The sequence below is a fragment of the Rothia sp. HMSC061D12 genome (genome assembly GCF_001836735.1).
Taxonomy (GTDB): Bacteria; Actinomycetota; Actinomycetes; order Actinomycetales; family Micrococcaceae; genus Rothia.
In genome coordinates this window covers 1,543,553-1,597,737 of record NZ_KV830305.1, presented here as the reverse complement: position 1 = coordinate 1,597,737, position 54,185 = coordinate 1,543,553, and the positions used below count along the sequence as shown (strand labels likewise).

Below are 54,185 nucleotides of genomic sequence, written 5' to 3'. Positions count from 1 at the left end.
GGGGGGGGGGGGTAATATTTAATAAATATTTTTTGTATTTAATTGAAATTCAACTCATAGAAGTTTATTTTTACTCAAATGATTCACTAAGTGAAAATATGCTGATACTTGAGTGTGTTATATATGAGAATTTAACTTGTTTTGGGTAGGGTCCATAGACCCTACCCAAAACAAGTTTTGATAGTTATATATCTATGAGGCTCTATGCATTAGAGAGCTCGGATTGCACTCTCCAGCTCCTTCAGACTGGTCTCCAGGCGGATCATAGAAGTATCAAACCAATGGATGACACCGCGCAAGCCGACAGTGGCATTGCCATAGCGAGCCTTAGCGAGGTCGCCCTGGCGAACAAAAGGCTCATCAAAAATTGCATTCATCGCATTCTTAGCCGCGCGGTAGATAACCTCTTCTTCGTTCACTTCTGCCGGGGGACGATAAATCGTAATTGCCGGACCACCGTTGTACGACCAAATGGTGTCGTGCGGATTAATAGAAATACCATTATGGCCAGCGTTGCAATGGATAATCGTGTCGTGGTCATCATAGAAAATGCCGGTGTGACCAGCTGCACCGTTGGTGTATCCACGGCGACCCCAGATAAACACGTCACCACGTCGTGCCGGGTAATTACCCGATGCATCCGGTCGAACCTGAGTCCAGCCGTTACTCTCCAAATCGTGGAAGAGCGTTTCGGTATTACCAATAGCAATATTCTGCGGGAGCAGGCCAGCATCTCGCAGTGCAAAGTAAACCGCAGATGAGCAGTCATAAGAATGCGGGCCAGTTCGATAATTCATCGAATAGGTCACCTTGCCCTTACGCTGCTCCATCCATGCAATCGCCTGATCAATCTTGGACATAATAAAATCCTTTCGGAAAGGCAGTAGCCCCGCACTATGAACCTCCCGGGAAGTCCATAGTGCGGGGCTACCGCAAATGAATTGGACACTAAAAACGCCGACCAGCTTTATCTTGGTCGGCGTGACTGCTCGGTAGGCACACTCCTGCCGAGGTGATATTCACTTTACGTGGGTTGGGTGCGAAAGTCCTGTCGCGCATTTTTGAAATTACAAATTTCTTTATCGCTTATGAACTGACTGGGGTTGGTGCTGGAGGTGTCCGCCCGCTATTACTACTTCAAACCCTGGGAACTTAGGTAACCCTATGGAAAACGTGCGGTGCGCTCCCTAGACTGGAAGGGCACATTGACAAACCGCACGGACCGCCGACACCGCGGCCCCGCCCCTCCCAACGGGTATAGCACCGAAGGAGCCACCCATGAGCCGACGCACCGACGCGCCCGCCCGATCACCACGACGAGCCGCCCTCGCCAGCTGGATAGGCTCCGCACTCGAATACTACGACTTCGCCGTCTACGGCACCGCCGCCGCCATTGTGCTCAACCGCATCTTCTTCCCCGAAGACACCGCCGCCATCGGCATCCTCAAGTCCATGGTGGTTGTGGGCGTCGCCTACGTTGTGCGTCCTTTCGGCGCCATGATCGTTGGTCCCCTCGGTGACCGCTACGGCCGCCGATTCGTCCTGATGCTCACGCTCTTCCTGATGGGCTTTGCCACCTTCGCAATCGGTTGCCTGCCGACTTATAGTGAGGCGGGTATCCTCGCCCCCACCCTGTTGGTTGCCTGCCGTATGCTTCAGGGCCTCTCCGCCGCGGGCGAGCAGGCAAGCTCCATCTCCATCTCCCTGGAGCACGCCAACGAACATCAGCGCGCCTTCACGACCAGCTGGACCCTGCAAGGCACCCAGTTCGGCTCGCTACTGGCGACCGCCGTGTTCATTCCCTTCGCTGCCCTGCCGGACGAGCACCTGCTCACCTGGGGCTGGCGCGTACCCTTCTGGCTCTCCGCCTTCGTGGTGGTGACCGCCTGGCTGATTCGCCGCACCCTCTCTGAACCGCCCGCCTACCTGCAGCGCGAAAAGCTCACCGAGTCCCCGCTCATGCTGGTCTTCAAGCACCACAAGCGTGCCGTACTCACCATCGCCGTGTGTGCCATGGTCAACACCGTGAACATGGTCTTCACGACCTTCGCGCTGTCCTTCGCCACGAAGGGTTACGGGCTCGACCGCAGCACTATGCTGCTGGTGCCGGTCGCCTCCAACACTCTCGGCCTGATTGCGATTCCGCTCGCCGCCATGCTTGCCGACCGGATCGGTCGTAAGCCCGTGTTCATTACCGGTGCGGTGGCTTCTTCCCTAGTGATGTTCCCGTACCTCGGCGCGATTGCCGAGGGTAACTGGGTTGGTATCTTCGCCTACGGCGTGCTCATGCACGGTGCGCTCTACTCCATGGCGAACGGCGTGTGGCCCGCCTTCTACGCGGAGATGTTCCCGACCCGCGTGCGCGTGACCGGCCTGGCGCTCGGTACCCAGATTGGCTTCGCGATTTCTGGAGGCGTCGCCCCCGCCGTGGCGACGAGCCTCGCCGGTGCTGACCTGCATAATGCAGTGCTGCCCGCCGTGTTCACGGTTGCCATGTGCGTGCTCGTGGCGTTGGGTGCGCTGACGGCTCGTGAGGGTTACAAAAAGACCCTGGATGAGCTAGATGCATAGCCCACAGAATATATTCCGTATATAGAATAAAAGCAGGTGGGGCTGGATAGTTAGCTATCCAGCCCCACCTCCGTGTTTAATTTTCTAAACCCCTTGCTGTGCCGCAATCAGCGCCTCAAAATGAGCTGCCATGCGCTCTGCATTTGGTTCTAACTCGGTGAAGAGGCGGAAGGCATCCACCGCCTGACCGACCGCCATGTAGCCGCCCGTTAGCACCTCGCACCCGGCGGCACGCGCTACCTGTACCAGCTGTGTTTCCTGCGGCAGGTAGATGACGTCCGCAACCCACAGGCCCTCGCGCAGCACCCCGGCATCCAGTGCCGAATCGCTCAACGGCATACCCGGATGCACGTGCATGCCCACCGGGGTCGCATTCACCAAACCCTGAGCCTCCAGTAGAGCTTCAATGAGGCGCGTATCGTCGGTCAGCACCTCGATTCGGGTCTGCGGGAAGAGCCCGCCCAGCTGCTCCGCCAGCCCCTGCGCTTTCGCCGCGTCACGCTCGAAGAGACTCAGCCGGTGCACCCCCAGACGGCACAGCGCGTACGCCGTGGCGCTACCGGCACCACCGGCACCCAACTGCACCACGTGCTCCAGGCGCGCCGGATCCTCCGCCACCTGCGGCAGACCGCGCTTCAGCCCCGCGATGAATCCCGAATAGTCCGTGTTGTCGCCGTAGAAGGTGCCGTCCTCGCGAATCACCACGCAATTGACCGCGCCCAGGGCGCGCGCCGCATCCGAGAGCTCGTGCAGGTGCTCCATGACGGACTGCTTGCACGGGTGCGTGATGTTGAAAGCGTTAAAACCGAGTAGTGCCGCCGCATCCAGGAGCGCCGGTGCGGAGGCGCCGTCCAGGTTCAGGGCGTCCAGGTCGACGGGGCGGTACAGGTAGCGCACCCCGTGCGCGTCCGCCTCCGCCTCGTGCATGGGAGGGGTCAGTGAGGAGGTGATGCCGTCACCAATGAGACCCACCAGGAAAGATTCAGTACGCAAACTCATAGTTTCACTGTACGTGTCCACCCCTCAAGATGCACCTACTTTCTTGAACCCGTACCAAATGCGCGCTGGATTTGGGAAGAAGATAAAAATAATTTCTACGCCCACAAGAGCGATATGTCTGACAGAAACACCTCAAAGGTATAAGCTTGGTATAAGTGCTCGCGCGCCACGGCGCGCACATGAGACCACACAGACACCGTCACAGTGAAGTGATACCGATATTCGGAGGATAGATTGTCAATGACTGACAAGGCTATGGCACACTTCGCTGGCGCCGATGCATGGGTCGAGCAGTATTTCCTGAACAGCCCCGAAGATGAGCGTGAAGAGTTCACCCCGGCAGAGTTAGAGGATTTGGCTCGCACCCACCGTGCGCTGGCTCAAATCCGCCTGCCCAAGACCCCTGTCGTTGCCGCACGCAATGACGAGTACAACACCACCCTGTACGTCGCGACTGACGACATGCCGCACATTGTCAGCTCCCTGACCGCATGCCTCGCCGCGCACTTTGGTGGTTTCGTCACGATTCTTCACCCCACTTTCCTCGCCGAACGCGGCCCGGACGGTAACCTCCTGAGCCTGCGCGGCACCGGCATGCGCGGCAACCTTGCCAGCGGCGATACCGCCACTCTTGGCGTGCCCTCCCTCAAGCTCAGCGATAACGCCCCCGAGGGCACCACGGTCGCTATTGAGTCCTGGATTGCGGTCCGCCTGACCCGCTACCTCACTGAGGAAGAGCAGCGCCGCTGCGAGAAGGAAGTGGAGCGCGTCCTCGCTGACGTTCGCGCCTGCCACACCGACCTGGACGCCATGGTCACCCGCGTTTTCGACCTGGCGCAGTCCATGTACGACCTGCGTGGCGCAACCCTGGGCCACGGCGAGGAATCCTACGCCGCCAACCCGCGCGGCGTGGAGCCCGCCTCCCGCGTGGAGGTGGCACAGGACTTCCTGCGCTGGCTCACCCGCGGCAACTTTGTGTTCATGGGCGTGAAGGAGCGCGTACTGGACGGCTCCTCCGGCGCTATTTCTCTGGTGGACCGCCCCGGTTCGGCGCTCGGTATTCTGCGCACCACGGAGGGTAAGAGCCGCATTCCGCTCTCGGGTGAGACCCTGGAGCGCGCTCTGTTCCCGCGCCCGCTGTACATCACGAAGGCGAACTCCCGCTCCACCGTCGCACGCAACGACTACCTGGACTACGTTGGTGTGCGCCGCTTCGACCTGAATGGCCGCGTGATTGGCGAGTACGTCATCCTGGGCCTGTTCACTCGCCAGGCGTATGCGCTGCCCGCTATTGAGACTCCGCTGGTGCGTGAGCGTATTGCGATGGTGCGCCGCCGCCTTGGCTACCACCCCGGTTCTTACTCTGACAAGGCGCTTCTGGGTGCCTTGGAGGATTACCCCCGCCTGGAACTGCTGCACGCTTCCGCTAATGATCTGACCGATACTTTCGGCGGCATTATGGGTCTGGAGGAGCGTCGCAAGACCCGCCTGTTCCTGCGCGCTGACCGGTTCAACCGGTTTATTTCCGCCGTGGTGTACCTGCCTCGGGATCGCTACAACACGAACGTGTGCTCCCGCATTCAGCAGGTGTTCCGACAGGAATTTGATTTGAGTGCCATCGACCATGAGGTGTACCTGTCTTCCTCATCGTTGGCGCGTCTATTTTTCCGCATTCGGCTCACGAACCCCAACGATGTGCCGAAGACGGATCATCAAGCTCTCGAAAAGCGACTGCAAGAAGCCGCCCGCTCCTGGGTGGAAGCAACCGCAGCTGCTATTGAGGCATGGAAACCCGGAGCGGAAGGCCGCCGACTCGCATCAGCCTGGGCAGATGCGACTAGTGCAGCCTACCGAGCCGATTACACAGTAGAACAAGCAATCGAGGATATCGTGATTCTTGAATCTCTCTCGGGCCAGAAGCCCGCCGCAATCAAGGTTGAAGCCGGCGAAGCCAACACCACCCGACTGAAGACCTACCTGTCCGCACCTCACACCCTCACCGAGCTTCTGCCGGTTATGCAGAATATGGGCCTGGTCGTTGTTGATCAGAAGCCCTACGAGTTCAAGCCTGAGGATGGCGAAGACTACGGCTACCTCTACGACTTCGGAGTTGAATTCCCCGAGGGCGTGGACGCAAACGCTGTGGCTTCCCTTTACGAGGACGCCCTGAACGCCTACCTGCTCGGTGAGCGCGAGTCCGATACCCTGGACCGCCTGATCCTGGCTGAGGGCCTGACCTGGCAGGAAGTACGTCTGTTCCGTGCCCTGAACCACTACCTGATTCAGCTGGGCCTGGGCTACACCCCGTCCTTCATGTCGAACACCCTGCTCGCTAACCCGGCCATCACCAAGCACCTGGTCGAGTTCTTCGAGGTCAGCTTCGACCCGAACAACGGTCTCAACGATGAGCAGCGCAATGCACGCCGTGACGAAATCGAAGCAGCCCTGGTTGAGGAACTGAACCAGATCCCCACCCTGGACGCTGACCGCTACCTGCGCTCCCTCGGCAAGGTTATCCGCGCTATCCTGCGCACCAACGCATACCTTGCTGACCGCCCCGCACTCGCATTCAAGGTGGCACCGCAGGAGATCGACTTCGCACCCCTGCCCCGCCCCAAGTTCGAGATTTTCGTCTACTCCCCGCGCGTTGAGGGTGTTCACCTGCGCTTCGGTAGCGTCGCACGTGGTGGCCTGCGCTGGTCGGATCGCCGTGACGACTTCCGCACCGAGGTGCTCGGCCTGGTCAAGGCCCAGATGGTGAAGAACGCCGTCATTATCCCCACCGGCGCGAAGGGTGGCTTCTACCCCAAGCAGCTGCCCGACCCCGCAGTGGATCGTGACGCATGGATCACCGAGGGCCGCGAGTCCTACAAGGTCTTCATCGGCTCCCTGCTGGACGTCACCGACAACCTCTCCGTTGGTGCTGACGGCTCCGAGACTGTTGTCCGCCCCGAGGGCGTTATCGCACGCGACGCTGACGACTACTACCTGGTGGTTGCAGCGGACAAGGGCACCGCAGCATTCTCTGACACCGCAAACGCAATCAGCCTGGAGCGCGGCTTCTGGCTGGGCGACGCGTTCGCATCCGGCGGCTCCGTCGGCTACGACCACAAGGCAATGGGCATCACCGCACGCGGTGCTTGGGAGTCCGTCAAGCGTCACTTCGCTGAGCTCGGCCACGACGCTCAGACCGAAGAGTTCACCGCAGTCGGCATTGGCGACATGTCCGGTGACGTGTTCGGTAACGGTCTGCTCCGCTCCAAGGCAACCCGCCTGGTCGCAGCATTCGACCACCGCGACATCTTCCTGGACCCGAACCCGAACGCGGCAGTGTCCTTCGACGAGCGTCAGCGCCTGTACAACCTGCCCCGTTCCTCCTGGCAGGACTACAACCGCGACCTGATTTCCGCCGGTGGTGGCGTGTACTCTCGCGGTCTGAAGTCCATCGAGATTACCCCCGAGGTGCGCGAGGTTCTGGGCCTGGATGAGTCCGTTACCGAGCTGGCACCGACCGAGCTGATTTCCGCAATCCTCAAGGCACCGGTCGACCTGATTTACAACGGCGGTATCGGTACCTACGTGAAGGCATCCACCGAGACCAACGCACAGGTTGGCGACAAGGCTAACGATGCACTGCGCGTCAACGGCAAGGACCTGCGCGCCAAGATTGTTGGCGAGGGCGGTAACCTCGGCTTCACCCAGCTGGGTCGTATTGAGGCTGCGCTCAACGGCGTTATCCTCAACACCGACGCAATCGACAACTCCGCAGGTGTGGAAACCAGTGACCGTGAGGTCAACATCAAGATTCTGGTGGACCGCCTCGTGGCACACGGCGAGCTGTCCAGCGAAGAGCGTGCTTCCTTCATCGAGTCCCTGCAGGACGAGGTCGGCGGCAAGGTCCTCGAGACCAACGTTGAGCAGAACGTTCTGCTGCAGGGTGAGTTCCACGGCTCCTTCCTGGGCACCAACCTGTACAAGCGCCTCATGCACGACCTGGAAGAGCACGCCGGCCTGAACCGCGCCGTCGAGTTCCTGCCCACCGACGAGGAGCTGGACGAGCGTCTGGAGACCACCGGCGACCGCCTGACCCGCCCCGAGCTGTCCGTCCTGGCTGCGTACGTGAAGATTTACCTCACCCACGCACTGGAGCAGACCGACTTCGCGGACGACCCCTACCTGGAAGGCGTTCTGCGCAGCTACTTCCCGGCAGCACTGGTTGAGCGTTTCGGCCAGCACCTGGATTCGCACCCGCTGCGTAAGGAAATCATCTGCACCCGCGTCGCTAACGAGCTGGTCAACATCGGCGGTATCACCTTCGCATACCGCGTGATGGAGGAGTTCAACGTCGGTATCGATTCCGTCGCACGCGCCTTCATCGTCGCTCGTGAGCTCTTCGAGCTGGGCACCGCTGCTAAGCTGCACCGCGAACTGCCCCCGAAGACCCCGCTGGATGCATGGTTCACCGTTCTGCGCGACAACCAGCGCGTTCTGGACCGTGCGGTCCGCTGGTTCATCACCGAGCGCGGCGTCGTTGCTGGCACCAGCATCTCCGAGCTGCTGGAGACCTTCGGTTCCGTCGTCGAGATGCGCCACAACCTGCCCGAGTACCTCTCCGGCACCTCCCGTGCTCGCGTCCGTGCAAAGCGCGACGCAGGCGAGGCATGGGGCCTGCCCGAGGAACTCATCGTCATCTGGATCCGCGGCTTCGAGGGCTACGCCCTGCTGGACGTTATCCGTTCGGCACGCGACCACGACTTCGAGGCAGCTTCGCTGGCACCGGTCTACTTCGCAACCTACGACCGCTTCAAGGTGGACGAGCTGCTCGGCCTCATCACCGACCTGCCCCGTAGCGACCGCTGGGAGATCCTGGCACGTCAGGCAATGCGCGGTAGCCTCTACGAGACTGCGGCAGAACTGGCACTGTCCGTGGCAGAGGGCGCTAAGGGTGACTTCTCCACCGTGGACGGTGCACAGCAGGCGCTGGCTACCTGGATTGAAGAGCACCCGACCCGCGTCGGCAACATCGACCGCATCCTGAAGGAGATTGGCGAGGCCGCTCTGGACGTCACCGGTCACCCGCGCTTGGCTGTTGTTTCCGTGGCACTGCGTACTCTCTCGAGCGCATCCTAATCAGCTAAGACCCGTTAGGGTCCCCGCTTAGAGCATCCCGGTTCCCTCCCGGTTGGGGAGGGACCGGGATGCTTTTGCGCAGGGACACATGGTGCGTGCACAGGTAGTGCGGGGGGCCTTGGTCGGGTGAACCTTGTGCCGGTGTGCCAGCGCGTCAGTACCTCGCGTGGTGCACCCAATTCAAGGTTGTTGCACCCTACGCATATTACGCAGAACACTACTCTCACTAGGCGTTTTGTGTTTTGGCGTGATGCACATTATGGGGGTGTGTCCTAAATCCCTTCAAATATCAAGTAGAGGGTTAAAGAAACCAAAGGTTTTAGTTGATATATGCCGTATATTGATTCTCGGCGGCATCAGCGCAAGCCATTGGGGCCCGGTACTTCACGGCACGATAAGTATTCCCTCTGGCACGTCACACGGTGCTGTTAAAACACACTGCCCCTAATCTTTACGATTATCGACTGAAAGTCTGCAAGATTGTCTACCAACCACGGTACTGAGGAAAAAAGCAACAGCGCATGGCGCCTCCTCATTAACTTTCTGCTTTACGTCTCTCCGGTCGCACTGCTGACCACCATCTTCCCCATCGTCACCCCGACGATTAACCGGTACAACCTCGATGGTGTGCCCCTGATTCAGGTGATCCTGGCAGCGTCCATTACCGTTCCTTGGCTCAGCCAGGCAGCCTGCCTGCCCCTTTACCGTGCTATCCAGATGGAGCACAAGAAGATTGCGGACGCCCGCGAAGGTCTGCGTATTCACGCTGAAACCCTTGAGCACCAGCTCAAGCGCACCGAAGCACGCGCCGTACGCGCACGCATGTCCGAGCCGCAGTTCCAGGACATTACCGACCTGACCGCATTCACCCGCAACTGGCTCTACCTCTTCTTCATGACCATGCCGCTGGTGCTGCTCTTCGCAATTCCGGTCGCCCTCGTCCTTCACTGGAGCCCGACTGCATTCGGTGCGTTCTTCGTCCTGGGCGTTCTTAACATCGCGTTCGCGCAGCTGCTGGTCATTCCGAACCTCGCGAAGAACCGCATCATCTGGTTCATCGCGTGGCTTGGCTACTCTCTTGCCCTGCTCTGCTACCCCGTCATCTGGTTCCTGCCGCCGCTGGTTGGTTCGCTCATCTTGCTGGTGAGCCTCGGCAAGGACCTGGTGCACCTGCTGCACTTCGCACGTATTCCGATTAAGGACATTGCACTCGATGCCCTGCGCGGCTTCTTCACCGGCTCCATCATCTGGGCCGATAAGTACATGCTCTTCCTGGTCACCGGCGGCGAAATCAACGTCGTGGCAATCTACCTGAGCCTGATCCCCTGCGTTATCGCCTACAACTACTTCTTCGTGGTGGAGGCAGACCGCGTCAACGCAAGCATTCAGCACCTGTGGACCATCTTCGACCGCCTGCCCTACAAGGGTGTTCAGGAGGAGTCCTCGAAGGCTCTGCGCACCTCCAACCGCGCTATCCGCAACTCCCTGCTGATTTACATCGCCAGCGCTATTGTCACCGGCATCCTGATGTTCATCTTCCTGCCGCAGTCCTACCCGCTGGCGCTCTCCGGCCTGGTCGTGGCGTTCCTCTTCGTTGCAGTGGCACTGCTGATCTACCAGATCGAGTACATGACCATGTACGTCACCGTGCAGCTGTTCTCCGCGGCGCACCTGGTGCTGCTCTTCATCTCCTTCATGATTCTGCCCAACGAGACCGGCTACCTGCCCATCATCGTGGGCGAGGCAGTGCTCGCCTTCGCCTGCTACCGCGTCTACCGTCAGGCGTGGGCAGCCCCCGAGTACTCCCTCTTCTGGCGTCGAGCCCTCGCCTGGTAAGAACCGCACGGTCCGCGAAAGATACATACGACAATGACTGAACAGATGTACCGAAACCACTACGCGCCGCTGCAGCTTCCGGCTCCCGGCCCCCACTACAGCGACCCCGAATACCCGGACGTTGACGTCGCCATCATCATGGAATCCACCTACCCTTACCTCAAGGGTGGTGTGTCCGCGGTGGTGCACGATATCGTCTGCGAAAACCCGGATCTGACCTACGGCATCATTCACATCGCCTGGGATAAGAACTCCCCCCACGAAGACCTCTACGGCATGCCCGAGAACGTCAAGTGGGTCAAGGTGCTGTACCTGAGCCTGGAAGTCAACCGCGAGGCCTTCGCGGAAGCCTGCGACCCCTCCGCACTGCGCATGAGCTTTGCGGAGCGTCAGGCGCTCACTCAGCGCCTCATGGACGGCTTCAGCGCCCTCATCGCTGGCGACGTGAACCCCCTCTGGAAGCTCTACGACGAGGGCATCAACCCCGCAACCCGCAGCTACAACCTCTTCGGCCTCTTCGGAACCCGCGAGTTCATGCAGGCGATTGCGGGCCTGGGCTTCTTCTCCGAGGTGCCCTTCGGTGAGCTCTTCTGGAAGGTGCGCGACTTCGTCTCCATCCTCTTCGCAATCCTGCACGAGCGGATGCCGCACGCCCGCGTCTACCACGCCCACACCACCGGCTACGCGGCACTCATCGCCGCCGCAGCCGCACGTGACCACGGCACCAGCTTCCTGCTGACCGAGCACAACCTCTACATTCGCGACACCGTGAACACCAAGCTCGAACGCAACATGGCGAAGCCCGTCACCACCGACTACGCCTTCCTCAACGAGGAGCGTGAGCACCCCGGCCTGGGCCCGGTCACCCTCGACGAGCGTGCCTGGTCCGTCTGGTTCGTGGAAATGGGACGCTTCTGCTACCCGAGCGCCGACATGGCAACCTACCTGTACCCCAAGGCGCTGGAAGAGGCACGCGGTATCGGTGCGCCCATCGACCAGATGAACGAGGGCGAGAAGGACCGCGCAATCATTCTGCCCAACGGTATGCTCATCGAGTCCGTGGCGGAAGCCTACTACGCCCGCCAGGCGGCGCGTGCCCGCATCCTCGCTGAGGGCCGCGGCCACGTGTGGCGCTTCGTGTTCATCGCCCGCGTGGTGCCCATTAAGGGCCTGACCGACCTAATCCGCTCCCTCGCGGTGCTGCGCGATCAGGGCCTGGTGAACTTCCACCTGGACGTGCTCGGCCCCAAGGACCACCTGCCCGAGTACTACGAGCTGTGCCTGCGCACCATCGAAGAGCTCGACATGGGCGAGTACATCACCTTCCACGGCACCGTGAACGTGCGTGCGATGCTCGACCGCTTCGACCTGCTGCTCATGCCCAGCTACAATGAGGGTCAGCCGATTGTGGCGCTCGAGGCGATGGCTGCGTCCATCCCGCTGGTCAGCACCGACGTGGGCGGTATGTCCCAGCTCATCGACGATGTGCTGGTCGCCCCCGACGGCCACGAAATCGGTAACTGCGGTATCTTGACCATCCCCGGTGATATTCACGGCTTCGCGGCGGCGCTGCGCACCCTCATGGAGGAACCCAGCATCTACGAACGCTACTGTGTGAACGCCTACGACCGTATTGTCAGCTTCTTCCAGCTGCGACTGGTCATGGACCGCTACAACACGATTTACCGCGAGCTGGGCAAGTTGCCCCCTCGCGCCCCCGAATTCGACCCGGAGTACGATGGCGAATAAACTCAACCGCTTGGGCGGACCCGGCAAGTTTGGTGCCTGGGTCCGCTACGGCGGCAAGCCCATTACCCAGCAGCAGCTCGATTTTGCGGTCAAGAACTACTCTGTCGCAATCCTGCAGCCCTGGGAACTGGACGCAGCACGCTACCTGAAGAAGCGTGCACCTCAAATGGTGGTACTGGCGTATAAGTGCCTGTCTTCCACCCGCTCCTATGAGCCCGGCCCGATTTATTCCTCGGGTGTGTCTTACCCGCTGGCGCAGTCCATGGCGAACTCCGGTAAGGATTTCTTCGCCCACCGCCTCAACGGTGACCGCATCGAGTGGAAGGGCTACTCCAAGCACTTCCAGATGCAGGTGTGGAACGCCGACTACCGCTGGCACTGGGTGGACGCTGTGGTGCGCGAAATGCGCGACTCACCCTTCGACGGGGTCATGGCGGATAACGACGTGGAGAACGACTACTACGGTCTGGACCTGCCCATCCAGGGCGTGGAGTCCATGACGAAGATCCGTGAGCACCTGGATTTTCTGGTTGCTTACGCCGGTATTGAGCTGAATAAGATCGGCAAGATTCTGGTGCCCAATATTGCTGAAGCGCGTCTGCGCTGGGGCAAGTGGGAGCGTCACAGCGCCTACGGTGGCGGCTTTGAGGAGGTGTGGCTCGGCTGGGGTCCGAACGATTACCTGACCTCGCCGTATGCCGTGATGCAGGGCCGTGAGATTGCGAACGGCTCGGCGGGTGACGTCAACCTGGGCGCTACTTTTGCGGGCCTGGGTGGCCGTAGTGCCGCCTCGCAGAAGAAGGTGACGATTCTGCGCACCCCGCTTAGTGACCGCAAGGCTCCGATTACCGGTACGGATGAGAACTTCCTGTACGGTTTGGCGGGCTTCTGGGTGTTCGGTGGAGGCGCCTTCACCGGCATCAGCGCAACCCACCACGACGCCTACGACGAGATCCCGCACGCCCCGGAGCTTTCCTACGATCTGGGGGATCCGGTCGGTGGCATTATTGCTCAGAAGACCGCTCAGACTCGTGCCTTCACGCACGGTTGGGCTGCCCTGAACACCGGCTCGAAGGATGTGACCGTGAAGGTTCCCTCCGGCCTGGTGGATGCGGCAAACCGCCCGGTGCCCTCGAGCTTCACGCTGCGGGCGCATCAGGGTGTGGTGTACCGCCGGCGGTAATTTGAAGGTCTCTTGTTACAGCGTATATACGGTGGTACTCTGTACCCTACCCGGGGTGGGAATACCGCCTATTCGTTTCCACATGGTGGAGAGCATACCTGAATAAAGTCCGTTTCATGTCAAGAAACGGGCTGATTCACAGCGTAGCAGCCCTGTACCGTGGAACAAGCGGCTGGAATACAGCCAACCGTTCTCGTGGTGTTGAGTTTAAGGAGTGAACTACAGTGAATATTCTTTTGATCGACGGCGGTAAAGCATTCGCCCACTCGGCGGGTCGCCTGAACCACACCCTGCATCAAATAGCCCGTGATACGTTATCGGCGCTCGGTCATAATGTGCGAGAAACTGTGATTGATGACGGGTACGATATTCAGCAGGAAGTAGAAAAATTCCAGTGGATGGATGCGGTCATCTGGCAGATGCCCGGTTGGTGGATGCACGAGCCGTGGACCGTGAAAAAATATATCGACGAGGTGTTTACCGCTGGCGCGGGCACCCTGTACACTAGTGATGGTCGCCACAGGGTTAGCCCCACTGAAGGATACGGCACGGGCGGTCTTCTTCAGGGGCGGAAGCATATGCTGTCGCTGACGTGGAACGCACCTCGCGAAGCTTTTACCCGAGAGGGCGACTTCTTCGAGGGACTCGGGGTAGATGCCCTCTATATGCACTTTCATAAGGCCCATGAGTTCATGGGGACTACCCAATTGCCCACCTTTATTTGCTATGACGTGATTAAAAATCCGCAGGTCGAACAGGATTTCGCTGACTATGCTGCCCACCTCAACGAGGTCTTCGGTCGGGCGTAAGGATTTAAGCCTGTATGCCTTCATAAGCATGTCTGAGGTGGATGCGGCGAACCGCCCGGTGCCCTCGAGCTCCACGTTGCGGGCGCATCAGGGTGTGGTGTACCGCCGTAAGGTGTAATTCACCGCTCGCATAGCTCTTCTGAGCTTCTGCGCGGCACCGCTTATCTGCGTAGATAACCTCATAAACAAACCCACCGGCAATATAGCCAATTGGCTATATGTACTGGTGGGTTTGTTATATGTGTGCTAGATGAGCTGGGGTAGCTTACTTAGCGGGGTAGGAGGGGACGTCGTAGCCGCCCATGCGCTCCAGAACGCGAATCACCTGGCAGGAGTAACCGAACTCGTTGTCGTACCAGACGTAGACAATTGCGGAGTCATCGGTCACCACGGTAGCCAGCGAGTCCACAACACCTGCGGTGCGGGAACCCACGAAGTCGGTGGAAACAGCCTCGGGGGAATCCGAGTAGCCCACCTGGCGGCGCAGCTCGCCGTCGATGGACTCGCGGCGGAACAGCTCGTTCAGTTCCTCAGCGGAACCTGCGGGCTTGGTCAGCTTCACGTTCAGGATCGCCATGGAGACGTCCGGGGTGGGAACGCGGATAGCGTTACCGGTCAGCTTGCCTTCCAGCTGCGGCAGAGCCTTAGAAACAGCCTTAGCCGCACCGGTCTCGGTGATGACCATGTTCAGCACAGCGGAGCGACCGCGGCGGTCACCCTTGTGGAAGTTGTCGATCAGGTTCTGATCGTTGGTGAATGCGTGAACGGTCTCAACGTGGCCGCGCTCAACACCGTATGCGTCATCCAGAACCTTCAGTGCCGGAGTAATCGCGTTGGTGGTGCAGGATGCTGCGGAGAGGATCTTGTCCTCATCGGTGATGACGTTGTCGTTCACGCCGAACACGATGTTCTTCATGTCGCCCTTACCGGGAGCGGTCAGCAGAACACGAGAAATGCCGGGGCGGTTCAGGTGCTGCTCAAGGCCCGGAACGTCGCGCCAGCGGCCGGTGTTGTCCACCAGCAGAGCGTCCTTGATGCCGTACTCGGTGTAGTCGACAGTGGTCGGGTCAGAGGAGTAAATGAAGCGAACCGGAACACCGTTAGCGATGATGGTGCTGTTCTCCTCGTCCACCTCAATAACGCCCTTGAACGGGCCGTGAACAGAGTCGCGCTCCAGCAGGGATGCGCGCTTGACCAGGTCCTTATCGCCGTTCTTACGCACCACAACAGCGCGCAGGTTCAGGCCAGAACCCAGCGGCGAGGAGGAACGCTCCAGCAGAATACGAGCCAGCAGGCGACCAATACGACCGAAGCCGTACAGCACAACGTCCTGCTCCTTCGGCTGGTCACCCTGGTGGTTCACGGAGGAACCCAGCTGTTCGGGCAGCCACATGGACAGCTCGGGGGAGCCCGCCTCGTGGTGTGCCTTGTGCAGGGCAGCAATGTTAATCGAGCAAGCGCCCAGGTTCAGCTCAGTCAGAGCACGAACCAGCTCGAGGGAGTGCGCGGGGTTCAGGGGCGCACCATCGATGTGGGATACGAAATCGTGCAGCTTCAGCAGCTCAATGACAGACTTGTTGACCAGGCTGCGGCCGTGAATGCTCAGCACCACGCCGTTCTCGCGGTGCAGCTTACCGATGAGGGGGATCAGCTCCTCTGCGGTAGCCTCACGGTTAACCCAGGTAGCGGTTGCAGTCGTCACGTATGACCTTCTTCCTAACTTCGTCGTTGGAGGGTAGGCGCGACGATGCTGTCGCGTCAATACCGTGCCGGGCGTTAAGACCCGGCGTCGGTTTAAGTCTAACCCGTGTGGACCCCTCCTGAGCCTCAAAATTAGCGATATTGAAGCTAAAAGTCAGAAGAGACAGAAGGCAGTTTGTGAACCCACACGGTAAGCCAACATAAGCCCTCAAAAGGGAAAGCAAAACCACTTTAAATACCCACAAAAACACACGTCACGACCCGGAAAACATGAGTAGAATTGAAACCATGTTGACTGTAATCGGTGAAGCACTCGTAGACGTCGTCCACCAGCACGACGGAGAAACCCGCGCCTACCCCGGCGGGTCGCCCATGAACGTAGCCGTCGGCGCACGCCGCCTCGGCCACCCCACCAACTTCGTCGGCCACTACGGTCCCGACGCCTACGGCAAGAGCATTGACGCACACCTGGAAGCATCCCAGGTGACCCTGCCCTTCGAGCACAGTGCCGAGCGCACCTCTGTCGCCCAGGCAACCATCGGTGCCGACGGTGCAGCAGAGTACGAATTCGACATCACCTGGTCCCTCGACTCCGTCGCCGAGAAGCTCACCGAACTGGCACGCACCTCCGATGCAGTACACACCGGCTCCATCGCCGCCATGCTTGAACCCGGCGCGCACGTGGTCGCCGCAGCCTTTGAAGCCGCCCGCGACAGCGCCCTGCTCAGCTACGACCCGAACTGCCGCCCCACCCTCATCCACAACGTTGACGAGGGCCGCGCATGGGCTGAAAAGTTCGTCTCCCTCTCCACCGTCGTGAAGGCATCCGACGAGGACCTGCAGTGGCTCTACCCCGAGCGCTCCCTCGACGACACCGCCCGCGCATGGCTTGACCTCGGCGCAGAGCTGATGGTCATCACCCGCGGCGAAGATGGCCCCATCGCCTTCACCAAGAAGTACCCCGAGGGCATCAGCCAGCCCGCACACCGCGTTGAGGTTGCGGACACCGTCGGTGCTGGCGACTCCCTCATGGCGGCACTTATCGCAGGTCTGCTCGACCGCGGCATTGCCGGTCCCGAGGCGCGTGCCAAGGTTGCCGCACTGACCGCAGAAGACATTGCCGACCTGCTGCGCTTCTCCGCAACCGCAGCCGGTATCACCGTCTCCCGCGCGGGCGCTAACCCGCCCACCCGCGAAGAACTCGACGCCGTACTCAACGGCTAAAAAATTCACGCCTCGCCGGCGGATAGCTCACTCTGTCCGCCGGCGTCGCCATATCCACCGCACCCCAACGCTGAGGAGCACCATGACCAACATTGGCACCGCGCCCCTGCCCCGCGAACCCTACGCGGGCATGCCCGAACTGCCCGAATTCACCCTGACCTCCACCGACATTCAGGACGGCGGCACCGCCCCCGAATGGATGCGCTCCGCACTCTTCGGCATTGCCGGCGGTCAGGACCGCTCCCCGCAGCTGTCCTGGAGCGGATTCCCCGAAGGCACCAAGTCCTTCGTGCTGACCTGCTTCGATCCGGATGCGCCGGTCCCCAGCGGCTTCTGGCACTGGACCGTCTCCAATATTCCCGCCGACGTGACCAGCATCGACAGTGGCGCGGATGCACCCGCCGGCGCCCTGACGCACCGTAACGACGCCGGTGTGGCGGGCTTCCTGGGTGCTGCCCCTCCGGCTGGTCACGGCCCGCACCGCTACATCTTCTGCGTCACCGCCGTGGATGTGGAGAAGCTCGACATTGACGAGAACGCCAGCCCCGCCGTCGTGAACTTTAACCTGCTCGGCCACGGTCTGGGTCGCGCGTTCCTGACCGTTACCTACGCGGAACCGGCAGTCTAGCACGTAGCCCCAACCAGCACCGATACACCCCACCACTGAAGGCATATCTGCATGATTAAACTCATCGCCAGCGATCTGGACGGCACCCTCATCGGGCACGATTTCCGGTTCCGCCCGCGCACCCTACGCGCCCTCGAAGCCGCACGAGCTGCCGGAATCGACATCGTCTTCGTCACCGGCCGCCCGAGCCGCTGGCTCACGCCCCTGCGCGAGCAGACCGACTTCGACTCCTACGCCATCTGCTCCAACGGTGCCGTGGTGTACCACCTGGGCGCGAACGAGGTGGAAGAAGTCAACGGCGCTGATCCCGCGGTGATTGCCCGTACTCACGAGCTGCTGGAGCCCATGTTCCCCGACGTCACCTACACCCTCGAAACCGTGGACACCGTCTACATTCAGGGCCCGCACGACGGCGGTGAGGTGCTTGAGGGTGCCCGCGTGGTGGAGGCGAAAATCGCCGAGGCGCTCGAACGTATTGGTTCAACCCCGGTCATCAAGTACCTGATTCGTGTGCCCGGCATGGACCCGGATATTCTGCAGGCGCGCGTGCATCAGGCGGTGGGTTCGCTGGTGTCGGTGACCCGCGGTGTGGTCGGTGAGCCGCTCGTCGAGATGGGCTCTAAGACCGTGAATAAGGGGCGGATCCTGGAGAAGTTCGCGGCACGCCACGGCATTGAGGCGCACGAGGTCATGGCGTTTGGTGACATGCCGAACGACGCGGAGATGCTCTGCTGGGCGGGGGAGGGCTTCGCCATGGCGTCGGGTCAGCCGGCGCTTATTGCGAAGGTGGGGCGCACCTGCCCGCCCTTCCATGAGGACGGTGTGGCGCAGACAATTGAGGCGATGCTCGCCGAACGGTCCTAGCCGCCTAGCACTGCTATCCAGTACTAGCTATCCAGCACGAGCCATCCGGTGCTAGCTATCCAGCACTAGCGGCTGGGTGAGCCTCCACAGACATAACTCAGACATAAACTTTTATGTCTACACATAAAAAAATTTGAGTCTAGACATAAAAATTTATGTCTAGACTTAAATTTTTGTGTCTGATTTGTGTCTAGACTAAAATTTTTTGTATGAACAACGTGGAATGGACCCCCGAATGGCTTGCTGAAACCATCAAACTACTGCGCACCCACGGCAGCGATACGCAGTTTATTGAGGTTAAAAAAGCCCACGGAGGCTACCCGGGAAGCCTAGACGCAACCCTGAGTAGTTTCTCCAATAGTTCCATGGGCGGAATCATTATCTGCGGCCTCGACGAGAATAATGACTTTGCGCCTGTAGGCGTATACGACCCTGCAGACCTAGAAAAAACCCTCGGCAACAAGCTCCGCAGGGGCCTCAAGCCGCCGAACACCATGGAATCCGGCACCATCCTCTACGAAGACGCCAAAATCTTTGTTGCCGCAATCCCTCCGCTGCCTCCCTATGAACGCCCCGCCTACATTGGCGGTAAAGCGTACGTGCGTTCTGGCGACGGTGACCACGAAATGAGCCGCCATGAAACCGACCTGATGGTGGCTCAGCGGACACGCACCGGATTCGATGAGGAGCCGGTAGAATACACCTCCATTGCCGACCTAGACGAAGGCCTCAAAACTGCTTATCTGCGAGACATCCGTGCTAAATCACGCCGCCTCGCCGGAAGCTCCGATGAAGAGGTCCTCCGCCGCAAGGGAATTATTGCCCTCGGAACCGACAACCTTTCCCTTGCGGGCTTGTACGCCTTGGGTTCTTACCCTCAGGAGTTCAGGCCCTCGCTCAAAGTTACCGGAGTCGTCATTGACCCAAGCGGTAAAGCCCGCAACCTCGACAAGTTTGAGGCGGACGGCCCCATCCCCGCCATGCTCGAAGAGACTCTGGCATGGGTCAAACGGAACCTGGCACACCCGGTTGTCGAACTGTCCAACGGGCACCTCATCAACGGGCAGGAAGTACCCGATATCGCCCTTCGTGAGATTCTGTCGAATGCCCTCGTACACCGCAGCCTCAACCCCAAAGCAGATACCGAAGAGGTGCGCGTCAGGATTTTCCCTGACCGAATCTCTGTAGAGAACCCCGGCGGTCTGTACGGAATCACTCTCCAGCGTCTGCAAGAGTATGGCGAACGCTCCCGCGTGAATGACCGCCTGTATGACGTCTGCACGCATGTAACAACCCCTGACGACGGATACCGAGTCATCGAAGGTGAGGGTAGTGGCATCTACACGGCACAGGAGGCGGTGCGTCAGGCAGGGCTGAAACCCATCCAATTCATTGATGGGGTCATTCGTTTTACCGCGATTATTAGCAGGGAGCCTCTGGATGGTGCTCGTATCGCCGATGTTAGTTCACCGCAGCAGAAGTCGGAGATAGACCCGCGCCAATCGTCACCCACGGTTCCTAGTAACCGTCAGGAGGCGGTGCTCCTGGCTCTGCGCTCGCTACGCCACCCCGCCGGTATCGAGGACATCATGGGTGCTCTTCCTGGGCCTTTTGCTGAGCTGCAGAAGCCGCAGGTCCGGTACGTCCTCACGAAGCTCCTTCAAGAAGGAGTCATTACCCGTGAAGGTGGTCGAGGTAACCGCAATACGACATACCGCCTGGCCTAACCGAATATCGGGCTAACGCGCAAAAGCGGCCCGGATGGAAACCAATCCATCCGGGCCGCTTTTCTGCAGCCTACGCCTCAGGAGTATCACTCCCATGGGCGGTGAGGAGCTTAGTGTCCCTCAGTGCTCTTCTCGGGGTCGAAGGGCTCCAGCGGGTCGCCAGCAGCCTTCGTGTACTTCGCGATGAAAGTCATCAGGTGGAAGATAATCAGAGTTGCCGCGGTACCCAGAGCAATACCAGCGAAGGACAGCTCACCGAAGGTCCAGGTGTAGTCCGCAATACCCACGATCAGCGCCACAGCGGCGGTAGTCAGGTTGATCTGGTTCGAGAAGTTCACGCGGTTCTCGCTCCAAATACGTGCACCGAGCATACCGATCATGCCGTACAGAACGGTTGCGGCACCGCCCAGAACACCTGCGGGAACGGTCGCAATTGCCGCACCGAATGCGGGGAACATGGACAGCGCAATCGCGAAGATAGCCGCCACCCAGTACGCCGCGGTGGAGTACACCTTGGTCGCAGCCATCACGCCGATGTTCTCAGCGTAGGTGGTGGTACCGGAACCGCCGCCCATACCGGCGATGGTGGTTGCCAGGCCGTCCGCCATGAGGGCGCGGCCGGAGTAGTCGTCGAGGTTCTTGCCGCTCATCAGAGCAACAGACTTCACGTGGCCGATGTTCTCAGCCACGAGCACCAGAATCACGGGGATGAACAGGCCGGCGAGCTCCCAGTGGAACTCGGGGGTCTGGAACTGCGGCAGGCCAATGATGCCCTGGGTCTGCACAGCCTTGTCAATCTTGGAGAAGTCCACCTCACCGCGAATCACGGCGGTGATGTAGCCGATACCCACACCCAGCAGGATGGACAGGCGACCAATAATGCCCTTGAAGAGCACCGAAATCAGGATGATGGAGCACAGGGTCACCAGCGCGGTCACCGGTGCCACCATGAAGTTGTCCTTAGCGCTCTTCGCCAGGTTGAAGCCAATCAGCGCCACAATCGAACCGGTCACGACCGGGGGCATGAGCTTGGTGAGCCAGCCGGTGCCAGCGAATTGAACGATTAGGCCGACCAGGAACAGCGCCGCACCCGCCATGACGATACCGCCTAGGGCACCGGCCGGGCCGTGCGAGTTCATAGCAGCCGCCAGGGGTGCAATGAATGCGAACGAGGAACCCAGGTAGGAGGGGACGCGTCCGCGGGTAATCAGCAGGAACAGGACCGTACCGATACCCGAGAAGAACAGGGTGGTTGCCGGCGGGAAGCCGGTAATAATCGGCACGAGGAAGGTCGCGCCGAACATTGCGACCACGTGCTGCGCGCCGATACCGATGGTGATCGGCCATGCGAGGCGCTCGTTCGGGGCAACGAAGGAACCAGGCTTGATGCTGCGGCCGTCGCCGTGGATCGACCAGTCAAAGCCGAGAAGCTTAGAGATGCTCAAAGGGAGCTCCTGAGGTGAATGTGGTGGTGTATAAAATTCCACATCATTCTACGCGTATACAAGCGTGGGTCACAGCTAAACGGCTGTAAATATGAGCAGGGATACGTTGAGTGGTGCATATATTCTCTTATCGTGGGCTCTATGTCGCGTATATAGCCCAGAAAGCATCAATACCCTGTATATGCAATAAATCGCATATACAGGGTATTGATGCAAAGAGCGAATAAAAACACTCGCTACAGCTAGCTCAGTGGCTTAGAGAGCGTCACGCAGGTTCTCCAAGTGATCGTAACGCGCCAGTTCGTAACGCAGGTGACCCTCGGTCGGGGACTGAACCGGCAGGAACGTCGCCTCACGCAGGCGGCGAGCCGTCGGGGAATCAGCCACGTAACCGGCGCCTCCAACAACCTGCAGCTCAAAGTGAGTAGCAATGGTTGCAAAGTGCGAAACACCCAGGCGCAGGCTCAGCAGGTCACGACGCTCAGCACGCTCCGGCTCAGACGCCAGACGAATCAGTTCCTCACGCAGGCTCTGGTACTCGGTCAGAATCAGTGGGAACTCAGGACGGAATACGCCCTGAGAGACGTCCAGGTGCTTAGCAGCCTCCTGCAGGGCGCCAGCGGCAAGACCCAGGCAGAACGACGACTGAACCAGCAGGAACGGCGCGGTCACATCGTGCAGGAACGCCTCAATGTTGTCGCTCAGAATGTCCTCGCTCGGAACGAAAACGTCCTCGAACTTCAGGGTGCCGGACTCGGTGCCGTTCAGCGCCAGCAGGTTGCGGTGGTAGTCAATGCTCAGACCCTCAACATCCTGGCGAACCGTCACGATGTAGCGGTTCGGGTGGCTCTCCGGGGCGTTCTGCACAGCCACCGGAAGAACAATCACGCCGCCCGGATACAGGTTCGACGCCCACGACACGGAACCGTTCAGCTTCAAGCCGCCCTCAACGAGGGTGCCCTCAACCTTGATCGGTGCCAGGCCCGAAGCTTCCTTGTAGGCCGCCGCCATTGCGGTGGTGCCGCTGACGGTCGCATCCGACAGGCCCTCGGGCAGTTCGCGACCCACAGCGTCAAAGAACGCGATGGTGGAGCGGTGAGCCCACAGGGAGAACGCCGTCGAGGCATCCTCAGTGGCAAGGTCGAACGCTACCGAAACCTGGGGGACCAGGGAGCCGCCGTCGCGGCCCAGGGTAATCAGGCCGTCCTTAGCGATTTCGCGCAGGTTTTCGAAGGGGGAACGCTCGCCACGGTCAACCGCGTTAGCGTGGGTTCGGGCGAGTGCGAGCACCTGCTCGCGCTGGGGGTAGTCGTAGAGGGGTTCGAGGGTGAACTCGGACATGGGTTTCTCCTAAGCGGGGAGCATCGCGTCTATGCGTGCAGCTTGAACAGTCGGTCGATGGGGGTGCTGACGGCCTTACGGGCGCGAACAACAGCTTCTTCGTCGGGTGCGTCGTAGAAGCAGAGGCACTTTGCGGTGTCTTCGCGAACGTAGGTGCGCAGGAAGGAAACCTCGGGTACTTCAGCGTACTTGGGGGCGTTTGCCTTCTTGCGGGTCAGGTACTGTTCCATAGTAATCTCTGCGGGGATGTCCCACTCAACCAGGTAGTCTGCGTCCTTCTTGAGCTTCTTGATGTCTTCGAGCTCTGCGCCAACCAGGCGGACTGCGTCGGGGCCTGCGACGGCTGCACGCTCACCGATTGCTGCGGCGAGGTCGGGGCCGAATGCGGTGTTCTCGGATTCGACGATGACGAAGACGATCTTGTGGTCTGCGGAGACCTGGGTTTCGATGAGCTCGGCGCCGTTGGTCAGGGACGAGTTGACGGTCTCGATGAGTGCGGTTGCTTCGTCCTTGGACGGCTGTGCGGGGGTCAGTTCTACCAGGTAAAGTGCCATGATTTTCTCCTCGGCTAAGGGTTGAAGGGTCGTGCCGGAAGGGGTTTTCCGACTCGTTCTGGAATCACCTTAGACCTGTGGTTGAGGGCTGTCTAGTAGATTTCTGTTCGTGGCTTAATGCGTCCCTTTTTGACCCTGTATGTCGTCATGCGCGTTCATGTGAAGACATAAATCGTCACAGTCCCGCGCAGTAGTTCCACGCGCGGGAACCCGCCCGTCACAGAGGGGCTTATTGAGACAATTGCCCCCGATTTTCTTATTAAGGCGCTTAATAAGAAAATCCGCGCGGATTGTCTCATTAAGGAAAACCCTCTGGAGCCCCGGCTGCGGGCGCATACACCGGTGCATGCACCAGCGCATACAGCGAGGGCCCCGAACCCTTGATAACTCAAGGATTTGGGGCCCCTAGCCTATATGCACTAGCCTCATACGCTCACGCCGCCTGAAAACAGCGAGTCAGCAGTCTAGACAAGCAATTTTGCGGTTACTTCACGCCGCGCATCATCTTCTGAACCGGCTTGTGCACCAGGAACAGCAGAATACCGGTCGCGATGGTGATAATACCCATCCAGGTGAAGTAGGGAACCTCGGTCTCCATGCTGTAGAACGGAGCCAGCCAACCGGAGAGCACGGTACCCATTGCCACGGAGGTGAAGTACAGCGCCATCATGTTCACGCGGTGCGCCTTCGGTGCGAGCTTGGTCGCCAGCGAAATACCCACCGGCGAAATGATCAGCTCGGCGATGGTGCAGACGAACAGAATCAGCACGATCCAGCCGACGTTCACGCTCTGAACGCCCGCCTGGGTGAGGAAGATCCAGAACGCCAGACCGATAATAATCAGCGCTGCGGAGAACTTCAGGGTGGTGACCGGCTGGCGGTCGCCCCACTTGGTCCACAGGGCGGAGAACATCATGCCGAAGATGATGATGAAGACCGGGTTGATGGAGTTGACCAGGTTCGGGGTCAGCTCCATGCCCAGGATGTTCCAATTGAGGCGCTCATCCGAGTACACCGCCATGACGGTGAACTGCTGCTGGTACAGTGCCCAGAACACGGCATTTGCAATCCACAGGGGAATGAACGCGGTGACGCGGGAACGCTCATCCGCGGTGACGTCCTTGGCGCTCAGCATCTGTGCGAACAGGGCGATAGCGCCGATGAAGATGAAGGCCATGACCCAGTTCTTGAGGTTGTCTGCGGTCATCAGGCCGGTCGCCAGCAGGATACCGATAACGACCACGATACCGACCAGTGCCAGGGCGAAGTTACGCTTCTGAGCGCCGGTGAAGGGGGTGCCCACGTGGTGCACGGACTCGGGCAGGTTCTTGCGGGTCAGTGAGTACTGGATTAGGCCGGCGGCCATACCGATGGCAGCAAAACCGAAGCCCATGTGGAAGCCCCAGGTGCTCCAGCCCCAACCGGTCAGGAGCGGGCCGAGGAGTGCACCGGTGTTCACGCCGATGTAGAAGATGGTGAAGCCTGCGTCGCGGCGGGAGTCGTTGTCGCTGTAGAGCGAACCGACCAGCACGGAGGCGTTACTCTTCAGGCCGCCGGAGCCGATAGCGACCAGCAGCAGACCAATCACCACGCCGGGGATGCCGGGGATGAGGGAGAGGGAGATGTGACCCGCCATAATGCCGATGGCGGAGTAGAAGAGGGTACGCTCGGGGCCGAGGATGCGGTCACCGAGGATACCGCCGAGGATTGCCATGAGGTACACGACTGCACCGTACGCGCCGATAACGCCGGTGGCGAGGTCCTTGTCGAGGCCCAGGCCGCCCTTGTCGGCGGTGTAGTACAGGTAGTAGATCATGATGCCCTGCATGCCGTAGAAGGAGAAGCGCTCCCACATTTCTACGGTGAACAGGTTCGCGAGCATGCTCGGGTGGCCGAAGAAGGTCTTGGTGTCCTTGGGTTCGGCACCTGTGATGGTGTTGGACATGGTGGTAATTCTTTTCTGTGCAAGCCCGGGGTTCTGTGTGACCCGGGCAATATGTGTTTAAGTCTATACCCTTATGGGTGCATATGTATACATATTGTGTTCATATATTTCAAAGATTGAACCATCAATCAGTGCATGAAAAACCATTTCGATTTTTTCGTATGCATCATTTCCGAATCTCACAAACCCCCAAATACCGGGCTAGATGCGCCCCACACCCTCAACGCGATAGAGTGGAACCACAACTATGTCCACACGGCACCCCGTCGTGCCGACCGGCTCATTTTTAATCATTTCAAAGGAGAACCCCATGACCGCTGTACCCCAGGTTGACCCCCGCGACGTTCCCGAAGGCGCAACCATCATCGATGTGCGTGAAGACTACGAGTGGGAGGGCGGCCACGCCACCGGCGCAAAGCACATCACCCTCGGCACCATCGCTGAGCGTCTGGCTGAACTGCCCGCACCGGGCGAGGACTTCTACGTCATCTGCCACGGCGGCGGCCGTTCGAACCGCGCGGCAACCTTCCTGCGCGAGCACGGCTACGCCGCACACAACATTGCGGGCGGCACCAGCGCGTGGTTTGCTGCCGGTCTGCCGATGACCAGCGAAAACGGCGAAGCACCCGCAGTTGTTCACTAAACCGCCAGTTCGCCTGCACGCCATACAATGGAGTCCGTGACTGAAACTTCCGCGGACCGTATTTTTTCTACCCCGAACGCTCCCGCTTCTGCGTCCCCCCATGCCCTGCCGAGTATTCTGCAGAGCATCCCGTGGGATGCGCAGACGCGGGAGCTTGTCGTGCGCCCGTTGCCTTTTGCGGTGAACTGCGAGGACGCGTACCCGCTACTGACCGCCGGTGCCGAGTATTCCTTCTGGCTGGATTCGGCGCGCGAGGAGTCGCCCATGTCGGTTGCCTCGTATGTGGGTGTGGTCCCGGCGCAGCTGTCGCCCCTGCGCGTGGATTCGGCGCGTGCGGCGGCTGAGTCTGGCGGGGAAGACCCCTTCGCCCAGTTGGAGGTGGCGCTCGCCTGCGCACCGCGCGTGAATCCGGATGCGGCGGCGGCAACCGGTCTGCCCGCGGGTTTGCGTGGCGGTTACGTGGGCTATTTCGGCTATGAGGCGCGTGCCGCCATGGGCATGGAGCACGGCCACCCGGTGCCGGGCTATCTGCCGGCGTATGAGGCGCCGACCCCGGATTCTCTGTGGTTGCCGGCGGTCCGCTACCTGGTGCATGAGCATGCCCGCCCGGGGGCTGCGGCGCGTAGCTGGCTGGTGGGCGATGAGTCGTGGTGTGAGGCGGCGGAGCGGCTGCTGAGCACGGTGCTGGCTCCGGCGCTGAGCGCGGCGGGGGAGAGTGCCTCAGATAATGCCCCCGTAAATACCCCCGAGCTCACCGAGCCCCTGCTCTTCCCGGCACCTGCCGCGGAAGCCTACATGGACGCCGTTCGCACTAGTCAGCGCGAAATTTACGAGGGTAACAGCTACGAGGTGTGCCTTACCGCGCAGACGGTCGCGCGCATCCCCAATCCGAGCCCGGAGCTTTTCTTTGAGCTGTACCGCCGCCAGCGCGCCCACAACTCGGCGCCGTATGCGGCGTATCTGCGGTGCGGTGATTTTTCGGTGCTTTCTTCTTCGCCGGAGCGTTTTTTGAGCGTAGATATGCACCGCAACGCGCAAACCAAGCCGATTAAGGGCACGGTTGCTCGCGGCGCCACCCCGGAAGAAGACCAGGCCGCCGCGGCGTGGTTGCGTACCGATGAGAAGACCCGCGCCGAGAACCTCATGATTGTGGATCTGCTGCGTAACGACCTGTCGCTGGTTTCCGAGCCGCACACGGTGCGCGTGCCGGTGCTCATGGGTGTGGAGAGCTACTCGACCGTGCATCAGCTGGTGTCTACAGTCAGTTCCCGTCTGCGCGAGGGAATTTCCGCGGTGGCCGCCGCGCGGGCGTGCTTCCCGGGCGGCTCCATGACGGGTGCGCCTAAGCCCTCGACCATGCAGATTATTGAGCGCCTGGAGAATCGCGCTCGCGGTGTGTATTCGGGTGCCCTGGGCTTTGTGTCGGCGGATGGCGCGGCAAACCTATCGATTGTGATTCGCACGCTCGTGGCGCACGATGACGGCACGATGACTCTTGCCGCCGGTGGTGCGGTGGTTGCCGATTCGGATCCTGCCGCCGAGTATGAGGAGATGCTGACGAAGCTGCGCGCCGCCCTACCGCCGTCGGTGGGCCGCGTGGTGGAATAGCCTAGCGCCGGGATAACGCGGTAGCGGGATAGCGCAGGATAGCCTGCGCCGCCTGCACGTGAGCCGCTACACTGGAACTATGACTAAGCTTTCTGAAAACCTCCCCATTGAAGAAGCCCGTGAACGCCTGCGCCAGCTGATTATGGAGCTGGCTGTGGTGCGCGGGCACGTGGTCCTCGCCTCCGGCAAGGAAGCCGACTACTACGTTGACCTGCGCCGCATCACCCTGCACCACGAGGCTTCTCGCCTGGTTGGTCAGGTCATGCTGGACCTGCTGGATAAGAACGGCATCGAGTTTGAGGCCGCTGGTGGTCTGACCATGGGTGCTGACCCGGTGGGTACCGCGATTATGCGTGCCGCGGGTGATCAGGACCGTGCGATTGACGCATTTGTGGTGCGTAAGGCTCAGAAGTCTTACGGTATGGGCCGTCAGGTGGAGGGCCCGAGCGTTGAGGGTCGCCGCGTGGTTGCTGTTGAGGACACCTCCACTACCGGTGGTTCTGCGCTGACTGCTGTTGAGGCGCTGCGTAAGGCTGGCGCTGAGGTTGTGGCGGTTGCTGTGATTGTTGACCGTGCGACCGGCGCGAAGGAGCATGTGGAAGAGGTTGCGGGCGTTCCGTGCCTGTACGCGTACTCGAAGGATGAGCTGGGCCTGGACTAGTCTCTGCTGGCTTGGACTAGGACCTCATGATTTTTTAAGGCATTCCCGTTGCGGCGGGTGAACCCGTGCCGCTGGCTGCTGTGTGTGGCTGGTGGGGCGGGTTTTTGTCTGTAAGATGGCTCTGTGGGCGCCGGTTGTGGCGCTGGTTGTTGGTGTGAAGGTGGTTGTGATGGTTGAGAATCGTGAGGCGGCTGAGGCTGTGCCTGCGGAGGCGGCTGCAGCTGAGGCTGTTGAGGGTACTGAGCAGGGTACTGCCCGTTTTGAGGTGGGTGTGGGCCCGTGGGAGGGCCCGTGGCCTGAGGGCGACCATTGGGATGAGGAGCTGCTGCGTGAGGGCGACCGCCGTAACGTGGTGGATAAGTACCGTTACTGGTCGATGGACGCGATTATTGCTGACTTGGATACGCGCCGCCATGATTTTCATGTGGCGATTGAGAATTGGCAGCATGATTTGAATATTGGCACGGTGGTGCGTACTGCGAATGCGATGTTGGCGAAGGAGGTCCATATTATTGGGCGTCGCCGCTGGAATCGTCGTGGTGCGATGGTGACGGATCGTTATCAGCATGTGCGTCATCATCCGACGATTGAGGATTTTGTGGCGTGGGCGCAGGCTGAGGGTCTGGAGATTATTGGTATTGATATTTTTCCGGATTCTGTGCCCCTGGAGACGTATGATCTGCCGAAGAAGTGTGTGCTGGTTTTTGGTCAGGAGGGCCCGGGCTTGTCGGAGGAGTTGCATGCGGCGGCTAGGGATACTCTGTCGATTGAGCAGTTTGGGTCGACGCGTTCGATGAATGCGGCGACGGCTGCGGGTATTGCGATGCATGCGTGGGTTCGCCGCCATGTGTTTGGTCAGATTCCGTCGTAGTTTGGCGGCTGTTTATGAGGTGTTTAAAGGTTCCGATGCGTTGTGTGCGCGTCGGAACCTTTCTGTTGGGGGGTTGGGGTGGCTTAAACCACGCATGGAATTACCTAGGCGTGTTAGTGTTAACGCAAATCACAGGAAATGTGAGAATCGCACTCTCAATTTCAGTTTGGGACATGCGATGGATTTCCTGGCTTCGGCTCGCTAATGGTTGCGGGCTGTGGATATGAATGACCGCGACGTCATTCCCCTGAAAGGAGTCGGTAACAATGAAGAAATCTGCTGCCCTACTCGCCTGCTTTGCTTTAGCTTTAAGTTCCTGCGCCGCTGCGCCTAAAGATACTAGCTTCAAAGCCCAGCTAGATTTTGAAAATAACTACATTACTCTTCCGCTCGATGAATACGACATGAGTGACCAGGCCCTAGATATAACATATAGGGCGTATTTGTTGATTCTTAAAGAGTGCTATGCGAAAAAGGGATACGATTTTGAAATTCTAGAAAACGGCTTGGTTTCTGGCAACGCCTCCCAGTACGGCTCCTGGAACGTGAAGCATGCGGCGAATCATTTTACGTCCAGCAAAGTCAGAGAAGAGCAGGAAAGGATTTATGAGAGCATCCCTGAAGACGTCAGGGCCAGCTGCCGCGAAGAGCATCGGGAAGAACTGGATATGCTCTATTTTGATGAGGCTGATGAGAAAAAGTACCGCCCCGTCGGTCGTATCAGTGGCGAAGCGTACCAGCGTGCGCAGGCTGACCCTGAATGGAAGAAAGCCCGCTCAGATTGGTGGGACTGCCAGCGTCAGGAAGGGTTGACGCCTCGCACCGGGGACGGTGAATGGACGAGCAAAGAAACGGCCAATCTGAATGCTGATGATCCCAAAGTGTTGGAGGAGGTTATCCGCCTGGCAACCATTGAAGCTCAATGTAGTGAGAAGGTGAGGTTGGCTCAGCGTCTGGGTGATCTTGAGGCGTCCTATCAGGGGCCTTTGATTGAGAAGAATCAGGCGTTGCTGAATGATTTGAAGGCCTATCGTGACGCGAAGATAGCCAAGGCGCGTGAAATTATCGCCACCCACCAGTAGATATCAGCGACAAGCAGATAGGAGCCCTTGGGATAATTGGGGTAACTCCGTTTGAACGTTACAACAAGGTATGGAGGAGGAAAAGCCTATGCGTAAGGCTCTCTCTGCGGTAGCAGTATTCTGCCTGCTGGGGGCGTGCGTGTCCTGCTCCAACAGCGCCGAGCGGGACACCTCACGAAAAGCTGTTCTCGATTATTCAAAGAACTACGTACACCTTCCACTGGATGAGTATGCCTTTGACGAACTCACACTCCGTACGGTGAGCACGGCGTGGCACACGCTCATGTCCGAATGCTATGCGCACCACGGGCAGTCCTACGCCGTGCCCTCAGTAGACACCCCTCAACCGGGAGGCCTATACGGTAGCTGGAACGTTGAGTACGCCAAAAAGTACGGGTACTCCCAGAAGGAATCCCGAGGCCCAGAAGATTCAGCATCAGACGACATCAACACCCGGTGCCAAGAAGAGGTGAAAGCCGCATTCTCTGACGTCGAACTGGACGAAAAAGAATACCGGTTTGTAGGAGAGCTCAACTCACAGGCATACACCTACGCCTCCCAAACCGATGAGTGGAAAAATATTCGCTCAGAATGGTGGACCTGCCTGCGTGAACGCGGGCTAACCCCCAGGGAAGGGGAGAGCGACTGGACGTCCGAAGAAAGCGCACATCTCATGACCTCCTCCCAAGGCAACGAAGAGGCTAAGCCGGAGGAAATTCGCCTCGCGACCATCGAAGCCGAATGTAACCAGAAGGTTGGTATGGCTCAGCGTCTGGGTGATATTGAAGCGTCCTATCAGGGTCCGCTGATTGAGAAGAATCAGGCGAAGCTTAACCAGTTGAAAGAAGAGAAAGAAAAGCATGTGGCGAGGGCGCGTGAAATTATCGCCACCCACCAGTAGCCGCACCCGCTGAAGGGCAGAACGGGCGAACCAGCCGCAGAATGCCCACAAGCAAATTTCATAAGAAGGAGCCGGGGAGTGTCACCACTCCCCGGCCCTCACTTTATTCACTCTCAACCTCGCAGCCCATGCCAGCGCACCTACAGGCTCGCCAGCTCAAGGCCACTCAGCGTCAGGTTACTTGAGCCCTTTAGCCCACCGGAACGTTAACGTTCACCAGCGAGTACAGATCCTTCGGATCATCCGGGCTAGCAACCAGGTCAATGAACTGCTGCAGGTCGGTGTCCTGCGTAGCCGCACGGGCATAACGCAGACCCGAGAAGTCAGCAATCGCGAAGCCCACCGAATCAAACAGGGTAATCTGCTCATCCGACACGCGGCCCGGCTCCTCACCGGTCAGAACCTTCCAGAACTCCACCACCGGGAAGTCCGGGTCCTTCTGCTGAATCTCGCCCTCAATGCGGGTCTGCGGCGGGAACTCAACGAACACGGTGGAGCGGTCCAGAATTTCGCTTTCCAACTCAGTCTTGCCGGGGCAGTCGCCACCAATAGCGTTCAGGTGCACGCCGGGCTTCACCTGGCGGTCCAGCAGAACCTTCGCCTGCTGCTTATCGGCGGTGCAGGTGGTAATAATGTCGGCACCCTCAACAGCCTCGTCCACGTCCTTAGCCAGGTGGATGCGGAAGCCCAGCGGCTCCAGGTTACGGCGGAACTTCTCCATGGCGTGCGGATCAACGTCGTAGACGGACAGGTCCTCAATGCCGAGCACCGCGCGCATACCCAGCGCCTGGAACTCAGACTGCGAGCCGGTACCAATCATCGCCATCTTCTTCGAATCCTTGCGTGCCAGGTGCTTAGCGACCATGGCGGACACGCCAGCGGTACGCAGCGCGGTCAGCAGGGTCATCTCGGCCAGGAACACGGGGTAGCCGTTGTCCACGTCAGCGAGCAGACCGAACGCGGTCACGGTCTGGAAGCCGCGTGCCGGGTTGGAGGGGTGGCCGTTCACGTACTTGAAGGAGTAGGTGATGTTGTCGGAGGTGGGCATCAGCTCAATCACACCGAAGGGGGTGTGGGAGGCGACGCGCGGAATCTTGTCGAAGCTCTGCCACTTCTTGAAGTCTTCTTCGAGGAAGTCGACCATGCCGGCAATGATGTTGCCTACGCCGTCCTTCTGAATCCACTTCGCCATCGAGGCGACGTCAACAAATTCCACCGCGTGTGCGCTAGGACGTTCAGTCATGATTTTCTCCTTTGAATATCTGCACAAAACTTCTTTGTGCATCTGGTGGTCACTGCGGATATCTATTATCTCAAAATATATTGCAGGACACACCGTATTAGAAATGCTGTAAATATGTACTTTGCTTTATGTATTACACGGATGTAATACGGAGCGAACACGAAAAGACGTGCGGGGAGGGGGTTCTAGAACTCCTGGAACCTACAGGCTAGGGTTTAGAACCCCCTCGTTGCCTCGACCGGGATTTCACTGGGATATCGCCGGGATTGGAGGCTGCCGGTCGGGTTAGCGTCCCTTCGGCTTGTCCTCGTCCTCAAGGTCCAGCTCACCCAGGTCAATGTGGGTACGAGGCTCCGAAACGAGCTTCTTCACCACGGGGCGGGCAGCAATCACAGGCACGGAACCGGTGTAGCCTTCACGGACGCGAGCAATCTCATTGACACGGTCACGAACCGTGTACCAGCCGATAATCAGCAGCGGGATAACCACCAGCAACGACGCCAGGGTGTAGGTACCCACCGGGTAATCCAGCGCCATCAGCACCAGCACAACAGCGAGGAACACCATCACAGCCCAGTCGCTGAAGCGACCACCGGGTGCGCGGTAGTTGGGGCGCTTGTACTTGCCCTCACCGACCATCTTCAGGTACTTCTGGTGCGACATTGCGATAGCCGCCCAGCTAGCCATGGTGCCCACCGACGCGATGTTCAGCACAACCTCGAACGCCTGCTCGGGAACGAAGAAGTTCAGCACAACACCGAAGAGGCCAACCACACCGGTCAGCAGAATACCTGCCACCGGAACGCCGGAGCGGGACACCTTGGTGGTGAACTTCGGTGCCGAACCCGCAACACCCATCGAGTGGAGGATACGGCCGGTGGAGTACAGGCCAGCGTTCAGCGAGGAAGCAGCCGCGGTAATAACGACCAGCTGCATAATCGGTGCGGTACCGTCAATGCCGATTGAGTCGAAGAAAGTCACGAACGGCGACTCTGCATCCTTGTACGCGGTGTAGGGCATGAGCAGGCACAGCAGAACCACGGAACCAACGTAGAAGATCGCGATACGCCAGATCACGGTGTTGATAGCGCGGGGGATAACCTTCTCAACGTTCTTGGTTTCACCACTGGTGGTGCCGACCAGCTCAATACCGGCGTAGGCGAACACAACGCCCTGAACCACGATAAGAGCGGGAAGAATACCGTTGGGGAAGAAGCCGTCATTGGCTGCAATGAGTTCAAGGCCGGGGCGGACGCCGTTGATGGGTTCACCGAAGACCAGGTACCAGATACCTACCGCCATGAAGGACAGCAGGGCAAGAATCTTAATGAGTGCGAACCAGAATTCCAGCTCACCGAAGAGCTTAACGGAGATGAGGTTCAACGCAACGGTGATGACAACGACGATGAAGGCGCTGAGCCACTGGGGAATGTCTGCGAAGAACTGGTTGTATCGACCGAACCAGCTGATGTAGATGGCGATGGCGGTGGCATCTGCAACGGCGGTCATTGCCCAGTTCAACCAGTACAGCCATCCGGAGACGAATGCGGCCTTTTCGCCGTAGAATTCGCGGGTGTACGAGACGAAGGAGCCCGAGGAGGGGCGATGGAGGATGAGCTCGCCGAGGGCTCGAAGAATCAGGTAGCCGAAGAAGCCGATGACGGCGTAGATGACGGCGAGCATGGGGCCTGCGTCCTGCAGACGGCTACCGGTGCCCAGGAATAGGCCGGTACCGATAGCGGAACCGATGGCGATCATCTGGAGCTGGCGTGCGCCAAGCCCCTTGTGGAAGCCTTCCTGCTCGTGTGCGAACGGGTCGTCTGTGGGGGGCTTGGTGTACTGATCCGCTGCAGAAGTCTGCGGGTTCTTGTTCGGTGAGGTGCTCATGCTATACCTCCTTGGATAGTTACGTCTGAAGCACGTGTTACATGAAATGTGGTTGGGAACACGTCTGTGGGTTGTAACGACTATAGCACGGCAATTTAGGTAAATATAACCCGCGTCACGTAACAATTTATATACATATAATGCATATCTTATGAATATATTTGGTTCATGTTGTATTGTGTGGTTTTCATTGTTTTGTGAAATAGATTAATTGAACCCCGAGTCCAAAAAATCAATTACCCCACCACCGCACAGCACAAGAGCACCCACAACGGGGTGCTCTCACAACCTATTCAAAACAGGGACCTAGCCCTCCATCAGGCGGTCAATCTTCGCCCGCAACGCACGCTCACGACGATTCAACCACCACCAGCTCGGCCAACGCATCAACGACTTACGACCCACCTGCACGACCGAGGGGAGCTTCGCCTCCGCAAGCGCCACATCAATCTCATGGTCGCTCGCCCCCTCATCACGCATTTTCTCCATCAACTCAAGGGATTTCGCCATATCGCCGTGCCCCAAAACATGCCGACTCTTACGCTCCAGAACCTCATCCAACTGGGCACGCACGGGCGCAATAGCCGCCGCATTCGGATGCTCACGCTCAGCACGACGCTGCGCCTGACGGGCACGCTTCTCACGCTTCGCGTCGAGCTGTTTCGGATTATTTTTAGCGCTCGCCTTGTCCATTGGGAGGTTCCTTTCGTCGCGTCCGGGTCATGTGTACGCTGGCCTGCACGCACAGAAGACATCAAGTCATTAACACCTCTACTTTACCGCGGTAATTCGCGGAACTTTCGCTGCAGTAAACCCAAAAAAACCCACAAAAAATTAACGATAAATAAGTCGTATCTTGGTAAAATAGTGCGAGTAGGAGGCGTCTCGCGCGCCAACAAAAAATGGTGAACCGGCCCAACATCGGTAACCGGTCGCATCTATCCAAGGAGTCAGCATATGGCTATTGCAACCCCCGAAGTTTACGCAGAAATGCTGCAGACCGCGAAGGAAAAGGGCTTCGCGTACCCCGCAGTGAACGTGACCTCCTCCCAGACCCTGAACGCTGCTATCCGCGGCTTCGCAGAGGCTGGCTCGGACGGCATCATCCAGGCATCCACCGGTGGTGCAGCATACTGGTCCGGCGCTTCCAAGAAGGACATGGTCGTTGGCTCCCTGGCCTTCGCAGCATACGCACGCGAGGTTGCTAAGCAGTACGACGTGAACATTGCACTGCACACCGACCACTGCCCCAAGGACAAGCTGGAAGGCTTCGTTCTGCCCCTGCTGGCAGAGTCCGAGAAGGCTGTTGCTCGCGGTGAAGACCCCATCTTCAACTCCCACATGTGGGACGGCTCCGCAATCGACCTGGACGAGAACCTGAAGATTGCTGCTGAGCTGATCGAGCGTACCTCCAAGGCAAAGCTCGTTCTCGAGGTTGAGATTGGTGCCGTTGGTGGCGAGGAAGACGGCGTTGAAGGCGCTATCGACGACTCCCTGTACACCACCGTTGCAGACGCAATCAAGACCGTTGAGGCAATCGGCCTGGGCGAGAAGGGCACCTACATGGCTGCTCTGACCTTCGGTAACGTTCACGGCGTGTACAAGCCCGGTAACGTTCACCTGCGCCCCGAGCTGCTCAAGGAAATCCAGACCGAGGTCGGCGCTAAGTACGGCAAGGGCGACAAGCCCTTCTACCTGGTCTTCCACGGTGGCTCCGGCTCCACCGAGCAGGAGATTGCAGACGCAGTGTCCTACGGTGTTATCAAGATGAACATCGACACCGACACCCAGTACGCATTCACCCGCCCCGTTGCTGGTCACATGTTCAGCAACTACGACGGTGTGCTGAAGGTTGACGGCGAGGTCGGCAACAAGAAGACCTACGACCCCCGCGTTTGGGGTGCAGCTGCAGAGGCAGGCATGGCCGCACGCGTGGTCGAGGCTTGCCAGCAGCTCGGTTCCGTCGGTACCTCCATCAAGTAAGGTACTGTTCGCCCGCCGCAGCGCCTATAGTCGCTGCCGGGTGTGAACCTAAGCTTCGTTAAGCGAAAGCGGTGCCCGCTTCCTCAATGTGAGGAGGCGGGCACCGCTCTTTGTGTATGTAGCTAGAACCGGGTGAGCCGGGCGCTCATTGCCGGCAGGGGCGGTTTACTTGCCGCCGCAGCCGCAACCACCGCATCCGCAGCCGCCGGACTTCACAGCCACCGAACCGGAGGTGGGAATACCGTCGCCGGTGTCGCCGCCCATGAGGTTCACGCGGTTACCAATTTCGGGGCCGCCGACCGGCTGGGGTGCCTTGCCCGCCAGGGTTGCCGCGAAACCTGCGGGCTCCGCCAGGGGGCTCAGGTTCGGGATCATCGACGCCGCCGGGGAACCGGAGGGGCCGCACGCAGCCGCTGCCGCGTTCGCCTTCGGCTGGGCAGCCAGGTGCGCGCGCGCAAAACGCTTAATCTGCTCGGCGGTCGGGTACGCGAAGGACACCTTCACCTCACCGTTAACCAGCATGAGCGGCAGAACCTCGCGGCCGTTCATCTCAATCTGCTCGGCAACCGGTGCGCACTCTTCAAACGCGGACGGGTAGGAGTCGGTGGAGTACACCTCAATCTCAACACCCGAATCCAGTGCCTCCTGCGCGGCACCCAGGAAGATGGAGCGCTCCATATCCTGCGGGTCCTCCGGGTTCTCGCCGGGGCCCGGAATAAATACTTCAAGAACGGTCTCAGCCGCTTCAGTCATCAGTTTCAACCTTTTCTCTCTTATCGGCACCGGCTCGGGGGAGAGGTGCCAGTCCTCCACTAAGTGTACTCGGGACCTCAAGAGTGCAGAAGTGTGATGTGAAGTTCCAGATTTGCGGAATATTTGCAGAATTCGAGTCGAATGACTCTCAGCTCGTGAGCTAGGGGGTTCGGTGTTGTATTCTGAGTGCATATGCACCGGAGTGTGCGAACCCTGCGTTTAGGCAGGCGCCGCCCGGTGTGAAACCAAGAAGGCAACGACGCCCGCATCCGACGCGGACGCATCAGCGCTACAAATACACGCTATTCATAGCGCCACACGACCAGAAGGAGCATATATGTTCGGTTTCGGCAAGAAGAAGAAGGAAGCTGCCGCACAGGAAGCATCGTCCGCAGACGTCTACGTCGCACCTGTTACCGGCGAGTACCTGCCGCTGAGCGAAGTCTCCGACCCCGTTTTCTCTCAGGGCGTTATGGGTGACGGCTACGCAGTGAACCCCACCGCAGGCACCATCGTCGCACCCGTTGCAGGCACCATTGCACTGATTCAGGACACCCTGCACGCATTCATGCTCCGCACCGAAAACGGTGGCGAGGTACTGGTCCACATCGGTATCGACACCGTTGAGCTCGGCGGCGAAGGCTTCACCAAGATCGCTAACGTAGGCGACAAGGTTGAGGCAGGCGCACCCATCATCGAGGTCGACTGGGCAGCTATCGAGGGTCGCATCCCCTCCAAGGAAACCATGGTGATGATCACCAACACCGCAAAGTTCAACATCTCCAAGGACTCTGAGGCACGCCGCCCCGTCGCAGCCGGTGACCGCGTCGCTCAGGCATCCAAGAAGTAAGCTGAACCAGCGAAAATAGCTCAGCTTCAACAGCGGTGAAAAACCCGCGAAAAATGTTTCAACGCAAAAGGTCGCGTCCTGCAGGCTCAATCGGGCTGTGGGCGCGGCTTTTTTCGTTACACGAGAAATTTTTTAACGCCGCATGAAATGCCGCTATTAAAAGCGGCGGAAAAGGAGGAACACATTCACCCGCATTACACAGCGGGTAAGAATGAGGCGCACATAATACCCTATTTTCCTGTAAACGCAGTGAATCACCGATAAAAAATCGTTATCCTACATAGAGTTGTAGTTTGAGTTGAGAGAATCCGGACCCTCAGCTATAAACCAAAACTTCAATGAACAACCACACACATTACGCTCAACTCATAAAAGAAAAAGGACCACTACGGTGACTGCATTCCCGAAGACCTCTAAGAATCTGAGCCGCCGCGGCTTCATCGGTGCCTCCGCACTGGCACCCGCCGCCCTCATGCTCCAGGCAGGCGAAGCCCACGCCGCAGCCAGCACCCGCGCACAGCTCGCGGCAGTACACAGCGGCTCCCCCGCACATCAGCTGCTCTACAAGACCGATGAATTCTTCATCGCCCACCGCGGTGCCGGCAACATCAGCCCCGAGCACACCGCCTACGCTTACGCAGAGTCCGTACGCCGCGGCGCCCTCGCCGTCGAAATTTCCGTACGCACCACCAGCGACGGCCAGTTCGTCTGCATGCACGACACCAACATCAAGCGCACCACCGGTGCGTCCATGGACGTGCGTGGCCACACCCTCGCCGAACTGCGCCAGCACAAGGTCAACATGCGCAAGAACCTGGGCGAAAAGACCGACCTGTACAACATCCCCACCCTCGAAGAGGCCATCGCCGCGGTTGACGCCGTACCCGCAGGCGGCGAGTACGCCTCCGTCGGCGGCAAGAAGGTCGTACTGTTCCTCGAAGCGAAGGACGGCCCCGCACAGGCAGGCCTCGTCAAGTTCATCACCGAACGCGGCCTGCAGCGCCGCACCGTCATCAAGATGTACCGCGACGGCAGCGGTGGCTTCAAACCCACCTCCCGCTACCTGAAGCTTGCCAACTCCGCAGGCTGCGCCACCTGGTGCTACTTCGACGGCGGCGACCCCATCGATAAGATTTCCGCCATGGCACGCCACGAAAACGTGGACGCCATCGGCGTACCCTACTACGAGAAGCCGACCGGCGCTTCCCAGGGCTCCATGAGCGAGGAGAACGTACGCGCCCTCACCGGCCTCGGCAAGGCAGTCATCGTCTGGGAAATCCACCGCCGCTCCGCCTACGAAAAGTACAAGGCACTGGGCGTGAAGGGCTTCATGTGCCCCGACCCCTACTGGGTAATCGGTGACCCCTTCGACTCCAGCGTCAAGATCAAGACCGGCAAGCGTCCCCACGGCATGCTGCCCGCCGACCCCTCCGTCGCAGCGGACATGCCCGACCTGACCGGCGTAGCCATCGTGCACAACCAGCGCTACGACGAATCCGTACTGCTCGGCCCGCTGGCGAACTACACCACCCGCGAAAAGTACACCCTCGACTTCTCCATGAAGTGGACCGGTGCACTGCCGCAGCAGGACGGCCACTACGGCTACGTCGCTTTCGGTCGCGAACACGACGGCCCCTTCGGCATCGGCAAGAAGTTCGCCGCAAACCAGGAAGACGGCACCTACGTGCTCGCCATCCGCCCCAACTACCGCGGCAGCTCCGTAGCGCAGATCCTCTGCTTCGAACCCAACCAGACCAGCCCGCGCGTACTGCACACCATGAAGCTGCGCCAGAAGGTCACCACCGGCCAGGCACTGAACTGCAAGATTGTGGTGAACAAGAACAGCTTCTACTACACCGTCAACGGCCAGTACTCCAGCCCCATCAACCACAGCGCCTACCGCGGCCCGTACGTACACTTCGGCCGCTTCCACGGCACCAACGATGGCGGTCCCCTGGAGCTGACCCGAATCGAGGCGCGTCAGTCCTGGATTTGAGAGAACCGGTGGGCCTAACCCACCTAGGTGCCCGCCTCACCGCCGCTCAGCGGTGAAGGTGCGGGTACCGGGCAGAGCGGATGTAGCACCGAGCATCCCTTCCGGGCAACGCCTTCCATAATCCCCAGCTAGGATGCTCGCGCGCTGAGCAACGCACCGAGCGAGAATCCGGTCCGAAGGGGGTCGCATCTGTAATGGATGCGGCCCCCTTCGGCGTGCCTGCGGTCTTTCCAAGGCGGGGAGAGAGCGAGCGAGGACGTGTAGGCGTGCGGGGCAGGGGAGAGGACGGGGACTAGAATTAAAAGCGTCAGAGTCGACCGCACCGGCCGCCCCAACCCGAAAGGCACGCCATGACCACCTCACCCGAAAGCTCCGCCGCAAACACGGCACCAGAGAGCGCTACTTCCGAAAAGTCCGCTGCGAAGTCCGCCCAGCTGCGCGGCCGCACCGAACCGCACATGCAAAGCATCAACATGCCGCAACGCGAACCCATCGACCCCTACGAGCGGCCCTCCTACCCCTTCTTTTACGTGCCCACCGACCTGCTCCTCGGCGGCAGCTGGGTCACCGGCGACAACGGCTCCTTCCCCGTACACAACCCCTCCTGTGGCCAAATCCTCGCGCACGTCGCCGACGCCAGCGTCGAACAGGGCATCGAAGCACTCGACGCCGCCTGCGACGCCCGCACCTCATGGGCGGCAACCAGCGTCCGCGAACGCGCCGACATCCTCAACCGCGCCTACACGCTCATGACGCAGCGCACCGAAGTCATCGCCCGGCTCATGACCCTCGAAATGGGCAAGCCCCTCGACCAGTCCCGCGGCGAAGTCGCCTACGCCGCGAACTACCTGCGCTGGTACGCCGAAGAAGCCGCCCGCAGCTTCGGTCGCACCGCCGTCGCCCCCGAATCCGGCCTGCAGATCACCACCGTGCGCCGCCCCGTGGGCCCCTGCCTGCTCATCACCCCCTGGAACTTCCCGCTCGCCATGGCGGCACGCAAGGTCGCCCCGGCGCTCGCGGCGGGCTGCACCGTGGTGCTCAAGCCCGCCTCTCTGACCCCGCTCAGCTCCCTGTACTTCGCGGACCTGATGCGCGAGGCGGGCCTGCCGGACGGCGTGCTGAACGTGGTGACCACCTCCCGCACCAGCGAGGTTGTCTCCGCCCTGATGGCCGATGAGCGCCTGCGGAAGGTCTCGTTCACCGGCTCTACCGCCGTGGGCCGCACCCTGCTCGCACAGGCCTCGCAGAACGTTCTGCGCACCTCCATGGAACTGGGCGGCAACGCACCGTTCATCGTCTTTGAGGATGCGGACATCCCCGCCGCCGTGGAGGGTGCCTACGCGGCGAAGATGAGGAACATGGGCGAGGCGTGCACTGCCGCCAACCGATTCATCGTGCACGAGGACGTTGCCGAAGAGTTCACGCGCGCCTTCGTGGAACGCATGGAGGCGACCGTCGTGGGTGACGGAACGGTCGACGGAACCGATTGCGGACCGCTAATTCAACCTTCAGCGGTTGAATCCATGCTTTTTATGGTGGAAGACGCCCTGGGCAAGGGTGCGCTCCTCGCCTGCGGCGGTTACATTCCCGAGCTTGAGGAGAACGTTCCGAGCGATACCGGCGGCATGCCCAAGAACCTCAACAAGGGCAACTTCATTCGCCCCACCGTGGTGACCGGCGTGACCGATTCGATGCGCGTGTGGCGTGAAGAAATCTTCGGCCCCGTCGCCCCGATTGCCACGTTCAGCGGCTACGGTGAGGAGGGTGAGCGCACCGCCCTGAAGCTCGCCAACGACACCGAGTACGGCCTGGCGGCGTACGTGTACACGAGCAACCACCTGCGCTTTACGCGCATGGCGGCGGGCCTGGAGTTCGGTCTGATCGGTTACAACTCCGGCGTCATTTCGAATGCGGCGGCCCCCTTCGGTGGCGTGAAGCAGTCCGGTGTGGGTCGCGAGGGTGGCCCCGAGGGTCTGGAGGAGTACACCGAGCTGCAGTACATCGGCGCGCCGAACCCGTTTGCCGGGTAGGCTGAAATACTAGTTATGGCGGAGCCCCGGCGGGTACCTGAGAAGGTGCCCGCCGGGGCTCCGTGCTGTCTAAGTCATGCGCGGGTTTTAGAGCTGACGCAGTGCGCGCAGCTCGCGGCTGAAAGCATCCGAGGGCCCCTTGCCGCACGAGTTGGGGCGCGGCTCAAGGGTGACCCGCTCGAAGAAGGTGACCCAGGTGCGTCCGTCGGTGTGGGAGGTGAGCGCCGCCTCCATGGTGGGGTTCTCGATAGAGAGTTCGGAAGTGTCTACCGAGGGGTTGATGCCTGCCTCGCGGAGTACGCTCAGTGCCTCCTGTACCGATGTTTCACGTGAAACCAAACCTCCAGAGGTTACTTCTTCACCCTTTTTCTCCAATTCAAGGCGAACCGCGACCTCCGCCGCCTGCTCCACCGGGGTATCCGTACTGCGACCACGCAGACCGTGCAGGGACGGAATAGAACGACCCGCCAGCGACAGGTACGCCGCCAGCGCCGAAGGCTCCGAGAGACGACCGTAGGTGTAGCCGGTGGGCAGCATAATGCCGACCGGGGCGAAGCGGTGGCCGCCTGTATGCGAGCACTCCCAAACCGTGTTCGCGGGCAGAACATCCGCCAGGTGCGCCGCAATGGGGCGACCGCGCAGGGCACAGCAGCGGTCACGCTTGGAGTGGGTGCACACGAGAATGGCGGGGGAGTCCATGAGCTCCGCGCCGGTCGCCTGAATCAACTCCTGCGGGTTGTCCAGGGGCAGTTCAAGGAGCTGCTCGGGGGTGCTCACGCTGAACGAGTAGAGCTTCTCCTCACCTGGAGCGCAGAGCGCGTAGAGCACCCGGTGGGTCGGTGCGCCGGATGCATCCGGTGCGCCGTGTAGCACGCGGCCCTCCCTGCCCGGCTGGCGGATCAGCAGGAACTTCAGGCCAGCCTGCGAGACTGCCTCGCCCAGTGCCGCCGAAAGCTCCTCACCCAGTGCGGAGCCATCCAGTACGTCACGGCCCCACTGCCCCACGTGTTCGAGTGCCAGCCAGGCGGTGGCGCGTCCGGCGGTGCCGCCGAGCGCCTCGTCGTCGTAGAGGGAGCAGGAGTCCTCGGGAATCTTGGTGGCACGGGTGCGTGAGGAGAGTTCGTCGGCGTGCGCGGCACGCAGGTTCTTCAGCTCGGCGGGGTTGGTGGCGCGCGGCTCGGGGGTTGCGGGGGTGCAGGATTCAGTCATGGTTCCTCGATTCTACGCCTGCAGACTGTGGGGGCACTAAAGTGCCCAAAAATCGCCTATAAACCTAAAAGACAACCTTATGAGGGTGATTTTTAGGGGTTATCGGGTGGTCAACTACTCAGGAAGGAGCGCCAAAGCGACGCGGTAGAGGTGTTCCTTTTCCTCGGGGGTGCCAAAGAAGGAGCGGAGCATAAACCCCTGGAAGACCATCATGAAGGCGTCCGCGGTGTCGCGGGCGTAGTCGGTGATGAGCGCTTCCTGCTCGGGGGTGCGCTGCGCTGGGTCGGGGTCGATTTCGTGCAGGACGCTCAACTGTTCGACCGCCCAGGGGGTGAGGGTCTGGGTAATGATGCCCTGCAGTAGGGGAATGATGTCCGTGGTTGCCCTGGCGACTTCGGGGGCGTGGAGCGATTCGAGGCGGATGCGCAGCATGGCGGAGAAGTTCTCGTTGACCAGCTGGTTGGTGTAGATGGTTTCGAGGATGTCCTGGGGGCCTGCGCCTTCCGGGAGGGCGGCGTAGAGTTCCTTGACGTTGTTGAGGCGCTCGTTGATGGCGCTGATGAGGATGTCTTCTTTGCCGGAGAAGTGCGAGTAGATGGACCCGGAGGACAGCCCGGAGGCTTTGATGATGTCGCTCATGGAGGTGTTGGTGTAGCCGTGGTCGAGGAAGCAGTCGATGGCGGCTTCGATGATTTGGGCTCGGCGGGCGGCTTTGGTGGCGTCTGTTAGTCGGGGCATGGTTCCAGTCTAGGGGGTTTGGGTCTCGGAAGGCATAAACGCAATGCTAATTCTTTTTGTGACATTACAAACAAAATAGCTATTTTGTTTGCGCGCGAGCAAAACCAGGAGTAGAGTTCTAAACCGTAAACGAAATAAGCATTTTGTTTGGAGATTGTCATGAACAACGAAACTGCCACCGCAGTCACCGCAGAAGCAGTGACCGCCGCAGCCACCCAAGCTGCCGCATCCCAGAAGATCGCGGCAAAGAGCATTGCAGAAACAAGCACGCAAGAAACCACCGACCGTTCCTCCTGGATCAAGGTCATCAGCACCTCCCTGCTGGCATCCTTGATCGTCGCGGTTGTTATTCTCGCCTTCACCTGGCCCACCAAGACCATGGAGGCAAAGAACCTGCCCGTCTCCATCGCGGGCCCCGAAGTGACCGTCAGCCAGTTCGAACAGTCCCTCAAGGACAAGGGCATCGAGACCTTCGAGCTGAAGCAGGCATCCTCCCGCGAAGAGGCCGAGCAACAGATCAAGCAGCGCGAAACCTACGGCGCAATCATCTTCACCGAAGGCGCCGCACCCGAGGTGCTGACCGCCCCCGCCGCAAACGCCGCAGCAACCCAGATGCTCAACGGCGTAGCCACCCAGCTGAACGCACAGATTCAGCAGAAGGCGCTGACCGCCAAGACCGAGGCACTCACCCAGGCGGTGCAGGCCGGCGGCGAGCAGGGTGCGCAGGCTGCCGCCCAGCTGGAGCAGATGAAGGCGCAGGCCGAGCAGGCCTCCGCGATGACCGTGAAGACCACCGCGGTGGTGCCTCTGAGCGATAGCGACACCTCCGGTTCCGGTATCGCTATCTCCGCATTTCCGCTGGTCATTGGCGGTATTCTCGGCGGTTCCTTCTCCGTACTGCGCGTGAACGGCACCTGGCGCCGCTTCGCCACCGCAACCCTGTACTCCGTCATCGGTGGTGCACTGACCGCCCTGATTCTGAACGTCTGGTTCGGCATCATCCCCGGCGACTTCGCAACCCTGTGGGCTGCGTTCGGCGCTACCTACCTGGCGACCGCCTTCTTCATTGTGGGTGTGGGTGCACTGTCTTCGCCGCTGATTGGTCTCGCTGTAGGCGCGGTCATCACCATGTTCATTGGTAACCCGATTTCGGGTGCCAGCATGCCGAGCGTGTTCCTGCCCGGTGCGTGGGGGCAGATTGGTCAGATGATGGTGCCGGGTGCCTCATCGACTCTGCTACGTTCGATTGCGTACTTCCCGGAGGCTACAACGAGCGACCAGTGGCTGGTGCTCGGCTCCTGGATTGCGTTCGGTCTGCTGACCGGCGTGATTGGCTGGGCTCTCAAGGAGCGCCGCACCGCAACGGTGAAGGCATAACCGCCTCGGGTTGGATAACCGGCGCAATGTAGCCGGTAAAACATAGCCGGTGCAACGCAAGAAGGGTGTGTGCCGTGTTCAGTGAACACGGCGCACACCCTTTCGGCACACCGACTATTACCGGCTGTTATTCGCTGTTACTGGTTGTCGAGGACGTACTGTTTGAACTGCTCGTCCCGGCGTTTGAATTCTTTGAGTTCATTCTCCAGGGCTGCCTGGTTCTTGGCGACGAGCGGCTTCTGGTACTGCGCCTCTAGGTCGTAGAGCTTCTGCGAACGGCCTACATCCTGATTGCACTGCGCCTGGATGGTGGCGATTCGAATTTCCTCTTCTGAGGGGGTGGTGCTATGAGGAATGTTCTTTTCTTCCTTGACGGTCATCTCACTATCGGGGGTGAGGCCCTTGTCCTTGACGCATCGCTTCCACTCGTCGTCGAGGGATTTTTTGAGCTGTTGATCCCCAGCGGCGTTTCGAGCATCGGTCTCCACACGCCTATACGTGGCGGAGCCGAATGGTGACTCTCCAATTTGCTTCATCTCATTGTGGGCGCGCTGATAGCATTCGGTGCTGACATCCTTCCCGGGGTCGGAGGAGGCTGCAGGGGAGGACAGATCCAGCGTATTCGAGTCGTCGCTCTTGTGGAGGCCGTACTTTTGGGCGTACTCAACGTTCCAGATTCCGTAGGTCCTGCCGAAGTTCCTGCCGGCCCCCTCGGTGCGGACAAACATCTTGTAGTGCTGCCCGTGTTCGGCAAAGCACTTTTTGCGGGCGAGCTCAAGGGCCTTGGTGAAGTATTCGTCCTTGCCGTCGGTGTTGTAAGCGTCCAGGGGTAGGATCACCTGGTCATTTTCTACGTCGAAGATTGCTCGGGCGCTTTCATCCTTCTCCAACGTGGGACCAAAAGAGCAAGAGGACAGCACAGTGCTGATGAGGGCAGCCGCCAGAAGCTTTTTCAAAGCTGACATGGTGTATATCCAATCTGTTACGGGGAGCCCGTGGCGTCGCGGCCACAACCCCCCCCGTAGACCACGTGAACTAGTGGCCTTGAGAACACTTCTTGAGAAGGTGACTTAACAATACCCCTAGTGGATGCGGGTTTGCGCTCAACAGGCTGGTGCGTGCAATAGAAAATTTTCTGCCGCATGGCGGGTTTGGTGCCGGTTGCGGAGCGGTTCGGCGAAGCCATGATGGAACCCCGCCGAAACCACGGCAAAAATACGGCGGAATCACTGTGAAAACGGCGGAGGGGTAGGAATCGCAGGCGGACGCACCTGATTTGATGCCCCGCCCGCCTCGCGCCACAATGAACACATGACCGCAGAAGACACCACCACACTAACCAGCGCCAGGCTCGACCTCTGGCTCTGGTCGGTGCGCATCTTTAAAACCCGCTCCCTCGCCGCCGACGAATGTAAAGGCGGCCACGTGCGCGTCAACGACGCCCCCGCCAAACCCTCCCAAAAACTCAAAAAAGGCGACGTGGTGCGCGTCCGCTACCCCGGCTGGGAACGCGTCTTCAAAGTCGAAGAACTCCTCGTCAAACGCGTAGGCGCACCCATCGCCGTCACCTGCTACGAGGACCTCTCCGGCCCGCGCCCCGCCTACCTCTCCATGCCTCCGGTCGCCAAACGCGAACGAGGCAGCGGCCGCCCCACCAAGAAGGAACGCCGCGCCCTCGACGAACTGCGCGGCCGAGGCGCCTAACCGCGCATCTCGCACGCCCATCTCGCAGAGTGCACCCCGCCCCGCGCGCAGGCACCCGCCGCGGCGGCGGGGAGTAGCCTAGAGGAATGAGCACACAGAAGCATCAGAATACTGAACCCGGTAGCACTGCGTCCGGCGCGCCCGCGAAGAATACCGCGAATACTGCCGCGAGCCCCAGCGCGAATGCCGCCGTGAACACAGCCGAGCCTTCGCTGAACCGGCGCATCCTCGCGCTCGCCGTACCCGCCTTCGGCGCGCTCATCGCCGAACCCATCTTCGTGCTCACCGACTCCGCCCTCATCGGCCAACTCGGCAAGGCAGAACTTGCGGGCATGAGCATTGCCGCCACGCTCGTCACCACGGTCGTGGGCCTCATGAACTTCCTCGCCTACTCCGTCACGCCCGCCGTGGCGCGCGCCTTCGGCGAGAAGAACCTGCGCCGCGCCTGGCAGATCGGCGTGGACGGCGTGTGGGTCGCCTTCGGCCTCGGCATGCTCCTCATGATCGCCGGATACGCCTTCGCAGACCCGCTGCTGCGCGGCCTTGGCGCGACCGACGAAACCATGAGCTACGCCCTCGACTACCTGCACCACTCACTCTGGGGCATCCCGCCGATGATGATTATCCTCGCGCAGGTCGGCACGCTCCGCGGACTGCAAGACACCGTCACCCCGCTCAAAGTCGCCACGGTCGGCACGCTCGTGAACATTGTGCTGAACTGGCTGCTCATCTACCCGGTCGGCTGGGGCGTTGCCGGTTCGGCGACCGGCACCTCCCTCACCCAGTGGGGCATGGCTGCCGCCCTCGGGGCGGTCATGATGCGCGGCACCCGCGAACACGCCGTCCGCTGGGCACCCGACGTAACCGGCATGCGCTCGGTGCTCTCGCTCGGCTCCTGGCTCATGCTGCGCACCCTGTCCATGCGCATCGCCTCCCTGCTGACCGTGTTCGTCGTGGCGCGATTCGGCACCGAACACACCGCCGCCTACCAGCTCGGCATGGGCGTATTTAACCTCTTCCTCTACGCCCTGGACTCCCTTGCCATCGCCGCCCAGGCGCTACTCGGCAAGGAACTCGGCGAACGCGACCTTAACGTAGAATCCGAGCGCGTGAAGGTGCGTCAGCTGAAAAACCGGCTGCTCCGCATGAGCCTCATCTACGGCGTCATCACCGGCCTGATTTGCCCGCTTATCGGCTTCTTCGGCTCCTGGATGTTCACGCAGGACGCGCAGGTGGCGTTCCTCTTCACCATCGCCACCGTCATCATTGCGCTCGGCCAGCCCATCGCCGCGTACGTGTTCACCCTGGACGGCATCCTCATGGGCGCGCAGGACGTGAAATACCTGGCGATTGGCTGCTTCATCATGCTGGTTATGTACGTGCCGGTCATGCTCGGCCTGCACTGGGCTGTTGGCGCCGGCACCATGGATGCGCTCGCCGGGTATTGCGGCTTGTGGGCGGCGTATATTCTGTACTTCCAGGGAATCCGCGCGGTCATTTTTGGTCGCCGCGCCTCCTCGGATGTGTGGATGAAGGCGGGTGCCGAGTAGGGGCATCATAGGGGGTGCTCGGGGTACCAGCCCATCGGATTCTTACACCCGGTAACATGACACCGGCAATACGACCCCGGCGCTCGCGGGCGTATTTCCTGCGGGCGTAACTGACCACATTTTCCGCCACCCGCACCCTCCGCAGGTGTAGCATGACAGGATATTGAAACCCTCATGCAAAGGATGAAACCGTGACCGTAACCCGCGAAGAAGCCCTCGAAATTTTCGCCCGCCGCCGCGCAACCCGCGCCTACGACCCCGACCGCCGCGTCAGCGACGAAGACTTCGCCGCAATCCTCGAATTTGCGCGCCTGTCGCCCAGCTCCGTCGGCACCGAGCCGTGGAAGTTCCTGGTCATCCAGGACCCCGAACTGCGCGAAAAGCTCAAGCCGATCGCCTGGGGCATGGCGGGCGCCCTCGACGACGCAAGCCACCTGGTCGTACTGCTGGCGAAGAAGGGCCTGCGCTACGACACCCCGTGGATGCGCCGCACCCTCGAAGGCCGCAACCTCACCGAGGAGCAGATGGAGGCCGCACTCGAGCGCTACGGCAGCTTCCAGAAGAACGACATGAAGATCCTGGAAAGCGACCGCGCGCTCTTCGACTGGGCGTCCAAGCAGACCTACATTGCCCTGGGCAACATGATGACCGGCGCCGCAATGCTCGGCATCGACTCCTGCCCCATTGAGGGTATGAACTACGAAGCAGTGAACGAGTTGCTCGCCTCCGCTGGCCTGTTCGACCCGGAAGAGTTCGGTGTGTCCGTGGCTGTGACCTTCGGTTACCGTGCCCACGAAATCGCACCGAAGAGCCGCCGCTCCATCGAGGACCTGGTCACCTGGGCCTAGGTTCTGCCGGGCTGTTAGCTCGGGCTATCGGGTGGGGCGTTTGCGCTAGATGTTTGTGCTGGATGCTCAAGCTAGGTGTTCAAGTTAGACGTTCAAGCCGCCGCCCGTGAAAACTAAATATAAAGAAATGCACCGCCTTTACACGGGCGGTGCATTTCTTTATATCTTTTACCGTGCAAAAAGCACGGTGAGATATGCTTTTGAAATTTTCGTTTGAAATCGCGCGCAGCGATTCATTCTGTATAACGGCAGAGCGCTACTTCCTAAACGCCGTCAGACGCATAGAATTCAGCACCACAAACACCGAACTAAACGCCATTGCCGCACCCGCAATCATCGGGTTCAGCAGGCCCGCCACGGCAACCGGAACAGCCACCGAATTGTAGGCGAACGCCCAGAACAGGTTCGACTTAATGGTGCGCAGCGTAGCGCGGGAGAGACGCAGTGCCGTCACCACCGAAGCAACATCCGAACGGGTCAGCACAATATCGGCGGCCTCCGCGGCAACGTCCGTGCCCGAACCCATCGCAATGCCCAGCTCAGCAAGAGCCAGCGCCGGGGCGTCATTCACGCCGTCGCCGACCATCGCCACGCGGTGACCGGCCTCCTGCAGCTGGCGCACCACCTGCGACTTACCCTCGGGGGTCACGCCGGCGTACACGTTCTCAGCCGAAATACCGACCTGCGAGGCAACCGCCTGCGCAACCTGCGGGGCGTCACCGGTGAGCAGGATCGGCTCCAGGCCGAGCTCACGCAGCTGCGCCATGGTTTCTGCCGCCTCCGGCTTGGGGGTGTCGGCAACCGAAATCATGCCGACCGGCTGCAGAGCGGAGGTGCTGCTCGGGGCCTCATCAGGGGCCTCGCCGCGGGCAACCACCACGGTCGTTAGGCCCGCCCGGCGAGCCTGATCCAGCAGAGCCAACTGAGCCTCGCTCAGCTGCGCACCCGCCGCCTGCAGGTACTCGGGAGTACCCACAACAACCAGCTGGGAGGTACCATACTCGGCACCACTCTCAGCGCCTTCACCCGCGCCGCTCAGCACGCCGCGCACGCCTCCGGGAACACCCTCAAAGCCGCTCACGCTCGGCGCCGAAGCGCCCTCCGCCAGCATGCCCTGCTCACGGGCAAAACCGGCAATCGCGCGGGCAATCGGGTGCTCACTCAGCGCCTCCACGGCGGCAGCATCACGTAGAACAGATAGGGAACGTTCATTCTTGGAACCGGTGGATTCCGGCGAAATACCGGACAAGTCACCCGCCGACTCATAGTCACCAAACGTACCGTAGAACGCCACAGACATCTCACCAGTCGTCACCGTACCGGTCTTATCCAGTACCACGCGATCAACCGTGCTCGTCGCCTCCAACACCTGCGCATTACGAATCAAAATGCCCAGCTGCCAGCCGCGCCCCGTACCCGCCAGCAGTGCCGTCGGGGTCGCCAAACCCAGGGCGCACGGGCAGGCCACCACCAGTACCGTCACCGCCGCATTAAACGCCGTCGCACCGTCACCGGAAATCAGCCACCAACCGACCAGAGTCAGCGCCGAAATCGTCAAAACCACCGGCACAAACACCGCAGAAACACGATCCGCCAGGCGAGCAATCGGAGCCTTCGTCTCCTGCGCGCTCGCCACCAGCTCACCCATCTTCGCCAGAGTCGTCTCAGCGCCCACGCGGGTTGCACGCACCGTCAACGAACCAGACGTATTCACCGTCGCACCCGTGACCGCATCACCCGGATGCACCTCAACCGGCACAGATTCACCCGTCAACAGGGACGCATCCACCGCGGACGAACCCTCAACCACCACGCCGTCCGTGGCAATCTTCTCGCCCGGGCGCACCAAGAACAGGTCATCCGGCATGAGGTCCTCCACCGGAACCTGAACCTGCTTCGTCACGCCCTGCTTATCGGTGCGCAGCAGAGTCGCCTCCTTCGCACCCATACTCAGCAGGGTGCGCAGCGCCTCCGAAGAACGATCGCGAGTACGGTGCTCAATCGCGCGACCAATCAGCAGAAACAGCGTCACCATGGACGCTGAATCAAAATACAGCGGCGCATGGTTGCCGGTAAACATCGACCAGAAACTACCGCCCGCATGATGCACATGCGCCGTCAACGCCGGGTTCATGAGCAGCTGCGCCAGCGAATAGAAATACGCCAACACCACGCCGAGAGACACCAGCGTATCCATCGTGGACGAGCCATGACGCGCATTAATAAGCGCCGCTCGGTGGAACGGCGCAGCACACCAAAACGCAACCGGCGCCGTCAGAACCGCCACAACCCAACCCCAATTCGGGAACTGGAACGACGGGAACATCGAAATCAAGAAAATCGGCACACCCAAAATCGCCGCATAAATAATGCGGTCAGTGAAGCCGCCATTCATGCTCGGAGTGCTGTGATGGTTGCCGCCGCCGGATGCGTTCGTGTTCGTTCCAGCGCCCGCACGCGGCCCGTTCTTAAGGTGCGCCGTGTAGCCGGCATTGTTGATGGTCTCAACAATCTGCTCGTCGCTCACGCCCTCAGGTACGATGACGCGCGCCGACTCCAGTGGCAGGTTCACTGCCGGGTCAACACCGGGGATTTTGCGGAGCTTACGCTCCACACGACCCACGCAGGATGCACAGGTCATACCCTGAATATCCACGTGGATGATTCGGGTTGACTCCGTTGATTTTACGGTCGTTCCGGTGGAATTAAAAAGAGAACGCTCACTCTGTGATGAGGGCTCACGGGTGCTTGTTGAAGGCTGTGTAGAAGACACAATACTTCCTCAAAACTCAAAAACGGGAGGGTAGAAAAAAGGTACACCAAGCCGGGGGAGGGGCCCCGAAGGACCCCGCCCCGGACGGTGTATGGTGCAGTATCGGGACGCGGCATCGAACGCGCGCGAGGGCGAAAGCTACGGTGGGAGTAAGGCTGTGGCGGCTCAGTGGTCGCCGGGCAGACCATCCGGCCTGCTCGTATGCGGACGAATACCGGTCACCTTCGCGCCACGATCAGACACACCGTAGGCACGCTTCACGGCAGCCCGCGGGAACGGCGAAACGTTCGCCTTCTCACGCGCCTTCACGCCCTGCTCGTGCTCGGCGGAACGCTTATTCGCGCTCGTGCCGCTACGTCGCGCGGCGCCGGGCGCATCCTCACGTGCCGTATATTCGGGGCTCTGCTTCACCCACGAATCGACCAGCGCCGCATCCAGATTCATCTGCCTGGCCACGCGAGTGATCGCGTCGCGCAGGTGCATGTTTTCGGTGCCGACAAGGGTGCGAACCGCGCCAACAACCATCGCAATGTACTGCGGAGGGTAAGCCATGATGACTCCTAATCGAGCCGGCTGCCGCGCTAGATGGCGGGGGTGAAGCCAGCCTCCACGATAGCGTCCGCGACAGCCTGGGTGTTGAGGGTGCCCTCGTGCTCGATGGTCAAGGTGGAGACGCCGTCCTTGACGACGTCCACGGTCACGCCGGTCACGCCGGGAACTTCGCTGACCTCTTCACTGACGCTCATAGCGCAGTGGTTGCAGGTCAGGCCGGTTGCCTTAACGGTGGTGGTGCTCATGATGATTTCCTTTCGGTAATGGGTTGAAAACTTGGGTCCGCCCGGTGTTTAGGAGCGGGGCGTTTAGCTGCGCATGAGGCGGGAGATCGCGGCGGTTGCCTCTTTGACCTTGGCCTCTGCGATGGTCGGGTCGCCGGTGCGTTCGGATTCGACGGCGGCGCCGGTCACGCAGTGGCCGATGTGCTCTTCGAGCAGGTTCAGGGAGACGGCGTGGAGCGCCTTGGAGACCGCGGCAACCTGGGTGAGGATGTCGATGCAGTACTTGTCTTCATCGACCATGCGGGCGATGCCGCGGACCTGCCCTTCGATGCGGCGCAGGCGCTTGAGGTGCGCCTCTTTATTGGAGGCGTAACCGTGCTGGGTTTCGGGTGTCTCGCCGCTGCAGCATGCGCCGGTGTGCGCCTCGGACTGTTCCTTGGCGGGTGCGTCGGATGCGGTGCTGATCTGGGCGGATGTGCTGTGGCAGCACTGGTTGCTGGTGGTTTCCATGGCTCCAGTATATACCCTATGGGGGTATACTGCAAGGGGGTGTTACGAGTTGTTACGCGGTGAGGATGCGGGCTAGTCGGGGAGGGGCTTGTCGATAGGGGGATTCTTCGATAGGTTACGGCCCTTTCGATAGGTTAGTGACTTTAACGCGGGTTAAAGACCCGCGGCGAAGACACTAACCTATCGAAAGTTCCCCCGGTCCTCCCTTATGAACGGCGAAAAGCCACATGTGTTTCGAGAAGCCACCAAAGAAGTGGCTTTTCGAAACACATGTGGCTTCTCAGCATAAGACCCACGGGGCTGATTTACATGTCGGGCCAGTCGCGGTGCAGCGAATACTCCGTATCCCCGTCACCATTGTCGTTCAGATGCCAACGCTGACCGGTGCGAATATCGGCCTTACGCAGGCGCGGGTTCGGGTTATCTTTCTTGCCCATCGTTGGGTCGTTCTTGCAGCCCCAGCGAGTGTCGTCGTAGCTGCAGTCA

The 54,185-nt window shown here is 60.3% G+C and carries 42 protein-coding genes and 1 pseudogene; 24 read left to right on the top strand and 19 right to left on the bottom strand.

Annotation, left to right across the window (positions count from 1 at the left end):
* Window positions 1–209: 209 nt before the first annotated feature.
* Window positions 210–860, bottom strand: coding sequence for a peptidoglycan amidohydrolase family protein (locus tag HMPREF2682_RS06330; RefSeq protein WP_070542336.1), 651 nt, complete (start codon window positions 858–860; stop codon window positions 210–212).
* Window positions 861–1,278: 418 nt separating this feature from the next.
* Between HMPREF2682_RS06330 and HMPREF2682_RS06325 the strand changes: the two genes are divergently transcribed.
* Window positions 1,279–2,571, top strand: coding sequence for an MFS transporter (locus HMPREF2682_RS06325; protein ID WP_070832426.1), 1,293 nt, complete (start codon window positions 1,279–1,281; stop codon window positions 2,569–2,571).
* Window positions 2,572–2,655: 84 nt separating this feature from the next.
* On the opposite strand, the gene HMPREF2682_RS06320 is transcribed toward HMPREF2682_RS06325, so the two are convergent.
* Complete coding sequence (locus tag HMPREF2682_RS06320; protein ID WP_044149988.1) at window positions 2,656–3,570, bottom strand: shikimate dehydrogenase; 915 nt, start codon at window positions 3,568–3,570, stop codon at window positions 2,656–2,658.
* 240 nt (window positions 3,571–3,810) lie between these two features.
* Here HMPREF2682_RS06320 and HMPREF2682_RS06315 point away from each other — a divergent pair, with 240 nt between their 5' ends.
* From HMPREF2682_RS06315 to HMPREF2682_RS06295, 5 genes are all read left to right on the top strand, one after another.
* Window positions 3,811–8,700: an NAD-glutamate dehydrogenase gene (locus HMPREF2682_RS06315; RefSeq protein WP_070832423.1), complete on the top strand. Its 4,890-nt coding sequence runs from the start codon at window positions 3,811–3,813 to the stop codon at window positions 8,698–8,700.
* Window positions 8,701–9,180: 480 nt separating this feature from the next.
* Complete coding sequence (locus HMPREF2682_RS06310) at window positions 9,181–10,536, top strand: hypothetical protein (RefSeq protein ID WP_070832419.1); 1,356 nt, start codon at window positions 9,181–9,183, stop codon at window positions 10,534–10,536.
* Window positions 10,537–10,569: 33 nt separating this feature from the next.
* Window positions 10,570–12,285 carry a GT4 family glycosyltransferase PelF gene (gene pelF / locus HMPREF2682_RS06305; protein WP_070832416.1) on the top strand — a complete coding sequence of 572 codons (1,716 nt, stop codon included), beginning with the start codon at window positions 10,570–10,572 and terminating at the stop codon, window positions 12,283–12,285.
* Window positions 12,275–13,468, top strand: a complete 1,194-nt coding sequence (locus HMPREF2682_RS06300; protein WP_070832413.1) for a putative glycoside hydrolase family 15 protein — start codon at window positions 12,275–12,277, stop codon at window positions 13,466–13,468. The genes pelF and HMPREF2682_RS06300 overlap by 11 nt, the downstream gene beginning before the upstream one ends.
* A 224-nt stretch (window positions 13,469–13,692) precedes the next feature.
* Window positions 13,693–14,277: an NAD(P)H-dependent oxidoreductase gene (locus HMPREF2682_RS06295; RefSeq protein WP_070832410.1), complete on the top strand. Its 585-nt coding sequence runs from the start codon at window positions 13,693–13,695 to the stop codon at window positions 14,275–14,277.
* Window positions 14,278–14,542: 265 nt separating this feature from the next.
* Here the strand turns inward: HMPREF2682_RS06295 and HMPREF2682_RS06290 are convergent, their stop codons facing one another.
* Window positions 14,543–15,979: a glyceraldehyde-3-phosphate dehydrogenase gene (locus HMPREF2682_RS06290; protein WP_070832407.1), complete on the bottom strand. Its 1,437-nt coding sequence runs from the start codon at window positions 15,977–15,979 to the stop codon at window positions 14,543–14,545.
* A gap of 287 nt (window positions 15,980–16,266) precedes the next feature.
* Here HMPREF2682_RS06290 and HMPREF2682_RS06285 point away from each other — a divergent pair, with 287 nt between their 5' ends.
* From HMPREF2682_RS06285 to HMPREF2682_RS06270, 4 genes are all read left to right on the top strand, one after another.
* Window positions 16,267–17,202 (top strand): carbohydrate kinase family protein, encoded by a 936-nt coding sequence (locus HMPREF2682_RS06285; protein ID WP_070832403.1) that lies wholly within the window; start codon window positions 16,267–16,269, stop codon window positions 17,200–17,202.
* Window positions 17,203–17,284: 82 nt separating this feature from the next.
* The gene (locus tag HMPREF2682_RS06280) at window positions 17,285–17,830 is read left to right on the top strand and encodes a YbhB/YbcL family Raf kinase inhibitor-like protein (protein ID WP_070832400.1); all 546 of its coding nucleotides are present in this window, start codon (window positions 17,285–17,287) and stop codon (window positions 17,828–17,830) included.
* Between the two features lie 51 nt (window positions 17,831–17,881).
* Window positions 17,882–18,694, top strand: a complete 813-nt coding sequence (locus tag HMPREF2682_RS06275) for an HAD-IIB family hydrolase (protein WP_070832396.1) — start codon at window positions 17,882–17,884, stop codon at window positions 18,692–18,694.
* Window positions 18,695–18,903: 209 nt separating this feature from the next.
* Window positions 18,904–20,421, top strand: coding sequence for an ATP-binding protein (locus HMPREF2682_RS06270; protein ID WP_070832393.1), 1,518 nt, complete (start codon window positions 18,904–18,906; stop codon window positions 20,419–20,421).
* A gap of 110 nt (window positions 20,422–20,531) precedes the next feature.
* Here HMPREF2682_RS06270 and HMPREF2682_RS06265 read toward each other — a convergent pair whose 3' ends face one another.
* The 4 genes from HMPREF2682_RS06265 to HMPREF2682_RS06250 all read right to left on the bottom strand — a co-directional run bounded on the left by HMPREF2682_RS06265 (window position 20,532) and on the right by HMPREF2682_RS06250 (window position 25,706).
* Window positions 20,532–21,866, bottom strand: coding sequence for a uracil-xanthine permease family protein (locus HMPREF2682_RS06265; protein ID WP_070832390.1), 1,335 nt, complete (start codon window positions 21,864–21,866; stop codon window positions 20,532–20,534).
* Between the two features lie 255 nt (window positions 21,867–22,121).
* Window positions 22,122–23,207, bottom strand: a complete 1,086-nt coding sequence (locus tag HMPREF2682_RS06260; RefSeq protein WP_070832387.1) for an acyl-CoA dehydrogenase family protein — start codon at window positions 23,205–23,207, stop codon at window positions 22,122–22,124.
* 29 nt (window positions 23,208–23,236) lie between these two features.
* Entirely contained in the window at window positions 23,237–23,761 is a 525-nt protein-coding gene (locus tag HMPREF2682_RS06255; RefSeq protein WP_005507939.1) for a DUF4242 domain-containing protein, read from the bottom strand.
* A 484-nt stretch (window positions 23,762–24,245) separates the two neighbouring features.
* Entirely contained in the window at window positions 24,246–25,706 is a 1,461-nt protein-coding gene (locus HMPREF2682_RS06250; RefSeq protein WP_070832384.1) for a peptide MFS transporter, read from the bottom strand.
* A gap of 310 nt (window positions 25,707–26,016) precedes the next feature.
* Between HMPREF2682_RS06250 and HMPREF2682_RS06245 the strand changes: the two genes are divergently transcribed.
* From HMPREF2682_RS06245 to HMPREF2682_RS06220, 6 genes are all read left to right on the top strand, one after another.
* On the top strand, window positions 26,017–26,349 hold the full coding sequence (locus HMPREF2682_RS06245; RefSeq protein ID WP_070542379.1) for a rhodanese-like domain-containing protein: 333 nt from the start codon (window positions 26,017–26,019) through the stop codon (window positions 26,347–26,349).
* A 27-nt stretch (window positions 26,350–26,376) separates the two neighbouring features.
* The gene (locus HMPREF2682_RS06240; protein ID WP_070832382.1) at window positions 26,377–27,957 is read left to right on the top strand and encodes an anthranilate synthase component I family protein; all 1,581 of its coding nucleotides are present in this window, start codon (window positions 26,377–26,379) and stop codon (window positions 27,955–27,957) included.
* 79 nt (window positions 27,958–28,036) lie between these two features.
* Window positions 28,037–28,618 (top strand): orotate phosphoribosyltransferase, encoded by a 582-nt coding sequence (gene pyrE, locus HMPREF2682_RS06235; RefSeq protein ID WP_005504234.1) that lies wholly within the window; start codon window positions 28,037–28,039, stop codon window positions 28,616–28,618.
* A gap of 115 nt (window positions 28,619–28,733) precedes the next feature.
* Window positions 28,734–29,489 carry a TrmH family RNA methyltransferase gene (locus HMPREF2682_RS06230; protein ID WP_246827263.1) on the top strand — a complete coding sequence of 252 codons (756 nt, stop codon included), beginning with the start codon at window positions 28,734–28,736 and terminating at the stop codon, window positions 29,487–29,489.
* 266 nt (window positions 29,490–29,755) lie between these two features.
* Window positions 29,756–30,571 (top strand): hypothetical protein, encoded by an 816-nt coding sequence (locus HMPREF2682_RS06225; RefSeq protein WP_070832379.1) that lies wholly within the window; start codon window positions 29,756–29,758, stop codon window positions 30,569–30,571.
* Window positions 30,572–30,659: 88 nt separating this feature from the next.
* Complete coding sequence (locus HMPREF2682_RS06220) at window positions 30,660–31,472, top strand: hypothetical protein (protein ID WP_070832376.1); 813 nt, start codon at window positions 30,660–30,662, stop codon at window positions 31,470–31,472.
* A gap of 190 nt (window positions 31,473–31,662) precedes the next feature.
* Here the strand turns inward: HMPREF2682_RS06220 and HMPREF2682_RS06215 are convergent, their stop codons facing one another.
* The 3 genes from HMPREF2682_RS06215 to HMPREF2682_RS06205 all read right to left on the bottom strand — a co-directional run bounded on the left by HMPREF2682_RS06215 (window position 31,663) and on the right by HMPREF2682_RS06205 (window position 35,295).
* Window positions 31,663–32,715, bottom strand: a complete 1,053-nt coding sequence (locus HMPREF2682_RS06215) for an ornithine cyclodeaminase (protein ID WP_005504242.1) — start codon at window positions 32,713–32,715, stop codon at window positions 31,663–31,665.
* 285 nt (window positions 32,716–33,000) lie between these two features.
* Entirely contained in the window at window positions 33,001–34,602 is a 1,602-nt protein-coding gene (locus tag HMPREF2682_RS06210) for an amino acid permease (protein ID WP_070832374.1), read from the bottom strand.
* A 306-nt stretch (window positions 34,603–34,908) separates the two neighbouring features.
* Window positions 34,909–35,295: a cobalamin ABC transporter ATPase gene (locus HMPREF2682_RS06205; protein WP_070832371.1), complete on the bottom strand. Its 387-nt coding sequence runs from the start codon at window positions 35,293–35,295 to the stop codon at window positions 34,909–34,911.
* 264 nt (window positions 35,296–35,559) lie between these two features.
* On the opposite strand from HMPREF2682_RS06205, the gene fbaA reads away from it, so the two are divergent.
* On the top strand, window positions 35,560–36,585 hold the full coding sequence (fbaA, locus tag HMPREF2682_RS06200; protein ID WP_012902702.1) for a class II fructose-bisphosphate aldolase: 1,026 nt from the start codon (window positions 35,560–35,562) through the stop codon (window positions 36,583–36,585).
* 165 nt (window positions 36,586–36,750) lie between these two features.
* On the opposite strand, the gene HMPREF2682_RS06195 is transcribed toward fbaA, so the two are convergent.
* Window positions 36,751–37,338 carry an arsenic metallochaperone ArsD family protein gene (locus HMPREF2682_RS06195; protein ID WP_070832368.1) on the bottom strand — a complete coding sequence of 196 codons (588 nt, stop codon included), beginning with the start codon at window positions 37,336–37,338 and terminating at the stop codon, window positions 36,751–36,753.
* A gap of 337 nt (window positions 37,339–37,675) precedes the next feature.
* Between HMPREF2682_RS06195 and HMPREF2682_RS06190 the strand changes: the two genes are divergently transcribed.
* From HMPREF2682_RS06190 to HMPREF2682_RS06180, 3 genes are all read left to right on the top strand, one after another.
* A complete protein-coding gene (locus tag HMPREF2682_RS06190) occupies window positions 37,676–38,188 on the top strand; it encodes a PTS sugar transporter subunit IIA (RefSeq protein ID WP_049357482.1) in 513 nt (170 codons plus the stop codon).
* Window positions 38,189–38,579: 391 nt separating this feature from the next.
* Window positions 38,580–40,184: a glycerophosphodiester phosphodiesterase gene (locus tag HMPREF2682_RS06185; protein WP_070832365.1), complete on the top strand. Its 1,605-nt coding sequence runs from the start codon at window positions 38,580–38,582 to the stop codon at window positions 40,182–40,184.
* A gap of 350 nt (window positions 40,185–40,534) precedes the next feature.
* Entirely contained in the window at window positions 40,535–42,214 is a 1,680-nt protein-coding gene (locus HMPREF2682_RS06180) for an NAD-dependent succinate-semialdehyde dehydrogenase (RefSeq protein ID WP_070832362.1), read from the top strand.
* An 87-nt stretch (window positions 42,215–42,301) separates the two neighbouring features.
* Here the strand turns inward: HMPREF2682_RS06180 and HMPREF2682_RS06175 are convergent, their stop codons facing one another.
* Complete coding sequence (locus HMPREF2682_RS06175; protein WP_070832359.1) at window positions 42,302–43,423, bottom strand: sucrase ferredoxin; 1,122 nt, start codon at window positions 43,421–43,423, stop codon at window positions 42,302–42,304.
* A gap of 114 nt (window positions 43,424–43,537) precedes the next feature.
* Window positions 43,538–44,161 (bottom strand): TetR/AcrR family transcriptional regulator, encoded by a 624-nt coding sequence (locus tag HMPREF2682_RS06170; RefSeq protein ID WP_070832356.1) that lies wholly within the window; start codon window positions 44,159–44,161, stop codon window positions 43,538–43,540.
* 159 nt (window positions 44,162–44,320) lie between these two features.
* On the opposite strand from HMPREF2682_RS06170, the gene HMPREF2682_RS06165 reads away from it, so the two are divergent.
* Complete coding sequence (locus tag HMPREF2682_RS06165) at window positions 44,321–45,538, top strand: ABC transporter permease (protein WP_246827262.1); 1,218 nt, start codon at window positions 44,321–44,323, stop codon at window positions 45,536–45,538.
* A 137-nt stretch (window positions 45,539–45,675) separates the two neighbouring features.
* On the opposite strand, the gene HMPREF2682_RS06160 is transcribed toward HMPREF2682_RS06165, so the two are convergent.
* On the bottom strand, window positions 45,676–46,503 hold the full coding sequence (locus tag HMPREF2682_RS06160) for a UDP pyrophosphate synthase (protein WP_070832350.1): 828 nt from the start codon (window positions 46,501–46,503) through the stop codon (window positions 45,676–45,678).
* 346 nt (window positions 46,504–46,849) lie between these two features.
* On the opposite strand from HMPREF2682_RS06160, the gene HMPREF2682_RS09290 reads away from it, so the two are divergent.
* The 3 genes from HMPREF2682_RS09290 to HMPREF2682_RS06145 all read left to right on the top strand — a co-directional run bounded on the left by HMPREF2682_RS09290 (window position 46,850) and on the right by HMPREF2682_RS06145 (window position 49,640).
* On the top strand, window positions 46,850–47,242 hold the full coding sequence (locus HMPREF2682_RS09290) for an RNA-binding S4 domain-containing protein (protein ID WP_083321767.1): 393 nt from the start codon (window positions 46,850–46,852) through the stop codon (window positions 47,240–47,242).
* An 86-nt stretch (window positions 47,243–47,328) separates the two neighbouring features.
* Window positions 47,329–48,792, top strand: a complete 1,464-nt coding sequence (locus tag HMPREF2682_RS06150; protein WP_083321766.1) for an MATE family efflux transporter — start codon at window positions 47,329–47,331, stop codon at window positions 48,790–48,792.
* 191 nt (window positions 48,793–48,983) lie between these two features.
* The gene (locus HMPREF2682_RS06145; RefSeq protein WP_005507916.1) at window positions 48,984–49,640 is read left to right on the top strand and encodes an NAD(P)H-dependent oxidoreductase; all 657 of its coding nucleotides are present in this window, start codon (window positions 48,984–48,986) and stop codon (window positions 49,638–49,640) included.
* 256 nt (window positions 49,641–49,896) lie between these two features.
* Here HMPREF2682_RS06145 and HMPREF2682_RS06140 read toward each other — a convergent pair whose 3' ends face one another.
* The 5 genes and pseudogenes from HMPREF2682_RS06140 to HMPREF2682_RS09400 form a co-directional block, all read right to left on the bottom strand.
* Window positions 49,897–52,296, bottom strand: coding sequence for a heavy metal translocating P-type ATPase (locus HMPREF2682_RS06140; RefSeq protein WP_256370767.1), 2,400 nt, complete (start codon window positions 52,294–52,296; stop codon window positions 49,897–49,899).
* 282 nt (window positions 52,297–52,578) lie between these two features.
* Window positions 52,579–52,965 (bottom strand): hypothetical protein, encoded by a 387-nt coding sequence (locus HMPREF2682_RS06135; protein WP_049350207.1) that lies wholly within the window; start codon window positions 52,963–52,965, stop codon window positions 52,579–52,581.
* A gap of 29 nt (window positions 52,966–52,994) precedes the next feature.
* Entirely contained in the window at window positions 52,995–53,210 is a 216-nt protein-coding gene (locus HMPREF2682_RS06130) for a heavy-metal-associated domain-containing protein (protein ID WP_049350206.1), read from the bottom strand.
* 63 nt (window positions 53,211–53,273) lie between these two features.
* Window positions 53,274–53,699 carry a metal-sensitive transcriptional regulator gene (locus HMPREF2682_RS09600; RefSeq protein ID WP_070832342.1) on the bottom strand — a complete coding sequence of 142 codons (426 nt, stop codon included), beginning with the start codon at window positions 53,697–53,699 and terminating at the stop codon, window positions 53,274–53,276.
* A 305-nt stretch (window positions 53,700–54,004) separates the two neighbouring features.
* Window positions 54,005–54,185: pseudogene (locus tag HMPREF2682_RS09400) on the bottom strand (peptide ABC transporter ATPase); the annotation flags it as partial.

Coding starts and splice junctions, on each gene's coding strand:
- HMPREF2682_RS06205 (WP_070832371.1), bottom strand. CDS start 35,295: ATGGACAAGGCGAGCGCTAAAAATAATCCGAAACAGCTCGACGCGAAG.
- pyrE (WP_005504234.1), top strand. CDS start 28,037: ATGACTAAGCTTTCTGAAAACCTCCCCATTGAAGAAGCCCGTGAACGC.
- HMPREF2682_RS06215 (WP_005504242.1), bottom strand. CDS start 32,715: ATGACTGAACGTCCTAGCGCACACGCGGTGGAATTTGTTGACGTCGCC.
- HMPREF2682_RS06175 (WP_070832359.1), bottom strand. CDS start 43,423: ATGACTGAATCCTGCACCCCCGCAACCCCCGAGCCGCGCGCCACCAAC.
- HMPREF2682_RS06240 (WP_070832382.1), top strand. CDS start 26,377: ATGGAGTCCGTGACTGAAACTTCCGCGGACCGTATTTTTTCTACCCCG.
- HMPREF2682_RS06255 (WP_005507939.1), bottom strand. CDS start 23,761: ATGGCACTTTACCTGGTAGAACTGACCCCCGCACAGCCGTCCAAGGAC.
- HMPREF2682_RS06330 (WP_070542336.1), bottom strand. CDS start 860: ATGTCCAAGATTGATCAGGCGATTGCATGGATGGAGCAGCGTAAGGGC.
- HMPREF2682_RS06285 (WP_070832403.1), top strand. CDS start 16,267: ATGTTGACTGTAATCGGTGAAGCACTCGTAGACGTCGTCCACCAGCAC.
- pelF (WP_070832416.1), top strand. CDS start 10,570: ATGACTGAACAGATGTACCGAAACCACTACGCGCCGCTGCAGCTTCCG.
- HMPREF2682_RS06320 (WP_044149988.1), bottom strand. CDS start 3,570: ATGAGTTTGCGTACTGAATCTTTCCTGGTGGGTCTCATTGGTGACGGC.
- HMPREF2682_RS06160 (WP_070832350.1), bottom strand. CDS start 46,503: ATGTCAGCTTTGAAAAAGCTTCTGGCGGCTGCCCTCATCAGCACTGTG.
- HMPREF2682_RS06325 (WP_070832426.1), top strand. CDS start 1,279: ATGAGCCGACGCACCGACGCGCCCGCCCGATCACCACGACGAGCCGCC.
- HMPREF2682_RS09600 (WP_070832342.1), bottom strand. CDS start 53,699: ATGGAAACCACCAGCAACCAGTGCTGCCACAGCACATCCGCCCAGATC.
- HMPREF2682_RS06275 (WP_070832396.1), top strand. CDS start 17,882: ATGATTAAACTCATCGCCAGCGATCTGGACGGCACCCTCATCGGGCAC.
- HMPREF2682_RS06180 (WP_070832362.1), top strand. CDS start 40,535: ATGACCACCTCACCCGAAAGCTCCGCCGCAAACACGGCACCAGAGAGC.
- fbaA (WP_012902702.1), top strand. CDS start 35,560: ATGGCTATTGCAACCCCCGAAGTTTACGCAGAAATGCTGCAGACCGCG.
- HMPREF2682_RS06315 (WP_070832423.1), top strand. CDS start 3,811: ATGACTGACAAGGCTATGGCACACTTCGCTGGCGCCGATGCATGGGTC.
- HMPREF2682_RS06245 (WP_070542379.1), top strand. CDS start 26,017: ATGACCGCTGTACCCCAGGTTGACCCCCGCGACGTTCCCGAAGGCGCA.
- HMPREF2682_RS06250 (WP_070832384.1), bottom strand. CDS start 25,706: ATGTCCAACACCATCACAGGTGCCGAACCCAAGGACACCAAGACCTTC.
- HMPREF2682_RS06280 (WP_070832400.1), top strand. CDS start 17,285: ATGACCAACATTGGCACCGCGCCCCTGCCCCGCGAACCCTACGCGGGC.
- HMPREF2682_RS06130 (WP_049350206.1), bottom strand. CDS start 53,210: ATGAGCACCACCACCGTTAAGGCAACCGGCCTGACCTGCAACCACTGC.
- HMPREF2682_RS06135 (WP_049350207.1), bottom strand. CDS start 52,965: ATGGCTTACCCTCCGCAGTACATTGCGATGGTTGTTGGCGCGGTTCGC.
- HMPREF2682_RS09290 (WP_083321767.1), top strand. CDS start 46,850: ATGACCGCAGAAGACACCACCACACTAACCAGCGCCAGGCTCGACCTC.
- HMPREF2682_RS06170 (WP_070832356.1), bottom strand. CDS start 44,161: ATGCCCCGACTAACAGACGCCACCAAAGCCGCCCGCCGAGCCCAAATC.
- HMPREF2682_RS06165 (WP_246827262.1), top strand. CDS start 44,321: ATGAACAACGAAACTGCCACCGCAGTCACCGCAGAAGCAGTGACCGCC.
- HMPREF2682_RS06220 (WP_070832376.1), top strand. CDS start 30,660: ATGCGTAAGGCTCTCTCTGCGGTAGCAGTATTCTGCCTGCTGGGGGCG.
- HMPREF2682_RS06190 (WP_049357482.1), top strand. CDS start 37,676: ATGTTCGGTTTCGGCAAGAAGAAGAAGGAAGCTGCCGCACAGGAAGCA.
- HMPREF2682_RS06300 (WP_070832413.1), top strand. CDS start 12,275: ATGGCGAATAAACTCAACCGCTTGGGCGGACCCGGCAAGTTTGGTGCC.
- HMPREF2682_RS06270 (WP_070832393.1), top strand. CDS start 18,904: ATGAACAACGTGGAATGGACCCCCGAATGGCTTGCTGAAACCATCAAA.
- HMPREF2682_RS06230 (WP_246827263.1), top strand. CDS start 28,734: ATGGCTCTGTGGGCGCCGGTTGTGGCGCTGGTTGTTGGTGTGAAGGTG.
- HMPREF2682_RS06210 (WP_070832374.1), bottom strand. CDS start 34,602: ATGAGCACCTCACCGAACAAGAACCCGCAGACTTCTGCAGCGGATCAG.
- HMPREF2682_RS06260 (WP_070832387.1), bottom strand. CDS start 23,207: ATGTCCGAGTTCACCCTCGAACCCCTCTACGACTACCCCCAGCGCGAG.
- HMPREF2682_RS06150 (WP_083321766.1), top strand. CDS start 47,329: ATGAGCACACAGAAGCATCAGAATACTGAACCCGGTAGCACTGCGTCC.
- HMPREF2682_RS06195 (WP_070832368.1), bottom strand. CDS start 37,338: ATGACTGAAGCGGCTGAGACCGTTCTTGAAGTATTTATTCCGGGCCCC.
- HMPREF2682_RS06225 (WP_070832379.1), top strand. CDS start 29,756: ATGAAGAAATCTGCTGCCCTACTCGCCTGCTTTGCTTTAGCTTTAAGT.